Source organism: Asaia sp. W19 (assembly GCF_003994335.1).
In the GTDB taxonomy this organism is placed as follows: domain Bacteria; phylum Pseudomonadota; class Alphaproteobacteria; order Acetobacterales; family Acetobacteraceae; genus Asaia.
Map to the genome: position 1 here is coordinate 227,834 of NZ_PNQZ01000061.1, position 52,232 is coordinate 280,065.

Sequence of the window (52,232 nt, forward strand, 5' to 3'; positions counted from 1 at the left end):
GCACCAGTCAAAGCCCCTAGGACGGTCACATTGTTTAGGGTTGGGGAAGGGAACGCTTCATTACTGGACAAGGGCAATTTCCCCACCATTGTTCCAGAGCGTTCCGACTGAGCCCGGCACGGTCGGAAGTCCCCGCAGGTCCCCCGTCAGGAAGTAGTTCGCGCTTTGGAGTGCCTCAGCAAGTGTTGGGGCAATTGCCTCCGCCGTTTGGGCGGCTGCTGTAACCTGTGGCACAGCGACCTGGAGGGCGGTCTGCAAATCCAAGGCCGCTGCAACAGTCGCCGTATTGTCGTAGAAGAAAGAGCCGCAAATCTGCGTCGGCCCGGGTGTGGACAGGGTGCCGCTCATGGGCGCCATTTACTCCGTGATATAGAGGGGCTGTATAGATGCTGGGCCGCCGCTGCTCTCCATCGCAATTGCTTGCCCCTGAACGTCCCCTAAAAGACCTGTGAAGGTGTCCTCCCAGGTCTGAGTTGACGGGTGATCGCACCATAGCCCCGCATATTTGAGGGCGGCGTAGGTGACGAGATCAGGGCAGGCCAGCGTGAACTCGTTCGTATCCGTGAGGTTGGATAGACTGCTAACCGCGCCATAATAGTGAAAGAGAACCGACCCACCCTGCGGAATGGCCCCCCGGAAATGGATCGTGCTCCCAATCCGGGCGTAAGCCTCAGGGTTTATCTGGTTGGGCAGTCCGACAATCTGACGGAAAGCGCGCCGCTCCAGCGCGCGGCTTCGGTCTTGACAAGAGAGGCTGGCGAATACGTCAATCATCTCAAGAAAATCGTCAGGCATGGTAGCGTACGTCATCTGCCCTTGCGCGAGGATAAGCCTGTGGCGTTCCATCGAAGGGACCCTGAGGGACCGCTGGATACGCGCCAAGCCTCGATTGACGAAATTGATTGCCTGTACCTGGGAGCAGTCGTCCCGGTTCAGCTCGCCGTTGAAGTCGCTGAGGATATCCTGAAGGGCGGCCATCAGACCTCCTTCGAGGTCGCAAGGAACGCCTCAAGATTATCCCTGCGGAGCCGCGCTACGATATCCTTGGCCTCCATGTTCCAAGGGTCGAGACCTTGGGCACACCAGAGGTCGAATACGGCGGCTGGAATGGAGGCGACTTTCATGTATTCGCGCTCCCTCACATTTTTCGAGGCTAGGCGCTCGTCCCGCAGGTTTGCGAGGAAGTCATCAGAGAGTTCTTGCTGACGGAGGATCACAAGCGATCCGTCATCCTGCCCGATCAAGTCGGTGTGGACAGTGTTGAAAACGTTCAAGGGCCTGCTTTGAAGAATGTGAAGGGGAAGTTGAGGAGCCCCGTTAGAGGCTCCTCAGAGTGGCTTCAGGCCAAGTTCGTGATCAGCGCCGAGCCCTTGAAGTTCATGTGCTTCAGGGAGAACTCGCCAAGGATCTGAACATTGGTGCTGTCACCAGTGACGGCCAGCGTCTGGCGGAACCAGTCACGGAAGGTGACGAGCTTCCACATCGCCGGATCGAACAGCAGGGCATCCGCCGTGGTATCAGGGGTGCCCGATGCGCCAGTGCCGCGAATGAAGCGGTTCATCACGACCTTAAGGGTCCCGTAAGGGGACTTGTAGATCGAAATGTTGTGGTTCAGCGTCGTGTCCTGGTTCTGGACGAACACAGTGCGGTTAGAGGCCGAGAAGCCAGCAATCGTGTTGGCATCGCTTGGGCGAACCATGATCGTGTTGGCATCAGCACCGGCATTGTAGCTGGCCTGCTGCGTCGTCAGGAGCATCTGCTCAGTGAGCGCCGTGGCTGCCGGAGCGGTGCCCGTGGCATTCAGGCCAGATCCTGCCGTGTAGACCATGCTGGGGTCGATCATGGCCTGGTAGCCAGCCATCTCACGGGCCGTGCCGTCCGCACCTGCGGCCTTGCCCTGGCCGGTGCCGATGAAGGCCCACTCTCGGTCGCGCTTCAGCTCCTTGGAGCGCAGGCCGAGCTGGTAAGCAAGCTCCTGACCACGGCCATAGGTTTTGGTCGCCTGCATTGAGCCCGTCACGCTGGCAGTCTTGGTGAAAATCTGCGTGGTGTTGGAGCGCATGACAGTCGGGTTGAACTGTGCAGCCGGGGCGCTGGCGCCTTCGACCTGGGCGTTCTGGCCCACGTTCATCAGCGAATCTTCCTGCCACTCGAACAGCTTCTGAGTGGACTTATCGCCGCCGATCATCGACTGGAACGGCGTAGCGGTCGGAGCGATATTGGAGATAACGTCCGAGATATCTTCTTTGGTGCCTACAACATCGTAGGAGGAAACAGTGGTCAAATATCTACCTTAGTGAAGTTTCGCCATGAACGCCGCAGTGATGGCGTCAGGGTCGGTGGGGTTTGCGCGAAGGGATTTCAGAGCCTTGTTCAGGCCATCCTTCTCGGACGCATCAGCATTTGAACCGGCTGAGCCCGGTTTGATCACCCGGCTGGGCTTATTGACGACCTTCTGGACCTGAGCATCCACGGTCTTGCTGCCGGTATCGTAGAGGTATGCCTTGTGGAGGAGGCGGAGCATCGTCGGGTCTGTGACATTCTCGATGCCTTCAACGCCGCTCTTACGGGCAAATTCAACGAGCTTGGGGTAAACGGCGGGGAAGTCCTTGATGCCCTTCATAGGGTCGGTAAGTTCCGCAGCGCAGGCCTTTGCGGCCTCCTGACGGGCATCCTCAGCGGCCTTGCGGGCTTCCTCCAGACGCCCGTTCACCTCACTGTGGAGGAACGCGAGGTCCTTGTAGGCTGCCTCAGCATCAGCGCGGACCTGCTTGAACGTCTCAGGGTCCACATTAGGGTCCCGGCTGATTGCAAGCCAGTCGAGGTCCTTGTAGGGCGCGTAGCGCTCCTCAGCGCGCTTCCACATTTCAGTGTAGGCGGCTTCGAGGCGATCCTTTTGAGCCGTAGCTGCTTCAGATGCCTTGGCAGCCTCAGCGAAGCGGCCAGAGAACTGCCCGTGCTCCTCAATGAGGCTACGCAGTTCCTTCAGCTTGTAGGTCTTGATCTCCTCGCCGAAGGGGAGTTCAACGTCTGGATCGTCATCTTCGGCAGGAGCCTCGGCGCGCTCAGGCTCCGCTGCGTCCGTCTGCTCTGGTTCAGGGGGCTTCCTGCGAGGCTCCTCAGAGACCTCAGAAGGTGCCTGAGAGGCTTCCAAGTGGGCCGCGAAGGCATCCGTAGCGTCGAGTTCAACAGGCGCTGTAGCGGCACCCTCAGGGGCCATGAGAGGCCCTCTGTTAAGCAGGATCAATATGTGTCCTCATGGTTGTGTAGGGCATCGGCCATCTGCTCTCCGGCTGAGTGGCGCATCTGCAATTCTCGGCAGATTTCAGTCAGCGCGTATTGGAGCAGGTGGTGATATTCCCTGGCCTCCCGGCCTGCCTCCCCCGGCTTTGCGGCGCAGAGGGCGGATAGGTTGTAGTTCGTCAGATCATCGACCACAGCGCAGAAAGTCGTGTCATCGAGCAGGCGCTTTGCAGCCGCGCCGCGCTCAATCAAGAGCGCAGCCTGGTCCTCGTTAGGGTGCATCAACCGGGGTCAATCCTTGCTTGTGCATCGCCCATTGCGAGGGCCTGTTTCGACATGAGCAGCTCAGTCGTATCGACCGCCACCTTGTGATTGAACTGATCCTGCTTGAGACCCTGATCGGCATGAGCCTTCTCAGTCTGAAGCTGAATCTTCGCCATGCCCTGCTCATACTTCTGCTGGGCTTCCTCACGAGATAGCTGAGCATTGAGCTTAGCGGCCTCGGCATTGGCCAGCTTGACCTGAGCATCTGCCTGCTTAACAGCGAGGTCAGCCTGCTGCATCGGATCGGGCTGCGGGGGCGGAATCTGGTCAGGAGGCAGCAGAACGCTGGTTGCATCCTTGATCCCCATGTTTTCCAGAATTCGGCTAGCGACGTAGAACTTCTTCTCAGGCGCGTAAGCCGGACCATACCCATTGGCTGGGTTGGATAGGTACTGGTCGATTGCCTGCCACTTCTGGGCCTCTTTCGCCTGCTCGCCGTACCCAAGAGCCAACGAGATATCCATCTCGGTGTCTTCGGGCCACTGAGTGAAGTCAGTCTGCGTCCAAACCCCGTTGGACTCCTGAATGAGCTTCTGCGGCTCCTCATTCTCCAGGATCAGCCGGTAGACCATTGAGTAGAGCTTGCGAAGGAATACCTCAGCAAAGTTCCTGGCGATGATCTTCTGACGGATTTGCGAGACCGCGATCAGGTCCTGCACCATGCCCTGAGAATTCTGGGTAGAGATGGCGTCCTTGTTCAGCCCCTGTGACAGACTGGATATGCCGCTGATTTCCTCGCCGCCCTGCTGAAGCTGGGACATGGTTTGGAACACGAATGGGTTAAGGGACGCCTGCGGCAGCGGAGCCACAGAGGAAATTACGTCGCGGACGTTGACGATGCCGCCGAGGCGGTTTTCCATCAGTTCGCGTGGGTTCGTCACGCCCCCCTGAGCGACCATCATCCGGGGATTGGTGGTGATCAGCGAGTGGTTGATGATCGAGCGCGTCAGGAACGTCTGCGCGTTCTGCGTCGGAACCAGAAGAAGGCCGTAGTTGGCGCCGTAGAATGCATGGGACCGAGGCAGAGCGCAGAAGTCGATGAAGGGCTTATGGCTGACAGGTTCTTTGTCCAGAACCTGATTGCAGCACAGATCGACCTTGTAGAGCTGGCTTGTGCCATCCCCCTCAATGTCGAGGTGCATATAGCACTCATAGACGGTGTAGAGCTTGCGGGCATCCTGCGTGTCCCCGTCAAGGTCTGACAGGCCGATGATATCGCCCGTCTGCCCGAACCGCTGCACGACCTCAGGATTGAGCCGCTCGTCCATGCCGTCATCATCAGGTAGGTCCTCAATGATGCTTTTGGGGTACCCGTGCTTGATCAGCTCGGATTTGGTCATGGACTGGCGGTGGAACACCAGGTTTGCCTCCTCAATGGACGTTGCCATTTGGGAGATGCCGAACTCCTCAGGAGGAATTGGGCGCAGGCGGACTTGGGAGCGGTTGCGCTTGCACTTCACGAGAACGCGCTTCAGAGTACCGTCCTCGTCCCCTTTCTCGACCTCCTCAACGGAACTCGTAGGGTCCTTCATAAGGAAGGCCATGAGCTGCTCGTAAGACGGCTCACTCAGGTCATAGAACTGGTCCTCATAGGAGGCCTCCCAATAGACCTTGCAGACCCCGTTACGGGCCTTCAGCGCGTCCTCGATAACCGTCTGGAACACCTGAAAGCCTGAGTTCTGCGAGAAGATAACGCGGGTAACGTAATCCGTGCGGAACTTGGCCTGCATATCCGTCTCGCCGGGGGCCGTGTTAAAAACGACCGGACGAGTGTTCCCTGAAAAGACCTCAAGGAGCTGGGCCTTCATGCTCTCAATACCGACATAGACATTCATCGAGCGGTAGTCAGAGTCTCCCTTGTGGAGCATTCCAGGCTTTTCGGCATCATAGTAGCGGGAGACGCGCTCCCGTTCCTTGGACAGCTTCGAGCTGCCGCCGTAGCCGTAAGACTGGCCAATGCCGGTCTGGGCAATAGCGGCAATCGCCGCGTCTGTCAGTTTTGCCAAATTACTCCTGAGGGGAAAGATACCAATCGTCCAGGACCTCTATGGGAACCCAGCGTTTTTCAGTGATGTGCAGAGCCATTGCGAGGGCCATAACGGTGTCGTCGTGCTTGCCCTTATCGGCCTCCATGCGGCCCGATTGGGTGACGATGAAGGTCCGCATCTCGTCCAGCGTAGCCGGGTCGTAGATAGCTACCTGGTTCTTCCGAACCTCGGCGCGCAGCTTGTCGATGATCAGTGGCTTAGTAGAAACATTCGTCTGGAACCCCAGCCGCCGTGTGACCTGATCGGTCTCCTGATTGTGCACCTCGTCTGAGTAGACGTTAGGGTACAACAGGTCCTTGTATAGCCGCGTCACGGTGAGGATGCCGTGATTGTTTGCTTCCACAATGACCCGCGCATCGTTGTAAAGACGGCCCAGTGCCGCAAGGATATGGGCGAAATAGTCAGGGTCTACTTGAGCGCGGAAGATGCCCACCTGGCGCATGTCAGGGTCGAGGATCTGTGCCACGGACCAGTCACCGTTGACCCCAGCGGCTACGTCTGCCCCGATGAAGTAGTTCTCGCCCGGTGTGATTGGGTAGAACTGCTGAAGTTCCCCCATAGAGTGATCAACGAACTTCCCGCCTTCATACGCCATGCGAGACCGAGGCGGCTGAATAAGGCGGCGCATATCGTCCAATTTGAGCGGATCGAACACGGGACGCCCGGAGGTCAGAAAGGCTTCCTCAGGGGTAGCCGGGTACTCCTGCTTCCACAGGTCCAGACCCTTCTCCGCGATCTTCTGACGGCGGAACATGAGCTGCCAGTCGTCAAGATCGTATTTGGCCGCTTCATCTTCCTCCATAGGGGTCCGTTGAAAGCCCTTTACAGGCTCAACGCGGCAGCTTGGATCAATGAACCAAGGGAGGAACACGGGAACGAACTCTGATCGGCCCGCAACGGCCTCTTGCCACTGTTCATAGAACACCCCGGTCATACCGTTGGCGGTGCTCTCGATGTAAACCTCAGTGTCATCCGTCTTGGGCACCGCGTCCATCAGACCTGAGAAGATCTCTCGGCTGGACGACTTGGGCCAGAAGGCGACCTCAGAGGCGTGGACGTGTGTGAGCGTCTCGCCGCGCCCTACGGTGTCGCCGCCTGCTGTGGCAACGATATAGCCGCTATCCAGATGGCCGAAGCGCAATTCACGTCTGGAGGCAGTTTTGGTGGACGGCTTCAGGACTTCGGGGCACAACTCATGAAACCGCTGCGTCATGTCGAACAGGGTTGAGGTAGCTGTGGCATGGTGCGTGACCACCATTGCCTTCTTGGCCTTGCGCTGGGAGACCCGGAAGTAGAGCCGCCCTTCAACGTAGGTGGATAGGCCCTGCTGGCGGGACTTCAGAATGATGACGCGAACGCGCCCTGTGGCTGCCTTCTGCTTCTCTACAATTTCGCTGAGACGCCGCTGAGCCTCGTTGAAGATGAACGGAACAATCTCGGACTTCTTCGTTCTGATCTTCAGGGCGTGACGGGCGTAGAACTCAAAGTCGTCATAAAGTCGGCGCCTCAGCGCCTGGCGATCCTGAGTGATTACTCGGAAATCCTGTCCAGCCACGCCTCAGCGACTGAGAGCTGTGCCTCGGTCTTCACAACCGGCTTGGTCTTGGTGAACTCAAGGACGGTTTTGATGGCGCTCAGCCGGTCGCGCGGCGAGTAGAGGTATCTACTTGTTGGACGGGCCTCGTGTTCAGTCGGAGGTGCCGTATCTTTGGTGATGACGATTTCAACGGCAGCGGCCAGCGCAACGTCTGCCATTGCACCTTCGTCAGTGGTGATGCCTTCTTCGATCATCTTCTTCACAATTCTGTCTGCACGTTCCGCCCCTTCGCGCCTGATCTTGGCGAGGAGCTTCTTCTTGCCTGCCCAGCCAGGAGGGACGCCTTGGCAGCCCCACTTCTTCAGCTCGACAAGGCGCTTTATACGCTTGGAGCTTGCAACCTGGACTTCCTCATACTCTTCACGAGTTGCGGGGTAATGAGGCACCTTTCCGACGAGGCACGGGTACCAGATCCCCCTTACCTTGTCCTGCAACAGGGGATGCCGGTTGAGCGGCTTTGCGGTCGGTGGTCGGACGATCCTCGGCAGACCGTCCTCGGCAATATAACGTTCGTAGGCTGCCAACTGGCGTATCTCCTATTTTCTGCGCTATCTGCGCTTCGATTTCGGGGCGATGGGCGGCCAGAAAGCGGCCAGTAAGGTGGGAGACGGCGGCCTGAGCTTCAGCGTCGTCCAGCAGAGGGCATGAGAGGACAGCTTGGGTGTCCCTTAGAAGGTCCCCTAAGGTCACTGTTCGGGCTGCTTCATGAGCTGCTTGGTGAACATGTGGGCGTGTTGCTGAGCCTCCTCAGGAGGAAGCGTTGCAAGGTAGTTCTGAGCCACCTGCATCTTGTCCTGAGGGTGCGGAGCATGGGCTACGGCAGTGATTGCAGAGGCCAGTGCCGGTTTGCCGTTGTCATGGGCAGCCTGCGCCAAGGAGGCTGCGTGGGCACCGTAGTGAGTCTTCTTCGCCTTACCCTTGGACTTGCGGACCCGGTTGATGTTGTCGAGTCCTGCCACCACGCCAGGCTGATTGGCAGAGTTCTGCTGAAGGCTATCCTGAGACTGAGAGGAGCCCGAAGCACCCTTGTTCATGGTTGCCGCGAACGTGCGGCGTCTGGCCGCTGCTGCGGTCAACGTTGTCTGATCTGTCAATCAATCCCTTTGAGGAGTTGAGGGGAGATGAAAGAGGCGGATTCGGGGTGCTTGGCGAGAAGCTCCTGGTAGAGTCCCTGCTTTGCTTCCGTCTTGGGGAGAACCTTGAGGTCCTGCATACGCGCCGCGACCTCATGGTGTCCGGCTGCGGAGGCCGCCTGCGCGGCTCCATCGACCGCCGACTGATACGAGCGCGCTGCTCCCGCCCAACGGTGGTAGTTGTCAATGGGGCGTCCCATATTGGAGGGCCCGTTAGGTAGATCAGGAACAGAGGCAAATGCTCTGCTGACTGCATCGGCGGCTGCGGCGTCGTAGTCCTCAGGACGCTCTGCGCCAGTCCTCTGGTGATGGACCATGCGGGCAAGGTAGCGCGCCGTGTAGCCATCCGTGTTCTGCCCAGCAAGGATTGCGTCTGCTGCGCTTTGGGGCAACCCTGAGCCAATACCCTGCTGAACTGCTGCGGCGATTTCGCTGTGAAGCGCGGGCGGGAGCCGTTGATCAGTCAGTTTATGGTTGATCAGAACCTGCCCACCCCGCAATTCAGGTTGGAACGGGGCCGCCACACCTGCTGCGGTTTCTGGCGCTAATGTCGCGCCTGAGGGTGCCTGCGGCTGTGGAGAGGCACGGGGTGGAGGAGTAGCGGGACCCTGCGGAACCCCAAAGTCTATATTCTCAGGGTTCCTGATCGGACTTCCCATGTCACCTGCGGAGGCCTCGAAAAGCATCTCAGGGTCTGCTTCATTCAGTCCTGCGGATACGGCTCTGGCTCTGGACAGGGGACTCTCTGGAACCTGCTGTCCTGTGATATCGAGAACCCGCTGTGCGGCGCTGTTGAGCCGCTGTGCGGGAGCCTTTGCTAGCCCCAGCTTGTTATCCAATCCCCGTCCGATTGCCCCGCCGATAACGACACCGGGCGGCGCATCGAGCATTCCTAGGGCCGTGTGGTGGCCGAAGAACGGAATCAGGCCGCCAGCCGTTGCCCCGACTTTCTCAAGGGGACCCTTAGAGTTCCTCAGAAGTTTGTTGCTAGAGGCCGTATCGAGGTGGTCCAGGCCACTCAGCAAAGTGCCCCTGACACTTGGCGGCAGATTCTGCATCTGCGATATCGTGTCATAGGCCGAACCCGGAGCCGTCGATATTCTATTCTGGTGCGCCGCTGCCTGCTGGACTGCGTTTTTGATCGTGACGCGCTGCGCGGCTGTGATCAGAGCGTTCTTGTGGAGAGCGTCTGAAAGTCCGTTGAGGGACTCCGCGCCGTCTTTTACATAGCTGGCTGCTGAATTTGCCCAAGGGCCGCTGTTAAGCGTCGAGCCGTGGTGGGCGTCAATTCCTGAGATTACGGAGGCCGTGACTGGAGCGCGGTCCGGGGCGACCTTTGACAAGGCTCGTATGTCCGCAGCCTTTGATCCAGCAGCCAGCCCGCCTGGGACAGCAAGACCTGTCAAGAGTTCTGCCGCAGCCTGTTGCGACGGGGACGCCCCCGCTGCGTGGGCAAGCATACCCGCACCCGTGGACGCTGCACCTGAGGCAGCACCCGTGCCGAGGCGCGCTAAGGCTCCAGCGGCACCGCCTAACGCGGCTCCCGGAAGCGCACTGACCGCCCCTGAATAGAGCTGCTCACCCGCACCATTCGGCTTCGCTACGCCAGCCCGATCAAGGGCAGCCTCTGCCTGTTCGCTGACGGGAGTGGGCTTGACCTCAGCAAGTTCAGGACGGATTGCGGACGCCTGAGCCAAGTCCGTGTCCCCAGCATGAGAGAACATGTCTGCCAGTCCCGTCACGCCATTTGTCAGGGCTCGGCCCGTAAGCCCAGCCCAGTGATGGAGGGTGGACTCATGAGGCGCTGCTTGTGCCCCACCTTTCGGAGCATCGAACTGGTCGAATGGGTTTCCCCCGCTCGACGCAGGCTTTGCATCGAACTGGTCGAACGGGTTCTGTGCCATTACTTTCCTGGTGTAGCTGCTGCGGCTCCCTTGCCGTACTTCTGGTCGAAGGCGTCGGAGAACTGCGGGTTATTGCGGAGGTAGTCGATAGCGGCCTGAGGCGCAGTGATTGCCGGAGCCTTTGGAAAGGCCTTTGAAACCGCCTCAGCGGCCTCAGGATCAGCATGACCACCCGCCTTCCACTGCTCAAAGCTGGGGATATCACGGGGGGTGACTGAGCCATCAGAGCCCGTGGTGAACGGACTGCCAACGCCCTGAACGTACTCCCCAAGTGCTGATTCAATCTGCGCTGGGGTGGCGTTAGGGTTCCGCTGAAGCAGCGTGGCCCGTGCCTGATCGACCGCCTGTTGCAGGCGTGTATTGGCCGCCGTGGATTGAAGGATAGCGTTACCTGCCTGGTAAGGTACAGACTGGTCAGGGAGCGAAGCCCCAGCAATCTTGAGCCCCGCGACCAGAACTCGGCCCTTGGCCCCAGCTAGCTGAGCTGTCAGCGTATTGTGCTGCTTGTTGAGTTCAGCCGCGTCAGCGTTGCCCAGCCCATTGCCGGATAGAACAGAGGCCAGTGGAATACGCCACGATGCGCCCATACCGGGCTTTGACAGCGCAGTACTCTGAAGCCGGTCATAGGCCCCTTGGTACTGGTCGAGGTTGTTCAGCAGCGCCTGGTCATCCGTCAGGGCCGAAGCGTGATCTCTGGCGTACCGATCGCGCTCCCCTTGGTTCTTCTGCGCGAACTGCTGAGCGCCTCTGATGCCACCCTGAGTGGGCAGCGGAGGGAGCGCCCAAGGGTCCGTGGTAGGCGCGGGAGGGAGCGTCGGGGGCGCCAGAGGGGCGGGCTGAGGGGGCGTTGCAGGGGGTGTTGACGGGACGCCCGGGGGAGGTGGGGCTGGGGGAGACTGCGGAACACCTGCGGGAGCCTGCCCAATATTTTGAGGGATCGTTACAGGCGTATAAGGCGCCCCGGTCAGGGCCGCCGCCTGTGCCCCTCGGGAGTTGGCAATCTGCCCCCGAAGCGCCAGGGCCGCATTCTGATAGTTCTGCCGAGAATTGATGGCGTCCTGTCGATCGCCGTGCCCTATGTCTTGTCCGCGCTCCGCTACCCCTGCGCGCACATCTGTATTCCGCGCACTCGTTGCGTTACGCGCACCTGCAACGCCTACCTTGGTCTCGTTGTTCGCGTTCGTCGTGTCAGCTTTAAGCCCGTAAAGACTTTGAAGCTGCTGTTGCCTGTATAGTTCATAGGCGGCCTGCTGCTGCTGATCGAGGGTGTCGGCGGCACCAGCAAGGGCACCAGAAAGCCCCTCACCAAACGTGCGGCCCCCCGCGAATCCGGCGCCAGCGCGGAGCAGCATCTGAGACAGAGTGCGTGAGCTGTGGGGATCGGCAGCATCCAACATATCCTGGGTCGGCTGAGGACCTTGGAAAGCCACTTGGCCAGGCGGAGGCTGCGTCATTGAGCCGGACATTTGCGTTCCTTCTGCGGGACCGCTCAGGGCCGTTTCAGGGGGTGTTGAAGGGATTCGTGCGGCGACGTGCTGAACGTAGTTCGGGTCTCCCCCGCCGTTATGCAGGCGCAGGATCGAAGCATAGTCGTCGGGATTGTCGAAGCTTAAACCTGCATGGTCCGCCTTGGCCTTGAGCAGGTTGAGGGCGAAGGCGGAGGATTTCTGAGGATCGTTCCGGTCCTCATCGGAGAGCGGCGCTAGGCCATAGCCGGGGTTCGCAGCGGTGCTAGAAGTGACCTGGAGAAGGTTGGGCGAAGCGGCTCCGTTGGAGGATTCTTGACCGAGCATTCCATACGCTGCGGGGAGGAACTTCGGGCTGATCCCCGAGGAATCAAACGCAGCGAGGAACTGTCTTCCGTAGCTCATCCCGTTTAGTAAATCCCGCCTTGAGAAATTCCCGTGCCCAGCTCACCGGCTGACTGATAGGGGGCCTGACTGCTCGGGGACAGCCATCTGGACAGCAGGCCTCCATTCCCTCCACCCGTGAGAATCCCCCCTAATCCGAGCGCGCTCCCTACAATCGCATTTCCGAGGCTGCCGCTTTGCGTAGAGGTGCTGGTGCCACTTTGCTGGCTGCCGTAATTCCCGCTGACCAATCCCAGATAATCATTCAAGATTCCTGTCTGATATCCGTTCTGGTTCTGCCACTGCTGGTAAGCATTGGTCAGGGCGTTCTGGTCATTGCTCTGCTGCTGCTGACCGGCCCCAGCCTGGAGCTGGTAATTGTTCAGGGCATTTTGGACGGCGCTGTTCGTAGCAGAGTTACCCAACGAAGCGGCGTTCCCAAGCTGGCTGTTGGCCGCAAGCTGGGAGTTTGTGTTCTGCTGCTGAAGCCCAAGGAGTCCTGACGCGGCGCTAAGCTGGTTCGAGGTGTTGTACTGCGAGTTGTTCTGCTGGAGACCCGCAGTGCCAAGCGCAGAGGCATTGCCGAGGCTACCCTGAGTCCCCGCTGCACTGGCTGCTGTGCTGAGCCCGTTATTGTACGCGCTCAGAGCCGTTGAGAGGCCCTGATTGTAGGCGTTGTTCTGGAGCGCGGCGGCCTGTGTGGCTTTGGCCGTTGCAGCCTGACCCTGAGCCATAGCCGCCGCAGCACCTGCGCGGGACGAGTTCAGAGACCCGCCCTGAGCCGCCTGACGGTTGATGCCGGGGAGCGTCGTCTGGTTCAGCGTCTGGTCGATGGTCGCATCATTGGCTGCGATAGCCTGATTGACCGCCGACGAGTTCATGTAGGTGCCAGCGTTGGCCGCAAGCTGTGCCGTGGGGTCCGAGAGCGCCTGACTGGAGACGTTTGAAAGGGTGTTCTGGGCGTTGGTCAGGCCGTTCGTGCCGCTGATTGCGGCATTGTTCAGCGCGGACGATAGCGCACTCGTGGGACCGCTGGACGATGTGGTGCCGTTGGCAATGCCGCTGAGAATGCCTGAAAGGCCACTATCAAGCCCCTGCGAGGCCAGCGAGGAGGCATTGTTGATGTACGGCGTCAGTGCTCCAAGGCCCGTTGATCCGGCAGAGGCCTGACCGCTGGAAAGGCTTGCGCCCGTCCCGTTGGCCCAATTATTGGCTCCTGCAATGGCACTATCGAGAGTGCCATTTGTGCCAGCCGTCATCTGGCCCGTGTAGGGTCCGTTTGCAGACTGCTGATTGTAGTTCTGCTGGGCCTGGCCGAAGATGTTCTGAACCTGGGACGCCTGGGGTGCCCAGGGTGACGTGGTAGAAGACGATTGCGTCTTGGTCTTGCTGCTTCCCAAAGGGACTCCAAAGAGCCCCGCAGGGCTACGGGTTGAAAAGTAGAACGCGCTTTCCGGGGAACGGGCGACAGTGAATGGTCAGAGGCTCACCGCTTGACGACTCGATTACGGTTCCGCACGGAATGAACCCGGCAAGCGCCAAAAATTTCGGCTGAAGAGGGGCTGAGGGCTCTCTGAGGGCATATACAGGTTCCCCTAAGAGTCCCTGCGCGGCCTCTGTGTCGGCCCTGAACTGGCGCGCAGTCCCCGTGGTCCAGCGCCTTACATCAACATGGACGAAGATACATTCTGGACCGCGCTCGTAGCTGATCGTGTAGTCAGGGCGGACGACCACCGGCACCTTATCCAGGGAAAGGCTTCCAAGAACTGCTGGCTGCGTCATAGTAGACCCATTGGTCCTCTGTTTGCCCTTCAAGGGGCCTCCAAGGCGCCCTGGAGAGTCGTGGGGTCCCGTCTAGGGGTGCGACGGGGGCCTTAGACGCGGCTTGCGGGCAAAGCATGTTGAGCGCTCGAATTGATGCCGCGATGTTCCCCAGTTCCCGGTTCATGTAGTCCCGGTCGCTGCTCGCAAGGCTGGGTAAGGGGGAGACCGTGTACGCCTTAACGCCTGCTGACTGTGCCATTAGCGCCTCCCCGCTGAAACAACGTCAGCATCGAACCCGACAACCTCGAAGTCTACCGGAGCATCGACCTCGAACCTGTAGCTCAGGTAGCGCCCACCAATGAGGGTATCTACCTTGTACTGCGTAGTCGGGTCGAAGGTTACAGGCGCAGCCCATTTGAGGGGGCCTGCGGGCGTGTTGGAGCCTCCCAGCGTGATCGTGACGGGGGTTTCGGCATACATCACAGATTGAGGGTAGACGCGCCTTACATTCTTGTAGGTCGCCAGGTCTGATCCTTGAGTGTCGAGGTCTAGGCCGATACGCTGTAGGTAAGCGGAGGAATTGCAGTCAGCCTCAATCGCTAGATTGGGCAGACTACCCTTGTTCGCGAAGTCGTAGGCAAGCACACGGCTCTCTGAGATTGTCCCGGTAGATGCTGAGCCGAAGATCACGTTATCACTATGCGAGCCGTCGAGGCCCAAATAGGTATCCGAGGTAGTCGCGTAGGTCGGCCCATCGGAGTCATACCGCGCATATGTCGGAGACTGATCTACGGACACCAACGATCCAGAGCACACGTTTGGTAGGTCTAGATACGACCAGGTTTGGCTGGTCAGGCTGTAGACCGCCGCGCGGTTACATCCCAGGCCGCTCCAGGGGGCGGCGGGGTCAGTCGTCGCGTAGCAGAACAGTATCTCTTTGTGGACCGGAGAGTAGATCGTGAAACAGGCCTCGGCGAGCTTCCGGTTCAGTGTCCCAAAGATGAAGTCTCTGGAAACGCCATCACAAATGGATCGCTGCGTTGTTCCATCATGGAAGTAGATGTCAGACGTTCCGAAACAGTAGTGCCCCCCTGCCACCTCGACCACACAGTTCGGTGCGATCAGCCCTCCGTCAATGCCGAGGCGGGTGAATGCGAATACAAGTTGGTCGCCTGTTTGTGTAACCAGGATAGCCTGATCCGAGGCATAGACGACAAACGCATCTTTCAGGGCGCACCCATCAACGATAGGCGAGGTTAGATCCTCAATGACGTTTTCGCCTGCATTGGTGGTTGCATCGTTCGCGTCCCAGGAGCCGGGGGGCTGCCCCGCAAGCGTCAGGTCTGACCACTTGAACATCTGAGGTACGCTCTGCGCGCCTTTAGTGACCCCAAGGGCAATCATGTAGTCCCCGTAGTTTCTCAGGGAGCGGCAGGACCAGCTTGGGTCCCAACCTGGCAGCGTCTCGAACCTTCCGGATTGCGGCCCGAAGTATAAGGGGACAGCGCTGGGCTGGTTGAGGTACGTGACATCGCCTAAGGCCGTGGACGTAAAAGCCGCCCCCGGCGAATAGCTGGCCCCCGCCTCGGGGGTAAGATCAACGGCATCACCCGATGAAACATGCGTGATCGCAGAGGTGGACACGCTGATGATCATGTCATTGAGCGATGCAGGGCGGTATGAAAAGACGTAAGAGGGCGCGGCGGTTAGCGGCACGGCGGTCTTCAGTACCGGAGCGCGCTCCGCCTTATTGGCGTGAAACCGGACGTTCGCCCCGCTCGACCAGGCATTCAGGCCCAGCTCAGCGGGGTTTGGGTCCGAGACGATTCCAGCGCCGGATAGCCCCCGGAATTGAACGAGAGCCATCAGGTGTCCTTAAGTTTTCATGATGAAGCAGAGGGCGAAGTATGGCGGCATCGTGGGGACTGTGTGCTGATGTGCGCCGTCTTGAGCGATAGAGTGGCTGTGCGCTGCCTGTGAGATCGCCACGTTGTGGGTGTGCTGGCCGTCTGTGCTGATGCCGTGCGTATGAGCAGCTCCAGCCCCAGCGCCGCCCGTGTACGGCCCCTGTATCGCAGAGTTGCCGTTGATCGAGGTAAGAAGCGAGGTCGTGCCGCTCGTAGACGTTACGATCTGGGCGGATGCAGAACCCGCTTGTTGGTGGGAGTGGGAAGGTATTTCGTCGTTGGTCAGGGCGTGTTGAAGGGTGTTGCCTCCATGGCCATGACCACCCTGAGCGTCGGTCGAGACGCTCGCTGAGAACGCCCCCGCCGCGCCCGTGTAGCCCCCATGGGTGTGCGCGCCCTGGACATCCGATAGAGATGCCGCCGCGCCGCCAGTGTTGTAGGGGGCGTAGCTGCCACCCGCGCCGATGATGAATCGGCCCCGGAGGTCAGGTGTGCCGTTGTTACCATCGCAGATTACCCATCCTGCGGGGATCGCAGCGATAGCTCCTGACCACGCAATGATACCCCCTGAGGGAACGAGAAAGGCCCCGACGCTGACCCCCGCGAGTGTGATCGACCCGGTGGTATCGAGACCGGTTGCGGCCACTCTACCGGAGACTCCCAGGTTGCCTGAAGAGTTGCTGAGGGTGAGCGCAGTCGTTCCTGAAAGCACCAAGCTTCCGGCGGTCGCAAAGGCATCTGCAACGGTGTTCAGCACCGTGTGGCTGGCCGTCACGGCTCCGGCGATGTTCGGGAAAGTGGCTTTCAGCGTAGCCTTAATCAGCCGCATATGGCTGTCGGCCTGATTGACCCCATCAGTGTGCGCCGGATTTGAGGGCACGAGGTCGGAGATATAGGTGCCACTTTCGAGCGCCATACGGGGATTCCTTATGAGGCCTTGAGAGGCACGGGTTGTTTCTGGATTGTTTCTGAGGGACCCCTATGGGGGTCTGAAAAGGATGTTAGAGGGTCCCGAAGCGCGTAGGCCTCCGACCATCTTCTATTGCCTACATAGCTTGGTCGCCTGTCCTGAGAGGGCGCTTGAGGGGCGTTTAAGGGGAGCCTTAGGGTGGTTTAGGGTGGATTCCAACGCGCCAGCCCCACAGGAAAAGCCCGACTATGACTACAACTAACAACAGCTTTAGCGGGATTTTTGAAAAGGGAATGTTTTGACCCCCACGGGGCCTGGAAAACGCCCAAGCACGCCACTGCGCGGCGCGTTGCGTCCTAAATTCTGTCCTAAACTTACGAGCACACTGATTAAGTGTAGCGTTCACAGTGTGTTGGTAAGGTTAGACGACAGCTTAAGTAGCTGTTGTGGTGCGGTTATCGGTGCTGATGGCCGCTGTGCCTACGCCTGGAACACCTGAAGTGCGCCGCGGTCTAACCGTCTGGTAGCGCCACGATATCGCCCGCCCGGTTATATCGTGGGGGCGATGCGCGCAGGCGTTGAAGAAAAAAAAATCCGGTTAACCTGCAACGTTATCGATTGACAGGCGTGTTTGGTGGTCATAGGGTAGCCACATCGCAAACCTGGCGGCTTCATAATAAACCGCTAACGTTACTGGATACTGATCATGGCAATCGTAATCACCACAAAATACATCGGACCAACAAACTCTCGCGGAAGCCGAGTTAAGGCAGTAACGGGTGACAACAACCCTTCAACGGGCAAACCAGCCACCCTGACAATTTCATGGGACTGCTCATTAAATTCGGCTGACAACCACAAAGCCGCTGCGAAGGCTCTTGCAGAGCGCCTGACATGGGATGGGGAGTGGCACAGCGGAGAGACCGACACGGGCTATGTGTTCGTCCGATTTGGTGCGGCTAACTCTTTCAGCGTGGAGGGCTGAGCCATGCTCTGCAATAGCTGGATCATATCCGACCGCGCCACAGGCAGGGCCGTCTTTGAGACCTTCTCAGAGGTCACGGCCTCACAGGTCAACCTAGCGCGCTACGCCGTCCACACAGCGCATGAGTGGCTTGCAGCCTTGAACAAGCGTACCAAAGCGGAGGGCTGAGCCATGAGCAAGAGACCCGCGCTTGCCTCTCTAGACGCCGCTACACGGGCTTATTTCAAAGGTACTCAACACGAACGGGAATGGGCGCGCAAAGCCACCTGCACAAAAGACACGCGAGAGGACCTTCAGCGCGCCTATTCATCCCCTCAGGTCCGCTGCATACGCCTCTACATGGACGATCTGGCAGGCCGTGCGCGGTACTCCAAGCCGACTGAAGCCGCCATGCGCGCAATCGCCGTAGCGGCGCTCTGGATGGCTTGGAAGGAATCCCAGATCGGCCGCCCTCTAGCGCCCTCTGAGGTCCCTCTATGGGCTCTCCCCTGCAAGTCTCCTTCAGACGCCCTTCAAAACCTCTCAGGAGTCCCTTCATGACCATCAAAAGCCTAACTGAAGCTGCCCTGAGAGGGCAGGCCGGAGCGCCCACGTTATTAGGCCCTGAAGATCGAGAACACATAGGCGCGTTTCAGGTGGGAGCTGCGATATCTGACACCTGCAAGATATCCACACCAATCGAAAGCGTCGTGTTTGGTCGGGGTCAGTACGGTGTCACGCTATCTGACGGGCGCATGATAGCCGCCGAGTTCAGGCAGGGAGGGTCAGCTTTGGACCTGTACCTGCTGAAGTGATCGCACTCCGCGCAGTTCCAAGATAACCTCTAACATCATCGGATAACTCTCATGCTTACACGGTGCAACGGGTTCGCTATCATCAAACGCCGCAGCGGTGTGTTCTTATTAATCGAGCCTCACGCTGACGGCTCGCATACAGCCCATTGTGAGGCCACCCTAACAGCCGTTGTCGCCAGGGCGCTGATGATGGAGCCGGGGGAAAGTCGTGTGTGGGCTCCCCAGCCTTCTATTGCGTAATTCAAATCGTCAATGCCCTGAGGTCTCTCTAACGGACCTCTGCCGCTTCCTCTGACAGCTCCCTGATGGTCACTTTCAGGGAGCTTTTGCGCGTCTGGGGCAGCGGGCGGCGGAAGCGACGATTTGAATTACGCAATAGAACAAGGGCGAGGAAAAAAGTTATCTATAAAGGATACATATAGAGTTCTCTAAAAGTCCTTTAAGGTGCCTCTAAAGGTGCGTTGAGGGTTGCCTCAGGTTTCTTTGGGTGTCCCGTAGGTATCAGCCCCCACAATCCCCCTCTGATCAGAGTGCCTTGTAAAGGTGCTTCAGGACTCTGATAGGGTGTTTCAATAAACTGATAACTCAGCTAGTGAACTCTTGACGCCTCCCGGTGTTAGGGTGGCGACAGTTGATAATCTGACTGGGCCTGGCCTGGTGCACCGTACAGGAGGATAGATGTTGTGGCTGACTACAGCATAAACGTCTCGTTTGAAGATCGTAGGCGAGGGGGTGAGTATCTTATACAGGCCCGTGAAGCTGCTGGCCTGATGGCCAAGGATGTCGCAAAGCATCTTGGAGTTACAGCCGCGTTCATGTCGAACTTGGAGCGGGGCAAGACCCCCGTTAAGCCAGCCTACGTTCTTAAACTGGCTGATCTGTACGGGGTACCTCAGGCTGAGTTTGCCAAGCGGATGCTGCGGTATAGAGACCCGGTGATGTACGCCATGCTGTTTGGTGTTGAGGGTGACAGGGAACTTGAGGTGACGGTCAAGGCGCTGCTGGAGGCAGCAGAGATGAAGCCGGAGGGCAAGTGATGACCTCCGGAAGTGGTTATGTGGGGCTGCTGTGGGTGTCGCTGTCTGAGGGCGCTGTAAGTGATCTCACGGAGGACTTATAGCTGGGTGCTGGGCAGCTACCACCGCTGAGCGCCTACGGTTCTCTTGCCGGGTCTGAAGGGCGGTGCCGAACGCCTGCTTCTGGCTGTCCCAGGCAGCCATCCCCTGCGCTGGTGAAATCTGCCCGTGATCCACCTGCGCCCCGGTGACTGCGTGTTCTGCGTCCATTTTCGAGAGTAGGTCGGTGTCTGGTCCGACAAGGGCAGTGCCGTACTCAATGTCGTTGGTTCCCAGGCATGTCGCCAGGTTTGCCACGTAGCCCGGTCTGAACGGGTACATTTTCGTGCAGGCGTCATTTGCCGCATTGTACGCACTGTTGGTCTTTTTGAGTTGTTCAGCAGGAGAGGATGCACAGGCGCTGAGAGCGCAGGCGGTCACGATGGTGGTGATGGTGTGTCTTAGGTGCATTTCTAATCTTCTGTTTGTGGTGGCGCAGTCACGCTGGCCGAAAACCCCTTAATATCCAGTTAAAACCCGCCACGCATTTCGTGGAGAAGTTCGACAAGTTCAAAGGCAGCAGGAAGATTTTCGCGCTCGATGAAGGGTGGAAGGTGTTGCCGGAGCTTTATCGGTCTGGGGAGTTGACCATGAGGGGGAGTTTTAAAGGGGACTTGAGGGTTCACTGACAGAGGACGGTGTATACCCGTTGTAGCTTGGATCAATTTCCCAAGGGAAGCTGCGTGACTCAGTGTCCCCGAGCCTGAACCTACGCAGCTCCTCAATCATGATGATCATTGTTTCGGTATTGATCTTTGTTAGCTCTGCACTCTGCATGAGCCAGCCAACGGTCATCCTTAACTCACGAAGCATCTCATCTTCGCGGGAGCCCTGCTTAGTGCCTTCGATGGCACCCCGGATTTCATCAAGAAACACGAAGTGCTCTTCTTTCCACGCCTTGAAAAAGTCAGCGGCACCCATAGCGGCGCCGATAAGCATGAACGCCACGAAGTAGTACGACCAGCCTAGACTCCACAAAGACGCTGGCACTCAAGTATTCCCCTCTGGCTTAGCGTCTATACGGCGCAGCTCACGGTTGATCAGAGATCGTACCCATTGGGCCACAGTACGCTCCTCCTTTTCGGCGGCGCGATCAAGCGACTCTTTGAGATCTTCATCCACGCGGACAGAAATTTGGATAGTTTTCGCCATTTTCCCCAAAAACCACTTGTAAGCGACACTCATTGGAGTTATTGAATGTCAATGACACTCAACGAGGGTCATTTGCTTACTTCTTCTAACACTTTCACACCCTGAAAGTCACTCTAATGTCCCCTATCAAACACCGAAAATCCTTCTACATGCGCTTATAAAGCCGCACGCAAAGGGCCGCCGACGATTAGACTTACGCAATAGAACAGTACGCGCCGAGCGTCTGCCTGAAAAAATCTCTAACGTTACCGACTTCCCTGCTTAGCATAGTTCGAGGTGCAGCATCTATGAATAAAGTGATCCCGCCAAGCTGGCCACAGATCATCGCCTTATCGTTTCCTGCGGCGATATTCATCACCCTGGGCGTTCTCCGCCTCGTCTACGATCCACTCACTCGCATTCAAATTGTAGGCGAGTGCATCAGTATTGCCTTCACAGCGGTCATACCTGTCCTTCTATGGTTCGTATGTTTCGCAGTTCGCACTGGCAACGCGGTTGATCAGGAAGTCCCCGGCGAGAACTCGTAAGCCCTGCCGGGGTCCCTCTGTTAGACGAGCAATGTACCCGAAAGAAGTTGTAGGAATTCAGTGAGGTGTTTGCACATGCTCACCAAGTTATCCGCAACTTCAATTAGACGCACTACACCATCGAGGTTCTCACAGAACCACACCAGTATCTTCAGAAAATAGCTCCGCTTCTTATCACCTGAAAATCCAGGCCGCGCCCACAGAGTCAGCTTCGCTCAGATTCGTCTGAACCGTGAGGCTGACACTGGCCCCTCATGTCCACAAGATGAACACAGGAAGAACCAGATGATTAATTTACAGGCATATGAAGGCCACGAAGATGGCGGCAGCCGCGCCATGACGTTTCCATTTGAGGGTCATTCGGTTCGCGTCATGGACCGCGACGGGGAACCTTGGTGGTTTCTCGCGGATGTTTGCGCGGCACTCGACATAGCTAAGCCGGAGAATGTCGCCGCGAGGCTAGATGATGATGAGAAGGCCACCACCCGTATTGAGGGTGGTGGGAATCTCAACCCCAATCGCACCATCATCAACCAGTCTGGCCTGTTCTCTCTGGTGCTCACCAGCCGCAAACCTGATGCCAAGCGGTTCAAGAAATGGGTAACTGCTGAGGTCCTACCAGCCATCCGCAAAACCGGCGGCTACATGGTTGCCGCTCCCGATGAAACCCCTGAAGCCCTTGCACTGCGCGCTCTGACCGTTCTTCAGGATACCGTCGAGCGGCAGAAGGCCCAGCTCGCCATCTCCGAACCCAAGGCTGCCGGGTTTGATCAGATCACAGCCGGGAACTACCTGCCGAGCATCCGCAAGTTCTTCAGCGTGTTCGACGGTGTGAACCTTATCGCGGTCCCAGCTCGCCTGGTGGAACTTGGGTACCTCTACCGCGACCCTCAGGACAACTATCGGGTCCGTCGCGAACGCCCTCGGGCTCTCGAACTGTTCCGCGAACACATTCAGCAGAACTCAGCCTGGACCTCCGTGACAATCTCTCTTCGTGCCGCTGGGCAGGAGGAGATGGCGGAGCTGTATCGTCAGGGCCAGATACCGCTGCTCAAGGCATTTCAGCAGCGTTTACAATAACCTATCGGCGCGGGAGAGGGGCAGATTGGTGCCCCTCACTCGTTGCGTTTACATGTTTTGTTCTCTCTATGTTCTCATTTTTAACTTGAACCTGTTCCTGCCTGCTCTGTAAGTTGTGCAGGTAGTTAATTCGGATGAAGCCATGATGACGATGATGTGCCCTGAGCGGTCCCTATGTAGGTCCCTGCTGGCCGCTGTTTTTTTCGGCCCTGTTGAAGATCGGGACGACACACTTGACGGCGATAGCCTTGTCATTTTCAGCCCGGTTCGTGAGGACGGGAGCTTTGTTGCGAGTGTGAGTCCTGTGGGTGATCTCTGGGCCGCCGATCTCATGGTGGACACAGGCATCGTCTGGGCGTCAGTAGAGCCGTCTATGCAGGAGGCGTTCATAGCTCTTGCGGGTGCCACGACAGCACTCCTGCGCACGGGACACTGAAATGCATTTCTTCCGCCAGCCTGCGAGCCCTTTCTGGTTCGTGTCATTCACTGACTCGGTATCGGGAAAGCGTGTCAAGCGTTCCACCAAAGAGACCGCCATGCGAGCGGCCCGCAAGGCTGCGACCGAGATCATCCAGAAATTCGCTGAGGACGCCAGGCCCGCATCCGAAAAGGTGCAGGGTGTGACCATCGAGGCTGCGTTGCGGAGGTATCTGTCGTGGCTTGAGACTGAGCGCAAGGCATCGAGTCGCCACGCGGGCATCCATGTGCGTAAAACACTCGGGGAGGGGTTCGAGGGGCGCTTTAGCCTTGATGGAAGACGCCTGCTGGTGTCGCTCACCCCGGCAGACATGGATGAAATGGTCCGCGCGCGGATTGCCGAGGGAAACTCTCCCCAAACCGCAGCGCATGAGGTCAAGACCCTACGTGCCGCCGCGAACTACGTTGCTGATCTGGGAGGTGAGTTCCCGCCTGCGATGGTAAGCCGCTCTGGCCGAGCAAATCCCTGGCGACTTCCCCAGGTCAAAGCCAAGACACGGTATCTCACGCGGGAGGAGTGGCAGAGCGTTTATGACCATCTGGACCCTTTCCGAAGCACCAGTGCGGTCTACAAAAATGGAGCGCAGCACGATCTGCACCCCAGTCCTGCCACGGTTCAGTCCCGGCTGGATATCAGGGATTTGTTCGTCATCCTCACAGTGACCGGAGGGCGCTGGTCGGAAGTGGCGCGCTTGACCTGGGATCGAGTGGACACCGTCGAGTTTCGCCATGTGCGGTTCTGGGGGAGTAAATCGAACCGGGAGCGGGTGGCGCCACTTCCAGCCTCTGCATCGGACATTCTGCGCCGCCGATATGAAGCGCGTGAGACTGTGATGGTGTTCCCCGGCGGAGGCGGAAAGCGGTTCCGAACGGATGCCTCCGGTCGGCCTATAATCGCCGCTATGGATGCCTGCGGGCTCAATCGAGAGGATATAGTGGCCTGCCACGGTCGCGCTACCGTTCACAGCCTCCGCCACACCTACGCATCGTGGCTGCTCCAGAACGGCGCGGATCTAGCCGAGGTGCAGGAGGGGTTGGGCCACACGACATTGGACATGACGAGGCGATACGCCCACCTGTCACAGAGCCGAACTGCGCAGCGGATAACCGCTGTGTTCGATGCCTTGGCAGACGTGAAGCCTCTAGGACACGACGCCTGACCTCTCAGGTGGGGCGTCTAGGACATGTCCTAGCGGTTAACTCGTAACGTTACAGGAGAACGATTTTCCTGGGTTTTACAGGGACTTACGGTCTGCTGCGCCGTAAATCTCCTGGGGTTCCCAAGCTGCATACGAGGGTTCGATTCCCTTCACCCGCTCCAGCCTCAAAAATTGCATCAGCTTTTTCAGCCGCGCAGAAGTTTTTTCTTCGGCGCGTCGTCAGTCTTTTTGGGCGCCGCCTTCTGTGGCGCGGGGGCAGGAGCCCCATCCTGATAAGTCGTGCCGTTCCATGTCCAGCGGTCGTTCTTGTCGATCAGCAAGTCGTGCATCCCATTGTGACGGCTCGGGAGAACCGAGATGGCACCACTAACCGAATCGAGAACCAGCTTCCAGCCACCCTTGTGTCTCAGATAGACCGAGGTCGAGCATCCTGCGGAGCCGCAAAGCCGCGCGGATTGCAGTTGCACGAACAGAGCCATATCGGATTTGTCCGTCGAGAGCGGGGCAGATGCGACGAGTACCACGGGCTGGTCATCGTGTTTGGCAGCATCGGCGAGATCGGCAGCATTCAGTTCGCGCGCTTCGTGATCCAGATTTGTTCCGGGCAGGCTCGAGAGAATCACGGGGTGCGGGCCAGCGCTGTTCTGGGATGTGGCGCGATGGGCTCCCGCCCAGGCGGACGGGCCCATGAGGCTGCAGAAAACCGTGCTTACAAGCGCAGCATGCACCAGAGCCTGGGGTAAACGCATCGACTTGTCTTTCATTCTTGTTCAGCGCCGACTCGCCGGACTTTGTGGATGCCCTGCTTCTTACGCGTGACGCAGCGTTACGACCAGTACGTCACGATACGCAGGACGTGCCGGGTCGATAGGCTCAACAGGCGTCACTCCGTGAAAGACACGATGATCGTCCACGAGGGCTGTATCGAGTGGAGAGGCCAGTGTGAAGGACCCTATCTCGCGCCTGTGGTCGTCATGGATGGTGGTGACACCGGACGCCACATTCTCTCGGCTCACCATGAGGACGAACACCCAGTCCACACCGTCGCGATGCATCCCTTCAGGGGTGGGGCGCCCCTGATTGCCGGCTTGCGCCTCGATACGGAACTGGTGCACCTCCGCGTGCCAGCTATCGGGCTGGGTTGAGGCGGGCGTCATGCGCAACGCCAGTAAATGGGCGGCATTGAGAATGGACAGCATCACCGGATGGCTGGCGATGGCATCCTCGATCGGTCCGAACCAGCGTTCTATCCCGCCATTGAGCAGGTTGTAATCACGGCTCTGATAGTGGGGCTGATGGCGCTTGCGATCGATGCGGCCACCAGCAAGCGCGTAGGTCGCATAACGCCGCTTACGGTAGCGACCGCCATCGGCCATGTAGCGATCAAGACCGAGCCGGTGCCAGCTTTCAGCGAAGCGCTCCCAGTCCTCGAAGCCAAAGGCCTGGAGAAACGAGCGCATTTCGGGTCCACGCTCGAAGGCATAGCCTTGTGCCTGCAGGGCGCCTACCAGCGCGTCGAGGCGCTCTGCTTCGGGGGCGGGGAGAGATTGTGATCGCTGAAGAGGCATGACGCGAGACTACCGTTGATCGGGTGTTATTTGTCCAGACGGGGCCGGGTCGGGTTCAAATGGGCCTTAAGGAACGCTGCTGTTCCCCGCGCCAGCCCCATGACGCCGATCTGATGCTGACGGAAGATCAGATCATGCAGCCATCTTGGTGCCAACCCGCGCAGGAGACCGCCTCCAAAGCTCGTCGAGGAACCGACCATGCCCCATCCATTATAGTCACCCAGCGATACAACGGCACCACGGTCGCGGTAAACAAAAGTCGAGGGCTCGCGACCCTGCGCGATGATCGGAATCGCCCGACCGAGATAGATCCCCTGCTGGCGTGCAACCTGAGCGGTGGCGGGAAGCGGGGAATCATTGATTCGTGCGCAGTCGCCTAACGCAAAGATCGACGTATCGCGGGTCGATTGCATGTGATGGTTGACCACGATCTGCCCGCCGCGAGCGATGTCGAGCCCTTCGAAGAGCTCCGTGGCGGCGCTGGCCCGCACGCCAGCGGCCCAGACTCGCAGCGATGCCGGAACAATGCGGCCATCCTTGAGGTGAAAGCCCGCCTCGTCCACGGAAGTCACCATCGCCTCGGTCAGGACGCTGACACCAAGGGCCTCAAGCTGCTTGCGCGCATCATTCGAAACGCGCTCGGGGAATGCTGGCAGGATGCGCTTGCCGGTCTCGATCAGAGAGAGACGCAGCAGGTTGCGACGGGCCTCCTTGCCGTAACCGGGTGCCAGATCGATCGCACTGCAAAGTTCGGCCGCGAGCTGGGTACCCGTTGCGCCGCCGCCCACGATACCGACCTCCAGTGTGGTGTTGCGCGCAGCAGCATCTCGGAAGGCGGCACGGAATTTCTCGTGGAAGCTACTCGCATCCGGGAGGGAATCGATGAAGGTGCAATTGGCCATCACCCCCTCAATCCCGAAATCATTCGAACGCGAACCGAGCGAGACGATCAACATGTCATAGGGAATGATTTCGTCATTCGCGAGACGGATCTCGTGCTTCTCGCGATCGACACTGCTGAGCGAGCTCTGGATGAAGCGGAAGCCAAAGCGGCGGCTTGCTTCGATGAACGTCGTGCAGTCGCGTGACTCCTCGCCGGTGCCGGCTGCAAATTCGTGCAGCATCGGTTTCCAGTAATGCACGGCGCCCTTGTCGATCAGCGTGGTTTCGATGTCGCGGTGACGCCCGCGACCCAGCGTCATCGCCGTTTCCATCCCGGCAACACCGCCGCCGATGATGACCACGCGAAATCCATTTGCCATGCCTGTTCCTCCTCGGCGTCGCCCGGGCATGGAGTACGACGCTGATATGATTGCGTTTACCGTGAGCTGTCCTGGCTCATGACCCACAATGTGGGTGCAATCAACGCGTCCGTCCAGACACGGGATGCCCTCTCCTGAACAAAAAGGGACGGCAGGAGTACTAAATCAAATGAAAATGCGGTGCAATCGCAACTTCTGGCGATGTCAGACCTTGAAATCACTAGACGCAGGGGCGGGTAGAGAGGAAATGAAAGCAGGTGACCGACCCCAGGGGGCCGGTCACCGCAGGCTCAGCTCCGATAGGAGCCGTTGATGTCGATGTAACCGTGGGTCAGGTCACAGCTCCAGATCTGCGCATGACCATTGGCGAGGCCGAGATCAATCTGGATCTCGATATCCTGCCCTTTCATGTGGGTGACTACGGGTGCCTCATCATAGCCGTCAACTACGGTCCCCTGGCGCGCAATCCATACGCCGCCTATGGCAACAGAGAGCGTATCACGGTTAGCGGGTTCGCCGCTTTTGCCCACGGCCATGACGATTCGGCCCCAATTGGCATCCTCACCTGCGATCGCGGTTTTCACCAGCGGAGAATTGCCGATGGCCAAGGCGATCTTTTTGGCCGACTCATCCGAGACAGCGCCATTGACGCGCACCGTGAACATCTTCGTCGCGCCCTCGCCATCGCGCACGACCATCAGGGCGAGTTCGAGCAACAGGGAATCGAGTGCCTCGCGGAATGCGACCAGCGCCGGGTCGGTCAGGGTCGTGATTTCGGGATTGCCTGCCTGTGCGGTGGCAAAGACCAGCACCATATCCGAGGTGGATGTGTCGGAATCGACCGTTATGGCGTTGAAGCTGCGCTCAGTTCCCTCGGAGAGAAGGGCCTGCAGCACGTCATGGGAGATCGCCGCATCGGTGACTACGAAGCCGAGCATCGTGGCCATGTCGGGCGCGATCATGCCGCTGCCCTTGGCAATCCCCTGGATCGTGACCGACTTGCCGCCGATCTCGACCTTGCGTGTCGCTGCCTTGGGGAACGTATCGGTGGTCATGATCGCCCGGGCAGCGGCTTCCCAACCTTCCGACGACAATCCTTCATACAGGCTCGGCATGGCGTCGCTGATACGCTCGGCATCGAGCGGTTCGCCGATCACGCCTGTCGATGCGAGAAAGACTTCTGTTGCGGGACAATGGACGACGCGCGCTGCGGCGGCGGCTGAGATCTGCGTGGCAATGATGCCCGCGCGCCCCGTGAACACGTTGGCATTGCCGGAGTTGACGACGAGCGCGCGTGCCTTGCCCTGAGCAAGGGCGGCGCGGCTCCAGTCAATAGGCGCGCCGGGGCATTTGCTGCGCGTGAACACGCCAGCCGCCGTCGTGCCGGGCACGAATTCCATCATCATGAGATCGGGGCGATCCTTGTAGCGGATCTGGGCGGCGACAGCGCCAAGCCGCACACCTGCTACCGGCTCGAGGCGCGGCAAAGGCTGGGCGAGGGGGGAGCGGGGGAGGGCTTTGGCCATGATCTGTCTCCGAACGGTAAACGTCGGAAGGAGGATGCACGGCTTGCGCCTCAGGTCCAGCCCTTCACCCGGAAATCAGGTGAAAAGACTGGCCGCGTGAGTGAAAAGTGAGAGAGAATACCTCACTTTTCGACAGGCTTTACTTCTTGGCGGGAGCAGCTGCCGGGACATCGCTGATCGGCTTGCCCTGGGCGTCGTAGCGTACGATCTTGACCTTGGCCTGAGCGGCCTCGACGATCTTGCGCACATTGTCACGGATCAGCTGCTGGCGGATCTCGTCATGCACCTGATCGAGCGGCGGAACGGGGGCTTCACGCGAGGCGAGGACCTGGATCACATGCCAGCCATACTGGGTCTTCACCGGGGTCTGGCTGATCGTGTTCGGCTTCATGGCGAAAGCGGCCTTCGAGAATTCCGGCAGCATGTCGTCCTTCTTGAACCAGCCCAGATCGCCACCGCTGGCGCCCGATCCCTTGTCGGTCGAGAGCTTCTTGGCCAGATCTTCGAACTTCGCACCCTTGTCGAGCTGCTTGATCACGTCCTTCGCAGTCGCTTCATCGGCAACCAGAATGTGACGGGCATGGATTTCCTGCTCGCCCTTCTTGGAAGCGTAGTTCGCCTGATAAGCCTGCTTGATGGCGTCCTCGGTCACTATCGGTGCGACCTTTTCCTGCAGATAGGCATTCTGCAGCGCGTTATCCGCGGCATCCTGCATCTGCGCCTTGACGTCAGGCTTCTTGTCGAGACCTTCCTTCAGTGCGTCGATCTGGATCGCCTTCTGGCTGACGATCTGGTTCAGCAGGATGTTGACCAGCGTGTTGGGCGGCAGCTGGCGTGCCTGCGGCGGCAGACCGGCGGCGGCCTTCTTGACGTCATCCAGATAGATCTTCTGGCCGTTGACCGAGGCGATCAGCGGGTTGGCGTCGGCAGGCGCAGCCGCAGCAGCGGCCGGAGCCGCACTTGCCGGGGCAGCGGGGGCGGGAGCCGCGAAGGCCGGAGCCACCAGAGTCGTGCCGGAAATGAGGGCGGCGCAGAAAAGAGCCGGGCGGGTAAGCCGCATGGAGAAATAACCTCGAAAAACTCGTGGAACTAGTCTCAGCATGGCGCAGGCGTGACGCCTCGGCAAGGCCGGTTGGCGCCGTATTCCCGGTTTTGATGCCACTCTTCATGAAGAAATCGTGCTTCAGCCCGTCTCTGGGCCGTCCGATCGTTGCGCTGCTCGGTTGACCAAGGCAAGGGCGCGCCTTATCTCCTTTCCCGCGTGGACGATCCCGAACCTGCCCCGGCGGGCGCGCTGCGCTCCCGCCCAGTCTGACGGTCCGTGCCTGGTGCACAGGCCTCTTCCGGTCCCGGCGGGAGGGATCATCCGCCTCTCAAGTTCGCGGTTCGTCTCAGACGGACCAGATCGCCAGAAGGACAGTCATGTTCGCTCGTATCGCCCGCGCCGTATTCGGCACCGCCAATGATCGCTCGCTGAAGGGCTATCAGAAGCGCCTGCCGGAAATCAACGCGCTCGAGCCAGCCGTAAAGGCGCTCGACGACGAGGCGCTGCGTGCCAAGACCGCAGAATTCCAGGGCCGTATCGCAGCAGGGGAAAGCCTCGACAAGATCATGCCCGAGGCCTTTGCCGTGTGTCGCGAAGCCTCGCGCCGCGTTCTGGGCATGCGCCACTTCGACGTTCAGCTCGTGGGCGGCATGGTGCTTCATTCCGGTCGTATTGCTGAAATGCGTACGGGTGAGGGCAAGACCCTGGTCGCCACACTGGCGGTCTATCTAAGCGCGCTGGCCGGCAAGGGCGTGCATGTGGTGACGGTCAATGATTATCTCGCCCGGCGCGATGCCGAGGAAATGAGCAAGCTCTACAGCTTCCTCGGCCTCACCACCGGCGTGATCGTGCCCAACCTGTCCGATGACGAGCGGCGTGCTGCCTATGGCTCTGACATCACCTATGGCACCAATAACGAATTCGGCTTCGATTACCTGCGTGACAACATGAAGTACACGCTGGAGGAAATGGTCCAGCGTCCATTCTATCATGCCATCGTTGACGAGGTGGATTCGATCCTGATCGACGAGGCACGTACGCCCCTGATCATCTCCGGGCCCGCAGATGACAGCTCGGAACTCTATCGCGGCGTCGATGATGTCGTGGTCCAGCTCGTCAAGCACCCCGAGGCTTTCGAAAAGGACGAGAAGCTGCGTTCGGTCATCCTGACCGAGCAGGGTTCCGATCTTGTGGAGGAGATGCTGCGTGAGGCAGGTGTCCTGAATGAAGGCGGACTTTATGACGTGCATAATATCGCCGTCATGCATCATGTGCAGCAATCCCTGCGCGCCCATACGCTTTTCGCTCGCGATGTCGAATATATCGTGCGTGGCGGCAAGGTGATCATCATCGACGAGTTCACCGGGCGCATGATGGATGGGCGTCGCTACTCCGACGGCCTGCATCAGGCCCTTGAAGCGAAAGAACACGTCGAGATCCAGCCGGAAAACCAGACTCTCGCCTCGATCACCTTCCAGAACTATTTCCGTCTCTATCCCAAGCTCTCGGGTATGACTGGCACCGCCATGACCGAGGCGGACGAGTTTGCCGAGATCTACAAGCTCGAAGTGGTCGAGATTCCAACGAATCTCCCTGTCGCGCGCAAGGATACGGATGACGAGGTGTACATCACGGCGCGCGAGAAATTCGAAGCCGTCGCCAATCTGATTCAGGAAGTCTCCAAGTCGGGCCAGCCGGTTCTGGTCGGGACGACCTCGATCGAGAAGAGCGAGCATCTGTCCAATCTGCTCAGCTCGAAGAGCATTCCGCATTCCGTGCTGAATGCGCGGTTTCATGAAATGGAATCCCAGATCGTGGCGCAGGCCGGTGCCCCTGGCGCTATCACCATTGCCACCAACATGGCGGGTCGTGGAACGGACATCAAGCTGGGCGGCAATCTGGACATGCTGATCCGCCAGAGCCTGGAGAAGATCGAGGACGAGGCCGCGCATGAGGCCGAGATCCTGCGCCTGCGCGAGGAGATCGCGGTCAACCATGGCACGGTCAAGGAGCTCGGTGGCCTGTATGTGATCGGTACGGAGCGCCATGAGAGCCGCCGTATCGATAATCAGCTTCGTGGCCGTTCGGGTCGGCAGGGCGACCCGGGTGCCTCGCGCTTCTTCCTGTCGCTTGAAGACGATCTGATGCGCATCTATGGCGGCGAGCGCATGGGCGCGTTCTGGACCAAGCTCGGAATGAAGGAAGGCGAGGCCATCGTTCATCCCTGGCTGAACAAGGCGCTCGAACGTGCGCAGAAGAAGGTCGAGGCGCGCAATTTCGACATGCGCAAGAACGTTCTCAAATATGACGACGTCATGAATGACCAGCGCAAGGAAGTTTACGCCCAGCGCCGGGAATACATGGCGATGGAAGATGTGTCGGGCATCATTCAGGAACTGCGCGAGCAGGGGATCGAGGAAGCCGTTCATGCGCGTATCCCCGAGAAGGCCTTTGCCGAGCAGTGGGAGAGCGAGGCGCTTCAGGCTGATCTGCTCTCTCTCCTGAATCTCGACCTGCCGATCAGCGACTGGGCGAAGGAAGACGGCATGGACGCCGCCCTCGTGATCCAGCGCGTGGAGGAGGCCGCGGCCCAGGCCCAGGCTGCGCGTTCCGCCAATATCGGTCCGACCATCATGCGCCATATCGAGAAGCAGGTTCTTCTCACCTCGTTCGACGCCGTCTGGAAGGAGCACCTTCATGCGCTCGACCAACTGCGTCAGGGAATCGGTCTGCGCGCCTATGGCCAGCGTGATCCGCTGAACGAATACAAGCACGAGGCTTTCCAGCTTTTCACCGCGATGCTCGATGACATGCGTCTGCGCGTGACGACCACCATGTCCCGTATCGAGGTGGTGCAGCAGGCCGATCCTTTCCCGGGGACCGAGGGGCAGCAGGTTTTTGCGCCAAATGACGAGGGTTCCGCGGCAGGACTCGAGCCCCGTCAGGTGGGCATGCAGCCGTCAGCACTCTTCCAGTCACCGGGCGCTGGCATGAATGCGCCAGAAATCGAGGGCGGTTACGCGCAGGAGACACCGCGCAACGCCCCTTGCCCCTGTGGATCGGGCAAGAAATTCAAACATTGTCACGGCCGTCTGGCCTGAGACACCCAAGGTTGAGGAGGCTCTGATGGCCGGTCATTCGCAATTCAAGAACATCATGCACCGCAAAGGTGCGCAGGACGCCAAGCGCGCCAAGCAGTTTGCGAAGATCCTGCGTGAAATCACGGTTGCGGCGCGTTCCGGCCTGCCTGACCCGTCCTCCAATCCTCGCCTGCGTGCCGCCATGATCGCAGCGCGTGAGGCGAACATGCCCAAGGATAATGTTGAGCGCGCCATCAAGAAGGCCAGCGGCGCTGGTGGTGGCGAGGATTATGTCGAGGTCCGCTACGAGGGCTACGGTCCTGCTGGCGTCGCTGTCATCGTCGAGGGACTGACCGACAACCGCAATCGTACGGCCAGCGAGGTCCGCGCGGCCTTCTCGAAGCATGGCGGCTCGATGGGTGAGAGCAACTCGGTCTCGTTCATGTTCCAGCGTCTGGGCGTAGTCACCTACCCGGTGGCTGCAGCATCGGAAGAAGATATGCTCGATGCGGCGATCGAGGCCGGCGCCGACAATGCCGAACTCACCCAGGACGGGCATGAGATCACCTGCGCAATGGAGAACCTCTTCGCGGTGCGTGACGCCCTCGAGGCGCGTTTCGGTGAGCCAAGCTCGGCGAAGCTCGACTGGCGCCCCGAGAACACGGTGACGCTGGATGAGGAAAAAGCACGCTCGGTGCTGAAGCTGATCGACGTTCTGGAAGACAACGACGACATCCAGGCCGTCTATGCCAATTTCGATATCCCCGACGACGTCGCCCAGGCACTGGCTGCTTGATCCGACTTCTCGGGATTGACCCCGGTCTGCGCTTCATGGGCTGGGGTCTGATCGATGTGGAGGGCAACAGGCTTCAGCATGTTGCCTCCGGCGTGATCGCGACCGATGGGGCGGAATCCGTTCCCCTGCGTCTGTGCGAGCTGCACGGGGCGCTGCAAAAGCTGATACGCGATTACCAGCCCGCCGAGGCCGCCGTGGAAGAGACCTATGTCAACCGCAACGGCGCCTCTACGCTGAAGCTGGGCTATGCGCGCGGCGTGGCCCTGCTGACGCCCGCCTATGAAGGCCTGCCCGTGGCTGAATACGGGGCCATGATGGTCAAGAAATCGGTGGTTGGTACCGGGTCCGCCACGAAGGAGCAGGTCACCATGATGGTCAAGCGCCTTCTGCCCGGAGCGATCATTCACAAGGCCGATGCGTCAGATGCCCTGGCGGTGGCGATCTGCCATGCCCATCATCGGGAAACGGCACGGCAGGTGTCTTCCGGCAGGCGTATGGCCTGACAGGAACGCCGGTGTCATCCCCCTGAGTGACGGGAGGCGGTATGTCTGGCAGAGTGACCTTCGGGGCAGGTGAGACGAGTATGGGGAACAAATCATGATCGGATTGTTGACGGGCATCGTGGTGAGCACGGAAGCGGATCGCTGCATTCTGGATGTGAATGGTGTCGGTTATCTCGTTTCTGCCTCGACACGCACCCTCGCCAATCTTCCGGCCGCCCCAGAGAAGACCCGGTTGCTGATCGAGACCGTGGTGCGCGAAGATGCGATCCAGCTCTACGGTTTTCTGACCGCCGACGAGCAGGAGTGGTTTCGCCTCCTGACCACGGTTCAGGGCGTAGGCGCCAAGGTGGCGCTCGCCATACTCTCCGTTGCAACACCGGGTGATCTCGTTCTGTCGATCAGCGCAGGAGACAAGGCGGCGTTGACGCGCGCTGCGGGTGTGGGCGCACGCCTGGCCGAGCGCATTGTGACCGAGCTCAAGAGTAAGGTGGGCAAGATGCCGGCCAGCGGCGCCACGCCGATCGGGCGCAGTGCCAGTAACGCGGCGGGCTCTGTTGAGGCGGATGCCCTGCAGGCGCTGGCCGGGCTCGGCTTTCGTCGTGTTGAGGCCTTTCCTGTGCTCAGCCGAATTCTGGCCGAGCATGAAGGCGCGACGCTCGACAAGATCATCCGCCTTGCCCTGCGGGATCTGGCGCGATGATCCCGGCGGAACGTGGGTGTCACGTCGGGTGGCGGGCCAGAGAGCGGGCGAGGGAGCGGGCCACAGGGCGAGGCAGAGGTCAGGATAGAGGGTTGGATAGCAGCGAAGGCGGAATGCGATCATGAGCGAGACTGACAGAGGCCCGCTGACGCCGGAGCGTCGCATCGAGGATAACGACCACGGGTTACGTCCCCAGACACTGGATGATTTCACGGGACAGCGCGCAAGTTGCGAGAACCTCTCCGTGTTCATCCAGGCGGCGCGTAGCCGCGGCGAGGCGCTGGATCATGTCCTGCTCCACGGTCCGCCGGGGCTGGGAAAGACGACGCTTGCCCAGATCGTGGCGCGTGAGCTCGGTGTCGGGTTTCGCGCGACATCGGGGCCTGTTATCCAGCGTGCGGGTGACCTCGCAGCCATCCTCACCAATCTGCAGCCCAATGATGTCCTGTTCATCGATGAGATCCACCGTCTGCAGCCTGCCATTGAGGAAGTGCTCTATCCCGCGATGGAGGATTTCCAGCTCGATCTGATCATCGGTGAGGGCCCCGCAGCGCGCTCGGTGCGTATCGACCTCGCCCCGTTCACACTGGTCGCCGCCACGACGCGCGCCGGGTTGCTTGCCACGCCCCTCCGAGACCGCTTCGGGATACCGTTACGCCTAGTTTTCTATACCGCCGAGGAGTTGCGGCTGATCGTCTCGCGGGGCGCGGCCAAGCTTGGCATGAACCTGACCGAGGATGGCGCTGAGGAAATTGCGCGCCGGTCTCGCGGAACACCGCGTATCGCCGGTCGGCTCCTGCGTCGGGTGCGCGATTTCGCTGCCGTTGGCGCGCCGCGCGACCGGGCCATCACCCGTGTGATGGCTGATGCGGCCTTGAATCGTCTGGAGGTCGATTCGGTCGGGCTTGATGCAATGGACAGGCGCTATCTGATGCGTATCGCCGAGCATCACCATGGTGGACCCGTGGGGGTCGAGACGCTTGCCGCAGCGCTGGCCGAAGCGCGGGATACGCTCGAAGATGTGATCGAGCCCTATCTGATCCAGGAAGGTCTGGTGCTCCGCACGTCGCGCGGGCGGATGCTGGGAGAGCGCGGCTGGACGCATCTGGGTCTGAGTGCTCCTGATTCGGCCCGTTCCAACCAGTTCGACCTGTTGAGAGAGAATGATGAAAGCCCATAAGATCGGCTACCGTATCTATTACGAGGATACGGATGCAGGCGGTATTGTCTATCATGCGCGCTATCTCGCGCTTGCCGAGCGCGCACGTACCGAGGCCCTGCGCATGGCCGGAACCCCCGTCTCCGTGCTTCAGGAAGAGACCGGGCTCGTCTTCGTCGTAACGAAACTTGCCATCGAGTATCATCGTCCCCTGCGTCTCGATGACTGGGCCGAGATCACGACCACGATCGATTCGGTGGGTTCCGCACGTTGCCAGTTGCGCCAGATCGTGACGTGTGGCGACATGCATGCCGCCACGCTGACAGTCGAGCTGGCATGCATCATGCAGAATTCCGGGCGACCTGCCCGAATTCCGCCGCGATGGCGTGCATCCTTGGAGGCATTGTCGAGCCCGACCTGAGGACAGGCGGCATGTGATGATGCGTGACGATTCGGGATAGGCGCGTATGACGCATGCACTGTATAGGCGTGTCGCAGAACGAAGCCTCAGGAGGTTTTTTTGGATCGAGCGGTAAATGCGGCTGACCTAGGGGCCGCCGCTTCAGGGTTGTCACCGTTGGACTTGTTCCTGCATGCATCCATCGTGGTGCAGCTGGTCATGGTGGGGCTGATCTTGTGCAGCGCCTTCGTCTGGGCCGTGATCATCGAGAAGATCATCCTGATCCGTCGCGTCAATCGCGAGGCGACAGAATTCGAGGATCGTTTCTGGTCCGGTGGCAGTCTGGAGGATCTATACGACTCCGATGGTGCCAAACCGCTCCACCCCATGGCAGCCGTTTTTGGCGCAGCCATGGGCGAATGGCGCCGCTCGGCGCGCATCACCGGCATCGATCTCGCCCGTGGGGGCGTGCGCGACCGTGTGGATCGTGCCATCAACATCACTGTTGCGCGTGAAATGGACCGCCTGAGCCGCCGCGTCGTGGCGCTGGCGACCATCGGCCCGGTTGCACCCTTCGTTGGCCTGTTCGGGACGGTCTGGGGTATCATGCATGCCTTTGGCTCGATCGCGGCCATGCACAACACCAATCTCGCTGTCGTGGCGCCGGGTATCTCCGAGGCGCTGTTCGCGACGGCGATCGGTCTTGTCACCGCTATTCCCGCTTATGTGGCCTATAACGTGACCAGCTCTGCGCTCGATCATTTCGCCGAGCGCATGGATGCTTTCGGCACTGAATTTGCCGCGATCCTGTCGCGCCAGTCGGAAGAGCGGAGCTAAGCGCCATGGGCATGTCTGCAGGGGGCGGCCCCGCACGCGGCCGCAGGCGACGCCCGGCGTCGGAGATCAACGTGACTCCTCTGGTGGACGTCATGCTTGTGCTGCTGATCATCTTCATGGTGACGGCGCCCATGATGACGAGCGGCGTCAATGTCGATCTTCCCAAAACCGATGCCAGCCCGCTCAATGCCGATACGAAGCCGATCACGGTGTCGATCAAGGCCGATGGCGGTATCTATCTGGGTGAGGACCCGGTCTCGGCCGATCAGCTTGTCGCCCAATTGCAGCAGGCCGCCCAGAATGACAAGGAGCATCGCATTTTCGTCCGCGCTGATGCTCATATCAATTACGGACAGGTGATGGACATCATGGGGAAGATTACCTCGGGTGGCTTCACGCACGTGGCGCTGCTGGCCCAGCAGCCCGCCGCGGGCCAGTAACCAGAGGAGAAGCAGCCTTGCTGCGTCCCCGTCGGTCCGATGTCCGGCGCTTCCGCTATGCGTTGGGAGCGTCGGTTGCAGCGCATGCGCTGTTCATCGGCTTCCTGCTTGTGCGCCTGCCCATGAGCAAGCCGCCCGAGCCCCCCGAGCCCCCGCCCGTCGAAATGGCGTTTGAGGATTCCGGTCCGCCGGCAACCCCGCACAAGGCGGATACGCCTGCGCCAAAGCCTGCGCCTGCGCCCGCCCCGACCCCCACCGATGCGCCGCCAGCCCCGACGCCGCCCACGCCTCAACCCGTGGAAGAACCGCCGCCGCCTGCGCCGCCGCCGCCGCCTATTCCGCCGCCGGCGGAAAGCAAGACGCCGCCTTTGCCTGACGTGAAGACACCAGAGAAAATGGTCGACGACTCGGCAGAGCCCATCAAGGCCTCGCCGCCCAAGCCGTCACCGCCGTCCGCGTCCAAGCAGGTAGCGCCGCCGTCGCCCCAGACGCAGCCTGTCGACAAACTGCCGGAGACGCCGACCTTCTCGCACATCACGCAGCCCAATGCGGCGAAGAAGACCCAGGCCGACTCGCATTCGCTGCTGGCGACGCTCGATGCCATGCGCGCCGATCAGAAGCAGACCCATCCGCCGAAAGCCCGCGCGAATCCGCAGCAGGGTGGCGCGCCAAATGGGGGAGGGGCGCCCAATGGCGACATCACCAACGCTCTCAGCTCGGCCGAGCAGAAGGCGATCGGGGGCTCTGTGCGGCGCTGCTATTCCGAGGATACCGAAGCGCGTAATTATGCCTCATTTAGCGCGCATCTGATCGTCACGATCGATGCGACCGGAGAGGCAAGGATGGCGCGTTTTGCACCCGATACCCAGGCGAAGGCAGCTGCCGACCCGTCTTATCGGGCGCTGGCCGAGCGCGCACGCGATGCCGTGTTGAGCCCGACCTGCTCGAAACTCCCGATACCGTCAAACCTTTTGGGCAAGACGCACGAACTCAAATTCGTGTTCCGACCCTGAGGTTTTCCCGATCATGTTCCTTCCAGAGCGCAAGAGACTCGAATTCATGTCACGCGATACGTCCCGTACCGATATGCCCCTGCTGACCGATGAGCAGGCCCAGAGCCTCTCCACCCTGTTCTCGCGCCGCTCTGTGCTCGGGGCATCGATTGCCGCTGGCGGATTACTGGCAACCCCGATCGGGGCTTTCGCTCAGGCGGCAAGCGCGCCGGGTGAAGCGGAGATCACGGTCGATCAGGCCCGCACCGCGCCGATCCCCATTTCGATCCCTTCTTTTGGTCCCGGGCTGGGTGAGCAGATTACGAGTGTGATCTCTTCCGATCTGGACAGCACGGGTCTTTTCACCGTTCTGCCGGGTTCGGGCGGAACACCGGATTTCGCCGCGCTCAAGGCGCAAGGCGCGCGCGCGGCTGTGACTGGCAGCGCCGCAGGATCGAGCAGCACGCGCGTGGAAATGCGCCTGTGGAACGTACTGACGGGCGAGCAGATTCAGGGTACCGCCTACACGGCCTCCGCCGGGAACTGGCGCCGCATCGCCCACACCATCGCTGACGTGATTTACGAGCGCATGCTGGGCGAGAAGGGCTATTTCGACACCCGCATCGCCTATATTGCCCGCACCGGCCCGCGCCATCACCAGATCACCCGTCTTGCCGTGATGGATCAGGACGGCGCGAATAGCCATGTGCTGACTTCCGGCCAGTGGCTGACCCTGACGCCGCGCTTCAACCCGGTGCGTGATCAGATTGCGTTCATGTCGTATGCCAATAATCGGCCGCGCGTTTACACATTCGATCTTGGCTCAGGCAGCCAGCGCATGCTGGGCGAATTCGAGGGCATCTCTTTCGCACCGCGCTTCGCTCCCAATGGCAGCCAGGTGGTGCTTTCTGCCACGCGCGGGGGCGGGTCGGACATCTATGTCGTCGATCTCGGCTCCGGCTCGAAGCGCCAGATCACCAACTCGGGTGCGATCGATACCAGTCCGTGCTTCAGCCCTGACGGCAGTCAGATCGTGTTCAACTCCGATCGTGGCGGTTCGCCGCAGCTCTACATCATGAGCGCCTCTGGCGGTGGTGCGCGTCGTATCTCCTATGGCCATGGTACGTACGGGTCACCGGTCTGGTCTCCGCGTGGCGACCTGATCGCCTTCACGCGGATCGCCAATGGCCGTTTCTCTCTGGGCGTCATGGGGCCGGATGGAACGGGTGAGCGCATTCTCACTGAGGGCTTCACCGTCGAGAGTCCCACCTTCTGCCCCAATGGTCGTGTCATTGCCTTCTGCCGCCAGTCGGCGGCCGGAGCGGGCGGCGCCGGATTCTCGAGCGGAATCGGGACGATCGATATCACCGGATTCCATGAGCGTCCCATCCGCACCGATACGGGCGCTTCGGATCCGGCCTGGTCGCCGCTTCAGGGCTGAATACCGTGTCTCTGGCGCCGCTTTCTGTGGCGTTGGAGACACTAATTCTGAATTTCTAATGAAATCCACGCGACTTGGCGCGCGATGGTAGTCATCTCGCTTGACCGCGCTTCTCGGGAGTGAGTATGGCCGATCTTGGTCGTCGGGATCGGTAAGGCCCAATGGTTATGGTAACCAGCAAGCAAAACGGAAACTCCGACCTTCGTAATTAGTTGTCGTCACGCTTCCTGGTCCCGGATGGGGACTATATTCAGGGTTGGCAAAAATGAATTTCAAGCTTCTCGGTGCGCTTGGCCTCGCAGTCGTTCTGGCTGCATGCTCGGATGAATCAAACAAGGGTGCATCGACCGGTGCAGGCGCAACGGCTCAGGAAACCGGCGCTGCGCCCGGTAGCGAAGCCGATCTGGTCGCCAATGTCGGCGATCGCGTCTTCTTCGACCTGAACCGTAATACGCTTTCGAGCGATGCCCAGGCGACCCTGGACAAGCAGGCAGCATGGCTCGCCCGCTACCCGCAGGTCAGCGTCGAAATCGCTGGCAACTGCGATGACCGCGGCACGGAAGAGTACAACATCGCTCTCGGCCAGCGTCGTGCAAACGCCGCTCGCGACTATCTCGTAGCGAAGGGTGTTGCTCCTTCGCGCATCACGACGATCTCCTATGGTAAGGATCGTCCGACGGCCGATGGTGACGACGAGCAGGCATGGGCCCAGAACCGTAACGCGATCACCTCGGTCAAGTAATCGGTTCTCGACGCTGAGGGAGGCGTGATCCGGCTCCGGTCGCGTATACGTCTTCTCCTGCCGACCGCGACCCTGCGGTAATCAGGCAGCGATACAGGCTTTTGAAACCGGCTGGCGCTTATGCGTCAGCCGGTTTTGCTTTATGGTGGCTTTCAAACTGCGTGGCATGGTGCCCGCACCCATGATCTGACTGAAGGATGCGCCATGCGCGGTGCCCGAGTTTCCCGCTTCTTCATTCTCTCTTCTGCTGCGCTCGTGAGTGTGCTTGCTGCTGGCAGTGCCGAGGCTCAGGTGACGAGCCGCGAGGGTATCGCGCTTCAGAATCAGATCCAGCAGCTCAGCCAGCAATTGCAGCAGGTCCAGGCGAGTGCAGGGGCGGTGTCCTCATCCGGGGGGGCTGCGGCTCCGGCAGTGAGCGCGGGAAACAGCGATCTCGTCTCCCAGCTTCTGCAGCGTGTTTCCACACTGGAAAACGAGAACCGCGAGATGCGGGGTGAACTGGACCAGTTGACCAACCAGGTGCAGACCCAGAACGCCACCCTGACCAAGCAGATCGGGGATATGCAGTTCGCTGCTCAGAATGGCGGTGGCGGTGGGGCGGGCGCTTCAGCCGCTATGCCTTCTTCGAGCGATTCCGGTGCGCCGAGCGCCCCGGCAGTGGCACCCGTCGAAAAGCCGACCACTGCGCTTGAATTGCTCAAGAGCGGCCAGGCCGCCCTGAAAAGCCATGACTACGCGACCGCGCAGAGCAATGCCGCCCAGGCGCTCAAGCTCGCCAAGACGCCCAATGGCAAGCTCGAGTCCCAGTTCCTGCTCGCGCAATCCCTCGCAGGGCAGAAGCAATATCGCGACTCTGCGGTCGCCTATTATGATGCCTATAACCGCGCGCCCAAATCGCCGCGCGCGCCGGAGGCTCTACTGGGCGTCTCTGCCTCCATGCTCGCCATGGGTGACAAGAACTCCGCCTGCCAGGCGTTGGAAAAGCTCGATAGTGAGTTCCCGTCTGCTTCCGCCAGGGTCAAGGCCGCAGTGACGAGCTTCAAGGGCCGTGCGAGCTGCCACTGAGCGTACCCCCGATCGGCGAAGAGGAATTCGCCGGTCTGATGGCGCGTTTCGGGCCTTTTCCGCCCGACGACCCCCGGTTTCCCATGGCCATCGCTGTCTCGGGCGGGGCTGACAGTCTCGGTCTTGCCTGGTTGATGCGCCGATGGCGTCGCGCCGTCATTGCCCTAGTCGTTGATCACGGATTGCGAGCGGCTTCCGGCGATGAGGCCCGACTGACGCTCTCGCGTCTGCACGCCCTCGATATTCCGGCTGAGATGCTGGTTCTCACTTCTCTGGACCACCAACGCAGCATCCAGGAAAACGCGCGTCATGCCCGATACCGTATGCTTGCACAGGCCTGTCGGGAGCGGGGCATTCTCGATCTGGTGATCGGTCATCACATGCGTGATCAGGCAGAAACGCTCGTCATGCGTCGCGCCCATGGCAGCACTTCTCATGGCCTCGCAGGGATGGCGGTTTCACGTGAGACGCTGGCTCTGCGCTATCTGCGCCCTCTGCTCGGCATCCCGCCTGAGCGACTAAGAGCGACTCTGCGTTCCCAGTCCATCCACTGGATCGAAGACCCGAGTAATGCCAACACAAAGTTCGAGCGCGTACGAATCAGGCTTGCTCTGACCCCAGATCAGATAGCTGACGCAGTGCTTGAAGCCCGGATCCATGGCGCGGCTCGCGACGCTCGATTGCATGACTGGGCGCGCCACCTGGGCGAGCTGACTGTCGACCCCCTGGGTTTTGCGCATTTCCCCGCCCTTCCGTCCTGTGCGCTGTTGCTCGGACGGATCTGGCAGATGATTTCGGGGGCAGAGTACCCGCCTCCTCACCGAGTCATGGAGCGGCTGATTGCGGCTCCCATCCCGTTTACGTTTGGGGGTGCACTATTCTGCGCCGCTGGAAAGATGGGCTCAGGCTGGCTGCTCATACGCGAGCCGCAAGCGATTGGTGGCGCTGTGCCAGCCGAAAGAGCCGCGCGTTGGGATGGCCGGTTTACCCTCGCGGGGGCACTCCCCCATACGGGAGCCTATGTAATGGCATTGGGTGATCAGGCGCGTTTTTTCCGGGCGTCAGGGCTGCCCTCCCGCATCCTGCGGGGCATTCCGGCAATCTGGCGGGAGGGCCAGGTGATCGCTGTTCCAGGACTCGGCGTGGCGAAGGACGCTGACTGGAGAGCAATCGAACTGCGCTTCGAGCCCGAGAGCAGTCTTCTGGAGCATTCTTTGTGGATCTGAACGGCTGACACAGTGAAAACTTGATCGCGAGGGGGTGGGAACGTCTGGCCGAATGCTTATGTTAGGTCGGGATAAAGGGTTGCTATCACTTCGTGATGGCCAGCCTGGGCTGATGGGTCATCCTCAGTCAGTGTGCGACTTCGAGTTTGGAAATAGTAGAGATCGTGATGAACAATTTTGGCCGCAACCTGGCGCTTTGGGTGATCATCATCGTTCTGGCGCTGCTCCTGTTCCTGGCGTTTCAGCCCAGTGGCAATCAGCATGCCTCACAGCAACTCGCCTATTCGGATTTCGTGACCGATATCGATGAGGGCAAGGTGCGGTCGGTTGTGGTGCAGAATCAGAATATCACCGGCACTCTCAAGGACGGTACGTCTTTCGAGACCTATGCGCCTGTCGATCCCGGACTTGTGCCGAGAATGACAAGCAAGGGGATCGAGGTCGTTGCCAAGCCGCTCGATGCGGATGGCAGCCCGATTCTGCGTGCGGTGACAAGCTGGCTTCCCATGATCTTCCTGCTCGGGATCGGAATCCTCTTTTTCCGCCAGATGCAATCCGGTAGCGGCCGGGCGATGGGCTTTGGCAAGTCCCGGGCGCGCCTCCTGACCGAAAAGCAGGGGCGCGTAACCTTCGACGATGTTGCCGGCATTGATGAGGCCAAGTCAGAGCTTGAGGAAATTGTCGAGTTCCTCAAGGACCCACAGAAATTCACGCGCCTGGGTGGCAAGATTCCCAAGGGTGCCCTACTCGTCGGCCCCCCGGGTACAGGCAAGACTCTTCTTGCGCGCGCCATCGCAGGCGAAGCCAATGTCCCGTTCTTCACCATCTCCGGCTCCGACTTCGTCGAGATGTTCGTGGGCGTCGGGGCATCGCGTGTGCGCGACATGTTCGAGCAGGGGAAGAAATCGGCTCCTTGCATCATCTTCATCGATGAGATCGATGCAGTTGGTCGTCATCGTGGTGCGGGCCTCGGTGGAGGTAATGACGAGCGTGAGCAGACCCTCAACCAGATGCTCGTGGAGATGGACGGGTTCGAGAGCAATGAGGGCGTGATCCTGATTGCCGCGACCAACCGACCGGACGTGCTCGATCCCGCCCTCCTGCGTCCCGGTCGCTTCGACCGTCAGGTTGTCGTGCCGAACCCGGACGTGGCAGGACGCGAGAAGATCCTGCGCGTCCACATGCGCAAGGTGCCGCTGGCTTCTGACGTCGACCCCAAGGTCATCGCCCGTGGCACACCAGGTTTCTCGGGTGCCGATCTGTCCAATCTCGTCAATGAGGCGGCCTTGCTTGCTGCGCGTCTGGGCAAGCGCACGGTGGCCATGCTGGAATTTGAGAACGCCAAGGACAAGGTTCTCATGGGGGCTGAACGCCGCTCCTTGGTGATGAGCGATGCCGAAAAGCGTAACACCGCCTATCATGAGGGCGGCCATGCCATCTGCGCGATCCTGACCCCGGGTTGCGACCCTGTTCACAAAGCGACCATCATCCCGCGTGGCCGCGCTCTCGGCATGGTGATGAGCCTCCCGGAAAGCGATCGCTATTCCAAGAGCAAGGCCCAGTGCAAGGCCGATCTGGTTCTCGCGATGGGCGGCCGCGTTGCCGAGGAGCTCATCTTCGGCGCAGAGAATGTCTGCACCGGTGCGTCTGGCGATATCAAGATGGCAACGAATCTCGCCCGTCGCATGGTGACCGAATGGGGGATGAGCGATCGCCTCGGTATGATTGCCTATGGCGATAATGGCCAGGAGGTGTTCCTGGGTCACTCGGTGACGCAGAACAAGAATGTCTCCGAGCAGACTGCCCGCGAGATCGACCGTGAGGTCAAGGAACTCGTCGACGAGGCCTACAAGCGCGCGCATAGCCTGCTGCTCGAACATATCGACGATCTGCACCGTCTTGCGAATGCTCTTCTCGAGTTCGAGACGCTTTCAGGTGATGAAGTTGGCAAGGTGATCCGCGGTGAACCGGTGGAGCGCGTCGTGGTCGATGATTCGACCCCGGAGAATCGTCGCTCTTCGGTACCTACGGTGAAGCCGGAGGCCAGTGCCGGGACTGAGGCACTGAACCCGTCGCCGCAGGCCGGGTGATACTAGGCAGGTAAGGGGAGAAGGGGGCGCAAGCCCCCTTTTTTCGTTGAGCGGGCTGTGCTTGAAGAAAACTATCTCGCGCATAGCGACGCGTATAAGAGGGCGATCATGAGTATAGCAGCCAAGTCAGACCGCAAATTGTTCGGTACTGACGGTATCCGCGGCAAGGCCAATAGTTTTCCCATGACGGTCGACATCGCGTTACGGCTAGGGCAGGCAGCAGGGCTCCATTTTCGTCGCGGATCTCACCGTCATACGGTGGTACTCGGCAAGGATACGCGCCTCTCCGGCTATATGATCGAGAGCGCTCTGGTATCGGGTTTTCTCTCCGCAGGAATGGACGTCATTCTGGTGGGGCCTCTGCCCACTCCAGCCATCGCCATGCTGACCCGCTCTTTGCGTGCGGATCTCGGCGTCATGATTTCGGCCTCTCACAACCCGTTCGGGGATAATGGCATCAAGCTGTTTGGACCTGATGGGTTCAAGCTGTCTGACGAAGTCGAAGCCGAGATCGAGCGCATGATGGACCAGGATCTGACGGCGCAGATGGCGCCGCCCGAAGAGGTTGGACGTGCCTCGCGCCTGAATGATGCTGCGGGACGATATATAGAGGCGGCGAAGGCGTCTTTTCCGAGGGGGTCGCGTCTCGATGGTCTGCGCATCGTCCTCGACTGTGCCAATGGCGCAGCCTATCGCGTTGCGCCGACGGCATTGTGGGAACTGGGCGCCGATGTCATCAAGATCGGCTGCGAGCCCAACGGCGTCAACATCAATGCGAATTGTGGCTCGACCCATCCGGCGACGCTGCGTGAAGCCGTGGTGGCACACAAGGCGCATCTTGGCATTGCGCTGGATGGCGATGCGGATCGCGTCATCATCGTCGATGAGCAGGGGGAGATTGTCGATGGCGACCAGATTCTTGGCCTGATCACGCTTTTTCTGCACAAGAATAACCGACTTGGCAGCAGTGAAGCCGTGGCGACGATCATGTCGAATCTGGGCCTCGAGAAGAAATTGCGTGAGCACGGCATTACCCTGCACCGAACGGCTGTCGGCGACCGCTATGTTGTCGAGCGCATGCGCGAGCAGGGTATCAAACTTGGTGGCGAGCAATCTGGGCACATGATCCTGTCCGATTTTGCCACGACAGGTGACGGGCTGATCGCTGCGCTTCAGGTTCTCGCTGTTCTGGTTGAGGAAGGCCGGCCCGCCAGTGAAATCCTGCGCGTTTTCTCGCCCTTCCCTCAATTGCTGCGAAATGTGCGCTACGCGGGCGGGAACCCGCTTGAGACAACTTCCCTCGCCGAGGCGCGTCAGCGGGCAGAGGAGAAGCTGGGCAATAAGGGCCGACTGGTACTGCGCAAGAGTGGAACAGAGCCCCTCATCCGGGTGATGGCTGAGGCCGAAGACCAGTCCCTCGTCGAGGAGGTCGTTTCGTCCATTTGTGAGGCCGTCCAGAAGGCAGTAGCAGGCTGATGAAAGGGCGGGTGCTGATCGTTGCCGGGAGTGATTCCGGCGGAGGCGCTGGTATCCAGGCGGATATCAAGACGGTCAGCGCCTTCGGTGGCTTTGCGATGACAGCCATCACGGCGGTCACCGCTCAGAATACGCAAGGCGTCTCCGCGATCGCCTGCCTGGAGCCGGACATCGTGGCTGAGCAGATGCGTATGGTGCTCGATGATCTTGGCGCCGATGTCATCAAGCTGGGGATGCTGGGCAATGCAGGGATCATGGAGGCCGTGCATGATACGCTTCTACGCTATCCGGGGATTCCCTGTGTCATTGATCCGGTCATGATCGCCACCAGCGGTGCCCGGCTCATGACACAGGAAGGCGAGCGTATATTCCGCAAGCTCTATGGCCGATGCACCCTGCTTACCCCCAACCTCCCTGAACTGGAGGTTCTCAGTGGTGAGCGGATCAAAGGCTTGTCTGATATGCTACGCGCCGCCCGAGCGCTCGCCAAGAGCTGTGCCATCCCTCATCTCCTAGCGAAAGGGGGGCACCTGCCGGGCAACGTGCTCGTGGATGTTCTTGTTTCGGAAGGGCAGGAGATACGATTCGACGACCAGCGGATCGAGTCCCTTCATACGCATGGCACCGGGTGCACACTTTCGACCGCCATCGCAACCTGTCTGGCGCAGGGTGAGCCAATGGACACTGCCGTGGCCCGAAGCCGACGCTATGTGAGGCGGGCTATTCGGGAGGCCCCCCCGTACGGCGCGGGCAATGCCCGGCCGATGAACCATTTGGTTCCTTCAGACTGAGGGCTGAAGCAGGGTGTGCAGGTGGTCTGTTGTGCCCGTAGGCGCGCCGCGTGCGGGTTCGGTAACGCGCGTCTCGTCGCGTAGCACGTAACCACGGCCCCATACGGTGCCGATGAGGCTGCCCGCGCCGAATTGCTGCAGTTTCCGGCGGAGCTTGCAAATGAAGACATCGATGATCTTCATCTCCGGTTCGTCGATGCCGCCATAGAGATGATTCAGGAATGCATCCTTGGTGAGGACATTCCCACGCCTCAACACAAGCAGTTCGAGAATGGCGTATTCCTTGCCCGTGAGTTGCAGAGGGTGGCCATCCACTGAGGCAGCCTTGGCGTTCAGATCGATGGAGAGCGGGCCGACCGTCATAATAGCGGTGCTGTAGCCGCGCGAACGACGCACAACCGCCTGAAGTCGAGCGACGAGCTCCTCGGTGTCGAAAGGCTTGGTGATGTAGTCATCTGCACCAGCATGAAAGGCCTTTATCTTGGCCTGTGCTCTGGTAAGGCCGCTTACGACAATAATCGGCGTCTGTATTTGTATTTTTCTGGCCCGACGGATGACCTCGTAGCCCTCAAGATCTTCGAGCTGCAGTTCCGTCATGGCGAGATCATAGTCGTAATGACGCAGCATATCGATCGCTTCGTGCCCGGTTTGGGCATGATCGACAGTAATGCCGCTCTGTTTGAGCGTTTTGATCAGTGCGTTGGCGTTCGCCTTGTCACTTTCCACAAGAAGGAGCCGCATTTCATCAATCTCCAGGGTTGATGTTGGTGTGGTACTACCTAAGGTTGCTGCTCGCAAGCAAAATACTTTTCTTGTGCCAAAACTTTTCAGCTGTTCCGTAACGAGTTTTTAACGCTTGAGGGTTACGATTTTTCTGTAAAGTCCCGGCTTGTCCTATGGTGATGAATGCTAGTAATCGCCAGGTAATCACGACGAAATGCCGGAATATTTGGATTTTAGAAACGCTTAATTTCACGTATATTAACGAGACGAACAAAGGCCGCTCCCACGGAGCCTGTTCACGGCCGGGTCTATACTCGTTCAGGTTGTATTTTCTTTCGCGAAGGCTTCAATACACAGGAAGGCGTCGTGTGAAGGATCATTCTTCGATTTCAGGAATGCGCCCCTCAAACCAGGTACTGCCGAAATCCGGAAACGGGCGACAGCGGGCTGATAACCAAGAGTATGTGCCTTGCGACTCAGAAAGAATTCCCGGCAACAGCGACGTCGCGAAATGCTCGATCGTGCCCAGGCGCTGACAGCCGTGTTGCGGCGCGAGACCGGCGTTCGTGCAGCCCGACGGAGCGCGGAGGCAAGCATCGTCAGCGCCGAGCGCGCCATTCTCGAGTCGAATGATGGCGACAGCGCAGTCGAGGGATTCATGAACTGGCTGCCCGAGGCACGCCATGCCATCGACACGGCGCGGGCCGCTGAGCGCGAGGTGGCGATCGATGTCGCGGTCGCCTATCAGGCCTTCATCGTCGCGAAGAACGCCTCAACCCGGGCGGAGGAAGGTGATGAGCAGCCTTCGGAGACACGTGTGACGAGTTTGCCCGGGGAGGGGTGATTGCAAAGAATGACGGCCGCCATGAGGGGGCGCGTCCCTCTCTTAACAGGTCAGTCATCCAGCCTGGGGTGGAGTGTCGTTTAGTGGGACCGGTGGGAAGGGGCGCGTGCCGATTACAACGCAGGCAACCGGGTGACCCTTAGCCCGTACAAAACTGAGAAATGTCTCGCCTCGCGTGTCGAACAGATCGGTTTTGACAGTCAGCGTTGCACTCACGAGGCCTGCGGGGCGTGCAGCGAGTGTCGTGGCAGCGTGGTCGAGCAGGCGGTGGATTGCGCGCTCGACGGCAGCGAGTAGCGCATTTTCATCGCTATCGGGCGTAGCGTGCCGGTGTACGATCCTGCGCCAATCGTCCCGTGTAAGGAAAGCCGGAATTCCTCCCGGCGGGGTCGTCTGCTCAGCCCGGAGAATCTGGCCCGATTGGGCCAGATCCACGATATCGATCTCAGGGAGCGTGGAGGGGTCCAGAACGAATTCTTTCATGGGTTTCCTCGCTTCCTTAGCTATTCCTGACCATATCCAGTACCGTTGGCGGCAGGTGATGTGCCGCTCTGACCGGGAGGGGCGCCCATGGCCTGCATTAGGGCTGTCACCTGGTCAGGATGCGCATGAAAGAGCGCGACATTTGCCGGGTTTGGCGCCGGGAGGCCCGCCGGGAGCGACTGCCCGTTTGTCGCAGCTACTGTCATCCCGAAAGCGGTCATACCCATCGTGAAGCTTTCCGGCGTGAAGCCATGTGCACTCAGTATGGATGCTACGCCTGGAAGGCCGCCGATCTGGCGGATTGTTTCCTGTAGAGAGAGGCGGGTGGAATCGGGCGGGCGAATATTGGCTGCCTGCAGAGCCTGGAGCGCCTGAGCAGCACGTGGCATGAAGTCTGTCGGCAGGGGATAGCGTAATCCCGCCTCGATGTCCTGGCGCATGGCCGGGGAGATGCTGCCCTGCTGCGCAGGGGCATTATGATGGGGCAGTTCATTCTGCGGAACAACGCTCTGCGCCCGTGCGGGGCCGCTGTAGGCGAGCGCCAATGTCAGTGCCGGTGCGATGAACGCCAATGCCGCCCGAGGTTTGAAGCGTGATGTCATACCCATTCTCCCTTGCGCATCAGAGGCGTAGCCGTCCCGTCTTCATGGAGGCCATCGAGATCGATTTTGTCCGAGCCGATCATCCAGTCGATATGGATCATGCTCATATTAGCCCCGCGTGATGCCAGGTCGTCCGGGCTCGCGCCTTCGGTATCGAACAGGCATTTCGTGTAAGCCTGCCCAAGCGCGATATGGCTGGATGCGTTTTCATCGAACAACGTGTTGCGGAAGAGGATGCCCGTATCAGAAATCGGCGACGCGTGCGGCACGAGAGCGACCTCGCCCAGACGAGCGGCGCCATCATCGGTCTCCAGAATACGGCGCAGCGCGTCTTCGCCCTTGCCCGCATGGGACTCGATGATCCGACCACCCTCGAAGGTCACGCGGATGTCGTCAATGAGCGTGCCCTGATGGAAGAGCGGTTTCGTGCTCGATACATGACCGCTGACGCGATGACTGTGAGGGGTGGTAAATACCTCCTCGGTAGGGATGTTCGGGTTGCAGTCAATCCCATTGGTCGTGCGCTCGGAGCCGCCTGCCCATGCATGGCCATCCGCCAACCCGACGCGCAGATCCGTGCCGGGGCCGGTGAAATGCAGGGTGTGGAAGCGACGGTCGTTCAGCATCGCCGCCTTGGCATGCAGGGCTGCGTTATGCTGCTGCCACGCGATCACCGGGTCGGGGGCTTCGAGTCGCGAGGAGGCAAAGATTGCGTCCCACAGCCGTGCCTGAGCCTGTTCAGCCGGCAATTCGGGGAATACCTGCTGCGACCAGGCCGTGGTGGCGAAAGCGACAATGGTCCAGTTTGTATCGAAGCGCGTGATGATTTCCATGGCTTCGCGGCTGGCGCGTGATGCAGCGCGGCTCGCTCGGGAGACGCGTGCGGGATCCTGCCCGTTCAGCAGGGTCGGGTTGCTGCCCGTAATTGCCAGTCGCGCCGCTCCCTCGCGATATGCCCGGGCGATACCGTCGGCCATCCACTGGGCGGAGTGGTCGAGCGCATCATCAGAGGCAAAGCGATAACGGGCCAATGTGGCCTCGTCATCGCTGTACTGCGTCGTGACAAGGCTGGCGCCAGCCCGATAGGCGTGTTCGGTAATGCGCCTGACGAGTGCAACGGCCTCCAGTGGCGCGGAGACGACCAGTTCCTGCCCGGGCTGAAGATTGAGCCCGATCCTGACGGCAACTTCGCCGAGCCTGTCCAGGCGATCTGCGAAGGGGATGGTGGCTTCAGACATCACGGTATCTCCTCAAGAACTGAGCGCGTTCCGGCCCGGTGGCCGCCTTTAGGGGGCGGCCCTGATTCCGGTCTGGAACCGATGCAAGTTACTCGCCGAATGTTTCGGCGTGGTGAGCGCGGCGCGGTGCGCGGCGCGGGCGTTCCTGTCGCTGGGGCTTTTCCGGCGTTGCGGGCTTGTCCGTGCGCGAAGCCGCACGGATCTCGACCTCGAGTTCGCGGATACGACGCTGCACGCTCTCCTTGAGGGAAGGGGAGGTGTGCGGCTTCATTGTAGCCAAGGTTTCCTTCAGATCGCGCAGCTGCTTCTGCTTCTCCGCCAGGTTGCGACGGATCGGCTGGTTGTCGGAAAGCTGTCCCGTATAGGAGCGCATGGTCGACTCTTTCTTTTCCTGTCCGGCTGTGGCCGGGATTCTTCATTGCACGGGCTCTGCCGGACGCGCGGAAGCATCCGGACAGGCCCTCGTCTGGTTTTTGTCAGAGGGGCGGGCGGGCGCCGTATATCAGCGCGTCGTCAGACCCATGGAGGCAAGGGCCCCGATCAGACGGCTCATCTCCGCATCCGTGCCGATCGTGATGCGCAGCCAGTCGCGTATGCGGGGCGCACCGAGTTGTCGTACGATGATGTGGCGTTCACGCAAGCCTACCAGCAGATCGCCAGCCTGATGTGCGGGGTGATGCACGAGAACAAAATTGGCACAGGATGGAAGAATGTCAAAGCCCAACCCGGCAAGGTTCTGCACAAATCGTTCTCTGGTGGCCATGACCTGCCGGGTGGTCTGAGTTAGCCATTCCTCATCTGCAATGGCGGCGGCGGCTCCGGTCTGGGCCAGTCGGCTGAGCGGGTAGGAGTTGAAGCTGTCCTTGACACGCACCAGCCCCTCGATGAGGTCGGGATGACCGATCGCGTAACCGACACGTAGCCCTGCAAGGGCGCGGGATTTGGAGAGGGTCTGCACGACCAGAAGATTGTCGTGTTCCTCCGTCAGGCGAATGGCGGATTGGGCGCCGAAATCGACATAGGCTTCATCAATGATGATGGTTCTGTCTGGTTGCAACGAGGCGAGACGCGAGATCGCTTCAAGGGGAATCGCATGGCCTGTATTGGCATTGGGGTTCGCGATCGCAATCCCGCCGCACGGTATCGCATAATCCTCGACATCGATCTCGAACCGAGCGTTGAGCGGAATCTCCCGATAGGGCTGGTCGAACAGGTCGCAATAGACCGGGTRAA

General features: G+C 60.0%; 50 protein-coding genes. 22 read left to right on the top strand and 28 right to left on the bottom strand.

Annotated features, from left to right (window positions below; genetic code table 11):
• Positions 1-60 precede the first annotated feature (60 nt).
• The 15 genes from C0V97_RS12205 to C0V97_RS12275 all read right to left on the bottom strand — a co-directional run bounded on the left by C0V97_RS12205 (position 61) and on the right by C0V97_RS12275 (position 16,686).
• A complete protein-coding gene (locus C0V97_RS12205) occupies positions 61-348 on the bottom strand; it encodes a hypothetical protein (RefSeq protein ID WP_127102855.1) in 288 nt (95 codons plus the stop codon).
• A 9-nt stretch (positions 349-357) separates the two neighbouring features.
• Complete coding sequence (locus tag C0V97_RS12210; RefSeq protein ID WP_127102856.1) at positions 358-978, bottom strand: hypothetical protein; 621 nt, start codon at positions 976-978, stop codon at positions 358-360.
• The gene (locus C0V97_RS12215; protein WP_127102857.1) at positions 978-1,274 is read right to left on the bottom strand and encodes a hypothetical protein; all 297 of its coding nucleotides are present in this window, start codon (positions 1,272-1,274) and stop codon (positions 978-980) included. Before C0V97_RS12215 ends, C0V97_RS12210 begins: the two co-directional genes overlap by 1 nt.
• Before the next feature lie 65 nt (positions 1,275-1,339).
• Positions 1,340-2,284, bottom strand: a complete 945-nt coding sequence (locus C0V97_RS12220; RefSeq protein WP_127102858.1) for a DUF5309 family protein — start codon at positions 2,282-2,284, stop codon at positions 1,340-1,342.
• A 9-nt stretch (positions 2,285-2,293) separates the two neighbouring features.
• Positions 2,294-3,220 carry a hypothetical protein gene (locus tag C0V97_RS12225; RefSeq protein ID WP_127102859.1) on the bottom strand — a complete coding sequence of 309 codons (927 nt, stop codon included), beginning with the start codon at positions 3,218-3,220 and terminating at the stop codon, positions 2,294-2,296.
• A 23-nt stretch (positions 3,221-3,243) separates the two neighbouring features.
• Positions 3,244-3,525, bottom strand: coding sequence for a hypothetical protein (locus C0V97_RS12230; protein WP_127102860.1), 282 nt, complete (start codon positions 3,523-3,525; stop codon positions 3,244-3,246).
• A complete protein-coding gene (locus C0V97_RS12235) occupies positions 3,525-5,573 on the bottom strand; it encodes a hypothetical protein (RefSeq protein WP_127102861.1) in 2,049 nt (682 codons plus the stop codon). The genes C0V97_RS12230 and C0V97_RS12235 overlap by 1 nt, the downstream gene beginning before the upstream one ends.
• A gap of 1 nt (position 5,574) precedes the next feature.
• On the bottom strand, positions 5,575-7,170 hold the full coding sequence (locus C0V97_RS12240; RefSeq protein ID WP_127102862.1) for a hypothetical protein: 1,596 nt from the start codon (positions 7,168-7,170) through the stop codon (positions 5,575-5,577).
• Entirely contained in the window at positions 7,146-7,736 is a 591-nt protein-coding gene (locus C0V97_RS12245; RefSeq protein WP_127102863.1) for a hypothetical protein, read from the bottom strand. Before C0V97_RS12245 ends, C0V97_RS12240 begins: the two co-directional genes overlap by 25 nt.
• A 162-nt stretch (positions 7,737-7,898) precedes the next feature.
• Positions 7,899-8,306 (bottom strand): hypothetical protein, encoded by a 408-nt coding sequence (locus C0V97_RS12250; RefSeq protein WP_127102864.1) that lies wholly within the window; start codon positions 8,304-8,306, stop codon positions 7,899-7,901.
• Positions 8,303-10,249 (bottom strand): hypothetical protein, encoded by a 1,947-nt coding sequence (locus C0V97_RS12255; RefSeq protein WP_127102865.1) that lies wholly within the window; start codon positions 10,247-10,249, stop codon positions 8,303-8,305. The genes C0V97_RS12250 and C0V97_RS12255 overlap by 4 nt, the downstream gene beginning before the upstream one ends.
• Complete coding sequence (locus tag C0V97_RS12260; protein WP_127102866.1) at positions 10,249-12,120, bottom strand: hypothetical protein; 1,872 nt, start codon at positions 12,118-12,120, stop codon at positions 10,249-10,251. Before C0V97_RS12260 ends, C0V97_RS12255 begins: the two co-directional genes overlap by 1 nt.
• 5 nt (positions 12,121-12,125) lie before the next feature.
• Positions 12,126-13,499: a hypothetical protein gene (locus C0V97_RS12265; protein WP_127102867.1), complete on the bottom strand. Its 1,374-nt coding sequence runs from the start codon at positions 13,497-13,499 to the stop codon at positions 12,126-12,128.
• A gap of 622 nt (positions 13,500-14,121) precedes the next feature.
• On the bottom strand, positions 14,122-15,729 hold the full coding sequence (locus C0V97_RS12270) for a hypothetical protein (RefSeq protein ID WP_127102868.1): 1,608 nt from the start codon (positions 15,727-15,729) through the stop codon (positions 14,122-14,124).
• 9 nt (positions 15,730-15,738) lie between these two features.
• Positions 15,739-16,686 carry a phage tail protein gene (locus tag C0V97_RS12275; protein ID WP_127102869.1) on the bottom strand — a complete coding sequence of 316 codons (948 nt, stop codon included), beginning with the start codon at positions 16,684-16,686 and terminating at the stop codon, positions 15,739-15,741.
• Positions 16,687-18,201: 1,515 nt separating this feature from the next.
• Between C0V97_RS12275 and C0V97_RS12280 the strand changes: the two genes are divergently transcribed.
• On the top strand, positions 18,202-18,459 hold the full coding sequence (locus C0V97_RS12280) for a hypothetical protein (protein ID WP_127102870.1): 258 nt from the start codon (positions 18,202-18,204) through the stop codon (positions 18,457-18,459).
• A gap of 683 nt (positions 18,460-19,142) precedes the next feature.
• Positions 19,143-19,496, top strand: a complete 354-nt coding sequence (locus tag C0V97_RS12285; RefSeq protein WP_127102871.1) for a helix-turn-helix domain-containing protein — start codon at positions 19,143-19,145, stop codon at positions 19,494-19,496.
• 681 nt (positions 19,497-20,177) lie between these two features.
• On the opposite strand, the gene C0V97_RS12290 is transcribed toward C0V97_RS12285, so the two are convergent.
• Positions 20,178-20,564 (bottom strand): hypothetical protein, encoded by a 387-nt coding sequence (locus C0V97_RS12290; protein WP_127102872.1) that lies wholly within the window; start codon positions 20,562-20,564, stop codon positions 20,178-20,180.
• Positions 20,565-20,759, bottom strand: coding sequence for a YlcI/YnfO family protein (locus C0V97_RS18955; protein ID WP_127102873.1), 195 nt, complete (start codon positions 20,757-20,759; stop codon positions 20,565-20,567). It lies immediately after the preceding gene.
• A 779-nt stretch (positions 20,760-21,538) separates the two neighbouring features.
• Here C0V97_RS18955 and C0V97_RS12300 point away from each other — a divergent pair.
• The 3 genes from C0V97_RS12300 (at position 21,539) to C0V97_RS12310 (ending at position 23,970) form a co-directional block, all read left to right on the top strand.
• Positions 21,539-22,333 (top strand): BRO family protein, encoded by a 795-nt coding sequence (locus C0V97_RS12300; protein WP_233582131.1) that lies wholly within the window; start codon positions 21,539-21,541, stop codon positions 22,331-22,333.
• A gap of 142 nt (positions 22,334-22,475) precedes the next feature.
• Positions 22,476-22,769, top strand: coding sequence for a hypothetical protein (locus C0V97_RS12305; RefSeq protein WP_127102874.1), 294 nt, complete (start codon positions 22,476-22,478; stop codon positions 22,767-22,769).
• Positions 22,770-22,869: 100 nt separating this feature from the next.
• Positions 22,870-23,970, top strand: a complete 1,101-nt coding sequence (locus C0V97_RS12310) for a site-specific integrase (RefSeq protein WP_158625418.1) — start codon at positions 22,870-22,872, stop codon at positions 23,968-23,970.
• A gap of 185 nt (positions 23,971-24,155) precedes the next feature.
• Here C0V97_RS12310 and C0V97_RS12315 read toward each other — a convergent pair whose 3' ends face one another.
• From C0V97_RS12315 to C0V97_RS12335, 5 genes are all read right to left on the bottom strand, one after another.
• Positions 24,156-24,719 (bottom strand): hypothetical protein, encoded by a 564-nt coding sequence (locus C0V97_RS12315; RefSeq protein WP_370265597.1) that lies wholly within the window; start codon positions 24,717-24,719, stop codon positions 24,156-24,158.
• 60 nt (positions 24,720-24,779) lie between these two features.
• Positions 24,780-25,538, bottom strand: coding sequence for a 2OG-Fe dioxygenase family protein (locus C0V97_RS12320; RefSeq protein WP_127102876.1), 759 nt, complete (start codon positions 25,536-25,538; stop codon positions 24,780-24,782).
• Between the two features lie 26 nt (positions 25,539-25,564).
• Positions 25,565-26,800: an NAD(P)/FAD-dependent oxidoreductase gene (locus C0V97_RS12325; RefSeq protein WP_127102877.1), complete on the bottom strand. Its 1,236-nt coding sequence runs from the start codon at positions 26,798-26,800 to the stop codon at positions 25,565-25,567.
• 290 nt (positions 26,801-27,090) lie between these two features.
• Positions 27,091-28,326, bottom strand: a complete 1,236-nt coding sequence (gene argJ, locus C0V97_RS12330; RefSeq protein ID WP_127102878.1) for a bifunctional glutamate N-acetyltransferase/amino-acid acetyltransferase ArgJ — start codon at positions 28,324-28,326, stop codon at positions 27,091-27,093.
• Positions 28,327-28,465: 139 nt separating this feature from the next.
• Positions 28,466-29,386, bottom strand: coding sequence for a peptidylprolyl isomerase (locus C0V97_RS12335; RefSeq protein ID WP_127102879.1), 921 nt, complete (start codon positions 29,384-29,386; stop codon positions 28,466-28,468).
• Between the two features lie 362 nt (positions 29,387-29,748).
• Between C0V97_RS12335 and secA the strand changes: the two genes are divergently transcribed.
• From secA to thiD, 16 genes are all read left to right on the top strand, one after another.
• Positions 29,749-32,472 (top strand): preprotein translocase subunit SecA, encoded by a 2,724-nt coding sequence (gene secA, locus C0V97_RS12340; protein WP_127102880.1) that lies wholly within the window; start codon positions 29,749-29,751, stop codon positions 32,470-32,472.
• A gap of 25 nt (positions 32,473-32,497) precedes the next feature.
• Positions 32,498-33,247, top strand: coding sequence for a YebC/PmpR family DNA-binding transcriptional regulator (locus tag C0V97_RS12345; RefSeq protein WP_127102881.1), 750 nt, complete (start codon positions 32,498-32,500; stop codon positions 33,245-33,247).
• Positions 33,244-33,750, top strand: coding sequence for a crossover junction endodeoxyribonuclease RuvC (gene ruvC / locus C0V97_RS12350; RefSeq protein ID WP_127102882.1), 507 nt, complete (start codon positions 33,244-33,246; stop codon positions 33,748-33,750). Before C0V97_RS12345 ends, ruvC begins: the two co-directional genes overlap by 4 nt.
• 94 nt (positions 33,751-33,844) lie before the next feature.
• Complete coding sequence (gene ruvA, locus C0V97_RS12355) at positions 33,845-34,450, top strand: Holliday junction branch migration protein RuvA (protein ID WP_127102883.1); 606 nt, start codon at positions 33,845-33,847, stop codon at positions 34,448-34,450.
• A gap of 121 nt (positions 34,451-34,571) precedes the next feature.
• Positions 34,572-35,630, top strand: coding sequence for a Holliday junction branch migration DNA helicase RuvB (gene ruvB / locus C0V97_RS12360; RefSeq protein WP_127102884.1), 1,059 nt, complete (start codon positions 34,572-34,574; stop codon positions 35,628-35,630).
• Positions 35,617-36,030: a YbgC/FadM family acyl-CoA thioesterase gene (locus C0V97_RS12365; RefSeq protein WP_127102917.1), complete on the top strand. Its 414-nt coding sequence runs from the start codon at positions 35,617-35,619 to the stop codon at positions 36,028-36,030. The genes ruvB and C0V97_RS12365 overlap by 14 nt, the downstream gene beginning before the upstream one ends.
• A 147-nt stretch (positions 36,031-36,177) precedes the next feature.
• The gene (gene tolQ, locus C0V97_RS12370) at positions 36,178-36,846 is read left to right on the top strand and encodes a protein TolQ (RefSeq protein ID WP_369794225.1); all 669 of its coding nucleotides are present in this window, start codon (positions 36,178-36,180) and stop codon (positions 36,844-36,846) included.
• A 5-nt stretch (positions 36,847-36,851) separates the two neighbouring features.
• Positions 36,852-37,286 (top strand): protein TolR, encoded by a 435-nt coding sequence (gene tolR / locus C0V97_RS12375; RefSeq protein WP_025886303.1) that lies wholly within the window; start codon positions 36,852-36,854, stop codon positions 37,284-37,286.
• 17 nt (positions 37,287-37,303) lie between these two features.
• A complete protein-coding gene (locus C0V97_RS12380) occupies positions 37,304-38,299 on the top strand; it encodes an energy transducer TonB (protein WP_127102885.1) in 996 nt (331 codons plus the stop codon).
• Between the two features lie 73 nt (positions 38,300-38,372).
• The gene (gene tolB / locus C0V97_RS12385) at positions 38,373-39,719 is read left to right on the top strand and encodes a Tol-Pal system beta propeller repeat protein TolB (protein WP_127102918.1); all 1,347 of its coding nucleotides are present in this window, start codon (positions 38,373-38,375) and stop codon (positions 39,717-39,719) included.
• 265 nt (positions 39,720-39,984) lie between these two features.
• A complete protein-coding gene (gene pal, locus C0V97_RS12390) occupies positions 39,985-40,461 on the top strand; it encodes a peptidoglycan-associated lipoprotein Pal (RefSeq protein WP_023978578.1) in 477 nt (158 codons plus the stop codon).
• Positions 40,462-40,581: 120 nt separating this feature from the next.
• Positions 40,582-41,526: a hypothetical protein gene (locus C0V97_RS12395; protein ID WP_233582132.1), complete on the top strand. Its 945-nt coding sequence runs from the start codon at positions 40,582-40,584 to the stop codon at positions 41,524-41,526.
• Between the two features lie 38 nt (positions 41,527-41,564).
• Positions 41,565-42,752: a tRNA lysidine(34) synthetase TilS gene (gene tilS, locus C0V97_RS12400; protein ID WP_127102886.1), complete on the top strand. Its 1,188-nt coding sequence runs from the start codon at positions 41,565-41,567 to the stop codon at positions 42,750-42,752.
• Positions 42,753-42,919: 167 nt separating this feature from the next.
• Entirely contained in the window at positions 42,920-44,842 is a 1,923-nt protein-coding gene (gene ftsH / locus C0V97_RS12405; protein WP_127102887.1) for an ATP-dependent zinc metalloprotease FtsH, read from the top strand.
• A 108-nt stretch (positions 44,843-44,950) separates the two neighbouring features.
• The gene (gene glmM / locus C0V97_RS12410) at positions 44,951-46,318 is read left to right on the top strand and encodes a phosphoglucosamine mutase (protein ID WP_127102888.1); all 1,368 of its coding nucleotides are present in this window, start codon (positions 44,951-44,953) and stop codon (positions 46,316-46,318) included.
• The gene (thiD, locus tag C0V97_RS12415; RefSeq protein ID WP_127102889.1) at positions 46,318-47,109 is read left to right on the top strand and encodes a bifunctional hydroxymethylpyrimidine kinase/phosphomethylpyrimidine kinase; all 792 of its coding nucleotides are present in this window, start codon (positions 46,318-46,320) and stop codon (positions 47,107-47,109) included. Before glmM ends, thiD begins: the two co-directional genes overlap by 1 nt.
• Here thiD and C0V97_RS12420 read toward each other — a convergent pair.
• Positions 47,101-47,850 carry a response regulator transcription factor gene (locus tag C0V97_RS12420; protein ID WP_127102890.1) on the bottom strand — a complete coding sequence of 250 codons (750 nt, stop codon included), beginning with the start codon at positions 47,848-47,850 and terminating at the stop codon, positions 47,101-47,103. The genes thiD and C0V97_RS12420 overlap by 9 nt on opposite strands.
• Positions 47,851-48,343: 493 nt before the next feature.
• Between C0V97_RS12420 and C0V97_RS12425 the strand changes: the two genes are divergently transcribed.
• The gene (locus C0V97_RS12425) at positions 48,344-48,676 is read left to right on the top strand and encodes a hypothetical protein (RefSeq protein ID WP_127102891.1); all 333 of its coding nucleotides are present in this window, start codon (positions 48,344-48,346) and stop codon (positions 48,674-48,676) included.
• A gap of 54 nt (positions 48,677-48,730) precedes the next feature.
• On the opposite strand, the gene C0V97_RS12430 is transcribed toward C0V97_RS12425, so the two are convergent.
• The 5 genes from C0V97_RS12430 to C0V97_RS12450 all read right to left on the bottom strand — a co-directional run.
• Positions 48,731-49,159: a hypothetical protein gene (locus tag C0V97_RS12430; protein ID WP_127102892.1), complete on the bottom strand. Its 429-nt coding sequence runs from the start codon at positions 49,157-49,159 to the stop codon at positions 48,731-48,733.
• A gap of 20 nt (positions 49,160-49,179) precedes the next feature.
• Positions 49,180-49,761, bottom strand: coding sequence for a hypothetical protein (locus tag C0V97_RS12435; protein ID WP_233582133.1), 582 nt, complete (start codon positions 49,759-49,761; stop codon positions 49,180-49,182).
• Positions 49,758-50,999, bottom strand: coding sequence for an aminopeptidase (locus C0V97_RS12440; RefSeq protein WP_127102894.1), 1,242 nt, complete (start codon positions 50,997-50,999; stop codon positions 49,758-49,760). The genes C0V97_RS12435 and C0V97_RS12440 overlap by 4 nt, the downstream gene beginning before the upstream one ends.
• Before the next feature lie 88 nt (positions 51,000-51,087).
• Positions 51,088-51,372: a hypothetical protein gene (locus tag C0V97_RS12445; RefSeq protein WP_127101479.1), complete on the bottom strand. Its 285-nt coding sequence runs from the start codon at positions 51,370-51,372 to the stop codon at positions 51,088-51,090.
• A gap of 129 nt (positions 51,373-51,501) precedes the next feature.
• The coding region (locus C0V97_RS12450) for a histidinol-phosphate transaminase (protein ID WP_127102895.1) at positions 51,502-52,232 on the bottom strand (731 nt) is incomplete at its 5' end.

Bases quoted from the DNA above. Each gene is read 5' to 3' on its own strand.
- C0V97_RS12300 (WP_233582131.1), top strand. From the start codon at position 21,539: ATGATTAATTTACAGGCATATGAAGGCCACGAAGATGGCGGCAGCCGC.
- C0V97_RS12425 (WP_127102891.1), top strand. From the start codon at position 48,344: ATGCTCGATCGTGCCCAGGCGCTGACAGCCGTGTTGCGGCGCGAGACC.
- C0V97_RS12325 (WP_127102877.1), bottom strand. From the start codon at position 26,800: ATGGCAAATGGATTTCGCGTGGTCATCATCGGCGGCGGTGTTGCCGGG.
- pal (WP_023978578.1), top strand. From the start codon at position 39,985: ATGAATTTCAAGCTTCTCGGTGCGCTTGGCCTCGCAGTCGTTCTGGCT.
- argJ (WP_127102878.1), bottom strand. From the start codon at position 28,326: ATGGCCAAAGCCCTCCCCCGCTCCCCCCTCGCCCAGCCTTTGCCGCGC.
- C0V97_RS12440 (WP_127102894.1), bottom strand. From the start codon at position 50,999: ATGTCTGAAGCCACCATCCCCTTCGCAGATCGCCTGGACAGGCTCGGC.
- C0V97_RS12365 (WP_127102917.1), top strand. From the start codon at position 35,617: ATGAAAGCCCATAAGATCGGCTACCGTATCTATTACGAGGATACGGAT.
- C0V97_RS12260 (WP_127102866.1), bottom strand. From the start codon at position 12,120: ATGAGCTACGGAAGACAGTTCCTCGCTGCGTTTGATTCCTCGGGGATC.
- C0V97_RS12270 (WP_127102868.1), bottom strand. From the start codon at position 15,729: ATGGCTCTCGTTCAATTCCGGGGGCTATCCGGCGCTGGAATCGTCTCG.
- thiD (WP_127102889.1), top strand. From the start codon at position 46,318: ATGAAAGGGCGGGTGCTGATCGTTGCCGGGAGTGATTCCGGCGGAGGC.
- C0V97_RS12225 (WP_127102859.1), bottom strand. From the start codon at position 3,220: ATGGCCCCTGAGGGTGCCGCTACAGCGCCTGTTGAACTCGACGCTACG.
- C0V97_RS12210 (WP_127102856.1), bottom strand. From the start codon at position 978: ATGGCCGCCCTTCAGGATATCCTCAGCGACTTCAACGGCGAGCTGAAC.
- C0V97_RS12395 (WP_233582132.1), top strand. From the start codon at position 40,582: ATGCGTCAGCCGGTTTTGCTTTATGGTGGCTTTCAAACTGCGTGGCAT.
- tolB (WP_127102918.1), top strand. From the start codon at position 38,373: ATGCCCCTGCTGACCGATGAGCAGGCCCAGAGCCTCTCCACCCTGTTC.
- C0V97_RS12275 (WP_127102869.1), bottom strand. From the start codon at position 16,686: ATGGCGCTCGAAAGTGGCACCTATATCTCCGACCTCGTGCCCTCAAAT.
- C0V97_RS12315 (WP_370265597.1), bottom strand. From the start codon at position 24,719: ATGCGTTTACCCCAGGCTCTGGTGCATGCTGCGCTTGTAAGCACGGTT.
- ruvB (WP_127102884.1), top strand. From the start codon at position 34,572: ATGAGCGAGACTGACAGAGGCCCGCTGACGCCGGAGCGTCGCATCGAG.
- C0V97_RS12205 (WP_127102855.1), bottom strand. From the start codon at position 348: ATGAGCGGCACCCTGTCCACACCCGGGCCGACGCAGATTTGCGGCTCT.
- ftsH (WP_127102887.1), top strand. From the start codon at position 42,920: ATGAACAATTTTGGCCGCAACCTGGCGCTTTGGGTGATCATCATCGTT.
- C0V97_RS12320 (WP_127102876.1), bottom strand. From the start codon at position 25,538: ATGCCTCTTCAGCGATCACAATCTCTCCCCGCCCCCGAAGCAGAGCGC.
- glmM (WP_127102888.1), top strand. From the start codon at position 44,951: ATGAGTATAGCAGCCAAGTCAGACCGCAAATTGTTCGGTACTGACGGT.
- tolR (WP_025886303.1), top strand. From the start codon at position 36,852: ATGGGCATGTCTGCAGGGGGCGGCCCCGCACGCGGCCGCAGGCGACGC.
- C0V97_RS12335 (WP_127102879.1), bottom strand. From the start codon at position 29,386: ATGCGGCTTACCCGCCCGGCTCTTTTCTGCGCCGCCCTCATTTCCGGC.
- ruvA (WP_127102883.1), top strand. From the start codon at position 33,845: ATGATCGGATTGTTGACGGGCATCGTGGTGAGCACGGAAGCGGATCGC.
- C0V97_RS18955 (WP_127102873.1), bottom strand. From the start codon at position 20,759: ATGAGTGTCGCTTACAAGTGGTTTTTGGGGAAAATGGCGAAAACTATC.
- C0V97_RS12305 (WP_127102874.1), top strand. From the start codon at position 22,476: ATGATGACGATGATGTGCCCTGAGCGGTCCCTATGTAGGTCCCTGCTG.
- C0V97_RS12435 (WP_233582133.1), bottom strand. From the start codon at position 49,761: ATGACATCACGCTTCAAACCTCGGGCGGCATTGGCGTTCATCGCACCG.
- C0V97_RS12280 (WP_127102870.1), top strand. From the start codon at position 18,202: ATGACCATCAAAAGCCTAACTGAAGCTGCCCTGAGAGGGCAGGCCGGA.
- C0V97_RS12255 (WP_127102865.1), bottom strand. From the start codon at position 10,249: ATGGCACAGAACCCGTTCGACCAGTTCGATGCAAAGCCTGCGTCGAGC.
- C0V97_RS12310 (WP_158625418.1), top strand. From the start codon at position 22,870: ATGCGAGCGGCCCGCAAGGCTGCGACCGAGATCATCCAGAAATTCGCT.
- C0V97_RS12430 (WP_127102892.1), bottom strand. From the start codon at position 49,159: ATGAAAGAATTCGTTCTGGACCCCTCCACGCTCCCTGAGATCGATATC.
- C0V97_RS12420 (WP_127102890.1), bottom strand. From the start codon at position 47,850: ATGCGGCTCCTTCTTGTGGAAAGTGACAAGGCGAACGCCAACGCACTG.
- C0V97_RS12345 (WP_127102881.1), top strand. From the start codon at position 32,498: ATGGCCGGTCATTCGCAATTCAAGAACATCATGCACCGCAAAGGTGCG.
- C0V97_RS12445 (WP_127101479.1), bottom strand. From the start codon at position 51,372: ATGCGCTCCTATACGGGACAGCTTTCCGACAACCAGCCGATCCGTCGC.
- secA (WP_127102880.1), top strand. From the start codon at position 29,749: ATGTTCGCTCGTATCGCCCGCGCCGTATTCGGCACCGCCAATGATCGC.
- tilS (WP_127102886.1), top strand. From the start codon at position 41,565: ATGGCGCGTTTCGGGCCTTTTCCGCCCGACGACCCCCGGTTTCCCATG.
- C0V97_RS12230 (WP_127102860.1), bottom strand. From the start codon at position 3,525: ATGCACCCTAACGAGGACCAGGCTGCGCTCTTGATTGAGCGCGGCGCG.